The sequence below is a fragment of the Amycolatopsis sp. NPDC104775 genome, from assembly GCF_055583325.1.
Map to the genome: position 1 here is coordinate 398,919 of NZ_JBVJOE010000003.1, position 55,472 is coordinate 454,390.

The 55,472-nt window shown below is 67.5% G+C and carries 55 protein-coding genes and 1 tRNA gene (2 of these 56 cut by a window edge); 30 read left to right on the forward strand and 26 right to left on the reverse strand.

Annotated features, from left to right (window positions below; translation table 11 throughout):
- A protein-coding gene (locus tag ACZ63D_RS16165) for a MaoC/PaaZ C-terminal domain-containing protein (RefSeq protein ID WP_465355086.1) crosses the window boundary here: on the forward strand, window positions 1-504 show its 3' portion. Its footprint begins 333 nt before the window's first position; the window shows 504 of its 837 coding nt (coding positions 334-837); its start codon lies off the left edge, out of view; its stop codon occupies window positions 502-504.
- Here ACZ63D_RS16165 and ACZ63D_RS16170 read toward each other — a convergent pair.
- On the reverse strand, window positions 493-1,005 hold the full coding sequence (locus ACZ63D_RS16170; protein ID WP_465355087.1) for a hypothetical protein: 513 nt from the start codon (window positions 1,003-1,005) through the stop codon (window positions 493-495). The two genes, ACZ63D_RS16165 and ACZ63D_RS16170, sit on opposite strands and share 12 nt — an antisense overlap.
- Before the next feature lie 5 nt (window positions 1,006-1,010).
- Window positions 1,011-1,667, reverse strand: a complete 657-nt coding sequence (locus tag ACZ63D_RS16175; protein ID WP_465355088.1) for a TetR/AcrR family transcriptional regulator — start codon at window positions 1,665-1,667, stop codon at window positions 1,011-1,013.
- A 121-nt stretch (window positions 1,668-1,788) separates the two neighbouring features.
- On the opposite strand from ACZ63D_RS16175, the gene ACZ63D_RS16180 reads away from it, so the two are divergent.
- On the forward strand, window positions 1,789-2,433 hold the full coding sequence (locus ACZ63D_RS16180; protein WP_465355089.1) for an SCP2 sterol-binding domain-containing protein: 645 nt from the start codon (window positions 1,789-1,791) through the stop codon (window positions 2,431-2,433).
- Between the two features lie 30 nt (window positions 2,434-2,463).
- Entirely contained in the window at window positions 2,464-3,042 is a 579-nt protein-coding gene (locus tag ACZ63D_RS16185) for an SCP2 sterol-binding domain-containing protein (protein WP_465355090.1), read from the forward strand.
- Here ACZ63D_RS16185 and ACZ63D_RS16190 read toward each other — a convergent pair.
- The 11 genes from ACZ63D_RS16190 to pdhA all read right to left on the reverse strand — a co-directional run bounded on the left by ACZ63D_RS16190 (window position 3,039) and on the right by pdhA (window position 13,651).
- Window positions 3,039-4,154 carry a DNA cytosine methyltransferase gene (locus ACZ63D_RS16190; protein ID WP_465355091.1) on the reverse strand — a complete coding sequence of 372 codons (1,116 nt, stop codon included), beginning with the start codon at window positions 4,152-4,154 and terminating at the stop codon, window positions 3,039-3,041. The genes ACZ63D_RS16185 and ACZ63D_RS16190 overlap by 4 nt on opposite strands.
- 10 nt (window positions 4,155-4,164) lie before the next feature.
- Window positions 4,165-4,593 (reverse strand): very short patch repair endonuclease, encoded by a 429-nt coding sequence (locus ACZ63D_RS16195; RefSeq protein ID WP_465355092.1) that lies wholly within the window; start codon window positions 4,591-4,593, stop codon window positions 4,165-4,167.
- A gap of 12 nt (window positions 4,594-4,605) precedes the next feature.
- Window positions 4,606-5,070: an FxsA family protein gene (locus tag ACZ63D_RS16200; protein WP_465355093.1), complete on the reverse strand. Its 465-nt coding sequence runs from the start codon at window positions 5,068-5,070 to the stop codon at window positions 4,606-4,608.
- A 54-nt stretch (window positions 5,071-5,124) separates the two neighbouring features.
- Complete coding sequence (locus ACZ63D_RS16205) at window positions 5,125-5,622, reverse strand: P-loop NTPase family protein (RefSeq protein WP_465355094.1); 498 nt, start codon at window positions 5,620-5,622, stop codon at window positions 5,125-5,127.
- Between the two features lie 10 nt (window positions 5,623-5,632).
- The gene (locus ACZ63D_RS16210) at window positions 5,633-6,823 is read right to left on the reverse strand and encodes a hypothetical protein (protein WP_465355095.1); all 1,191 of its coding nucleotides are present in this window, start codon (window positions 6,821-6,823) and stop codon (window positions 5,633-5,635) included.
- On the reverse strand, window positions 6,820-7,404 hold the full coding sequence (locus tag ACZ63D_RS16215) for an ABC transporter ATP-binding protein (RefSeq protein ID WP_465355096.1): 585 nt from the start codon (window positions 7,402-7,404) through the stop codon (window positions 6,820-6,822). Before ACZ63D_RS16215 ends, ACZ63D_RS16210 begins: the two co-directional genes overlap by 4 nt.
- Before the next feature lie 31 nt (window positions 7,405-7,435).
- A complete protein-coding gene (locus ACZ63D_RS16220; RefSeq protein WP_465355558.1) occupies window positions 7,436-9,370 on the reverse strand; it encodes an ABC transporter ATP-binding protein in 1,935 nt (644 codons plus the stop codon).
- Window positions 9,371-9,390: 20 nt separating this feature from the next.
- Entirely contained in the window at window positions 9,391-9,963 is a 573-nt protein-coding gene (locus ACZ63D_RS16225) for a TetR/AcrR family transcriptional regulator (protein WP_465355559.1), read from the reverse strand.
- A gap of 109 nt (window positions 9,964-10,072) precedes the next feature.
- Window positions 10,073-11,437: a dihydrolipoamide acetyltransferase family protein gene (locus tag ACZ63D_RS16230; RefSeq protein WP_465355097.1), complete on the reverse strand. Its 1,365-nt coding sequence runs from the start codon at window positions 11,435-11,437 to the stop codon at window positions 10,073-10,075.
- A gap of 16 nt (window positions 11,438-11,453) precedes the next feature.
- The gene (locus ACZ63D_RS16235; protein WP_452078060.1) at window positions 11,454-12,446 is read right to left on the reverse strand and encodes an alpha-ketoacid dehydrogenase subunit beta; all 993 of its coding nucleotides are present in this window, start codon (window positions 12,444-12,446) and stop codon (window positions 11,454-11,456) included.
- Window positions 12,446-13,651, reverse strand: a complete 1,206-nt coding sequence (pdhA, locus tag ACZ63D_RS16240; RefSeq protein WP_465355098.1) for a pyruvate dehydrogenase (acetyl-transferring) E1 component subunit alpha — start codon at window positions 13,649-13,651, stop codon at window positions 12,446-12,448. Before pdhA ends, ACZ63D_RS16235 begins: the two co-directional genes overlap by 1 nt.
- Before the next feature lie 360 nt (window positions 13,652-14,011).
- Here pdhA and ACZ63D_RS16245 point away from each other — a divergent pair, with 360 nt between their 5' ends.
- Window positions 14,012-15,433 carry a M20/M25/M40 family metallo-hydrolase gene (locus ACZ63D_RS16245; RefSeq protein ID WP_465355099.1) on the forward strand — a complete coding sequence of 474 codons (1,422 nt, stop codon included), beginning with the start codon at window positions 14,012-14,014 and terminating at the stop codon, window positions 15,431-15,433.
- A gap of 45 nt (window positions 15,434-15,478) precedes the next feature.
- Here ACZ63D_RS16245 and ACZ63D_RS16250 read toward each other — a convergent pair whose 3' ends face one another.
- Window positions 15,479-16,492, reverse strand: coding sequence for an ABC transporter substrate-binding protein (locus tag ACZ63D_RS16250; protein ID WP_465355100.1), 1,014 nt, complete (start codon window positions 16,490-16,492; stop codon window positions 15,479-15,481).
- Window positions 16,493-16,554: 62 nt separating this feature from the next.
- On the opposite strand from ACZ63D_RS16250, the gene ACZ63D_RS16255 reads away from it, so the two are divergent.
- The 5 genes from ACZ63D_RS16255 (at window position 16,555) to ACZ63D_RS16275 (ending at window position 21,698) form a co-directional block, all read left to right on the forward strand.
- Window positions 16,555-17,571, forward strand: a complete 1,017-nt coding sequence (locus tag ACZ63D_RS16255; RefSeq protein ID WP_465355101.1) for a FecCD family ABC transporter permease — start codon at window positions 16,555-16,557, stop codon at window positions 17,569-17,571.
- A complete protein-coding gene (locus tag ACZ63D_RS16260) occupies window positions 17,568-18,548 on the forward strand; it encodes a FecCD family ABC transporter permease (protein ID WP_465355102.1) in 981 nt (326 codons plus the stop codon). The genes ACZ63D_RS16255 and ACZ63D_RS16260 overlap by 4 nt, the downstream gene beginning before the upstream one ends.
- Before the next feature lie 485 nt (window positions 18,549-19,033).
- Window positions 19,034-19,951, forward strand: coding sequence for an ABC transporter substrate-binding protein (locus tag ACZ63D_RS16265; protein WP_465355103.1), 918 nt, complete (start codon window positions 19,034-19,036; stop codon window positions 19,949-19,951).
- A gap of 23 nt (window positions 19,952-19,974) precedes the next feature.
- Window positions 19,975-20,928: an amino acid ABC transporter permease gene (locus ACZ63D_RS16270; RefSeq protein WP_465355104.1), complete on the forward strand. Its 954-nt coding sequence runs from the start codon at window positions 19,975-19,977 to the stop codon at window positions 20,926-20,928.
- Complete coding sequence (locus tag ACZ63D_RS16275; protein ID WP_465355105.1) at window positions 20,925-21,698, forward strand: amino acid ABC transporter ATP-binding protein; 774 nt, start codon at window positions 20,925-20,927, stop codon at window positions 21,696-21,698. The genes ACZ63D_RS16270 and ACZ63D_RS16275 overlap by 4 nt, the downstream gene beginning before the upstream one ends.
- A 451-nt stretch (window positions 21,699-22,149) precedes the next feature.
- Here the strand turns inward: ACZ63D_RS16275 and ACZ63D_RS16280 are convergent, their stop codons facing one another.
- From ACZ63D_RS16280 to ACZ63D_RS16295, 4 genes are read right to left on the reverse strand one after another with little or no spacing between them, the layout of a single operon-like run.
- The gene (locus tag ACZ63D_RS16280; protein ID WP_465355106.1) at window positions 22,150-22,896 is read right to left on the reverse strand and encodes an ESX secretion-associated protein EspG; all 747 of its coding nucleotides are present in this window, start codon (window positions 22,894-22,896) and stop codon (window positions 22,150-22,152) included.
- A gap of 29 nt (window positions 22,897-22,925) precedes the next feature.
- The gene (locus ACZ63D_RS16285; protein WP_465355107.1) at window positions 22,926-24,164 is read right to left on the reverse strand and encodes a hypothetical protein; all 1,239 of its coding nucleotides are present in this window, start codon (window positions 24,162-24,164) and stop codon (window positions 22,926-22,928) included.
- 1 nt (window position 24,165) lies between these two features.
- Window positions 24,166-24,774: a DUF3558 domain-containing protein gene (locus tag ACZ63D_RS16290; protein WP_465355108.1), complete on the reverse strand. Its 609-nt coding sequence runs from the start codon at window positions 24,772-24,774 to the stop codon at window positions 24,166-24,168.
- Entirely contained in the window at window positions 24,774-25,280 is a 507-nt protein-coding gene (locus tag ACZ63D_RS16295) for a hypothetical protein (protein WP_465355109.1), read from the reverse strand. Before ACZ63D_RS16295 ends, ACZ63D_RS16290 begins: the two co-directional genes overlap by 1 nt.
- Window positions 25,281-25,537: 257 nt before the next feature.
- On the opposite strand from ACZ63D_RS16295, the gene ACZ63D_RS16300 reads away from it, so the two are divergent.
- Both ACZ63D_RS16300 and ACZ63D_RS16305 read left to right on the forward strand, forming a co-directional pair.
- Window positions 25,538-27,841, forward strand: coding sequence for an oxidoreductase (locus tag ACZ63D_RS16300; RefSeq protein WP_465355110.1), 2,304 nt, complete (start codon window positions 25,538-25,540; stop codon window positions 27,839-27,841).
- Between the two features lie 17 nt (window positions 27,842-27,858).
- Window positions 27,859-28,335: an SRPBCC family protein gene (locus tag ACZ63D_RS16305; protein ID WP_465355111.1), complete on the forward strand. Its 477-nt coding sequence runs from the start codon at window positions 27,859-27,861 to the stop codon at window positions 28,333-28,335.
- Here the strand turns inward: ACZ63D_RS16305 and ACZ63D_RS16310 are convergent.
- The gene (locus ACZ63D_RS16310) at window positions 28,318-28,890 is read right to left on the reverse strand and encodes a hypothetical protein (RefSeq protein WP_465355112.1); all 573 of its coding nucleotides are present in this window, start codon (window positions 28,888-28,890) and stop codon (window positions 28,318-28,320) included. The two genes, ACZ63D_RS16305 and ACZ63D_RS16310, sit on opposite strands and share 18 nt — an antisense overlap.
- Window positions 28,891-29,059: 169 nt before the next feature.
- Between ACZ63D_RS16310 and ACZ63D_RS16315 the strand changes: the two genes are divergently transcribed.
- The 3 genes from ACZ63D_RS16315 to ACZ63D_RS16325 are packed head-to-tail and all read left to right on the forward strand — an operon-like array spanning window position 29,060 to window position 33,089.
- Window positions 29,060-30,889, forward strand: coding sequence for a thioredoxin-like domain-containing protein (locus tag ACZ63D_RS16315; RefSeq protein WP_465355560.1), 1,830 nt, complete (start codon window positions 29,060-29,062; stop codon window positions 30,887-30,889).
- Between the two features lies 1 nt (window position 30,890).
- Window positions 30,891-31,223: a GroES family chaperonin gene (locus ACZ63D_RS16320; RefSeq protein WP_465355113.1), complete on the forward strand. Its 333-nt coding sequence runs from the start codon at window positions 30,891-30,893 to the stop codon at window positions 31,221-31,223.
- 24 nt (window positions 31,224-31,247) lie between these two features.
- Window positions 31,248-33,089 carry a VanW family protein gene (locus ACZ63D_RS16325; RefSeq protein ID WP_465355114.1) on the forward strand — a complete coding sequence of 614 codons (1,842 nt, stop codon included), beginning with the start codon at window positions 31,248-31,250 and terminating at the stop codon, window positions 33,087-33,089.
- Here the strand turns inward: ACZ63D_RS16325 and ACZ63D_RS16330 are convergent.
- On the reverse strand, window positions 33,079-33,420 hold the full coding sequence (locus ACZ63D_RS16330; protein ID WP_465355115.1) for an MmcQ/YjbR family DNA-binding protein: 342 nt from the start codon (window positions 33,418-33,420) through the stop codon (window positions 33,079-33,081). The two genes, ACZ63D_RS16325 and ACZ63D_RS16330, sit on opposite strands and share 11 nt — an antisense overlap.
- A 100-nt stretch (window positions 33,421-33,520) precedes the next feature.
- Window positions 33,521-35,209 carry a bifunctional metallophosphatase/5'-nucleotidase gene (locus tag ACZ63D_RS16335; RefSeq protein WP_465355116.1) on the reverse strand — a complete coding sequence of 563 codons (1,689 nt, stop codon included), beginning with the start codon at window positions 35,207-35,209 and terminating at the stop codon, window positions 33,521-33,523.
- Between the two features lie 168 nt (window positions 35,210-35,377).
- Here ACZ63D_RS16335 and ACZ63D_RS16340 point away from each other — a divergent pair, with 168 nt between their 5' ends.
- From ACZ63D_RS16340 to ACZ63D_RS16365, 6 genes are all read left to right on the forward strand, one after another.
- Window positions 35,378-35,503 carry a hypothetical protein gene (locus tag ACZ63D_RS16340; RefSeq protein WP_465355117.1) on the forward strand — a complete coding sequence of 42 codons (126 nt, stop codon included), beginning with the start codon at window positions 35,378-35,380 and terminating at the stop codon, window positions 35,501-35,503.
- Between the two features lie 103 nt (window positions 35,504-35,606).
- A complete protein-coding gene (locus ACZ63D_RS16345) occupies window positions 35,607-36,248 on the forward strand; it encodes a VanZ family protein (RefSeq protein WP_465355118.1) in 642 nt (213 codons plus the stop codon).
- Between the two features lie 243 nt (window positions 36,249-36,491).
- Complete coding sequence (mug, locus tag ACZ63D_RS16350; protein WP_465355119.1) at window positions 36,492-37,067, forward strand: G/U mismatch-specific DNA glycosylase; 576 nt, start codon at window positions 36,492-36,494, stop codon at window positions 37,065-37,067.
- 249 nt (window positions 37,068-37,316) lie between these two features.
- Window positions 37,317-38,105: a response regulator transcription factor gene (locus ACZ63D_RS16355; protein ID WP_465355120.1), complete on the forward strand. Its 789-nt coding sequence runs from the start codon at window positions 37,317-37,319 to the stop codon at window positions 38,103-38,105.
- Window positions 38,106-38,262: 157 nt separating this feature from the next.
- Window positions 38,263-40,107 carry an acyl-CoA dehydrogenase gene (locus tag ACZ63D_RS16360; protein WP_465355121.1) on the forward strand — a complete coding sequence of 615 codons (1,845 nt, stop codon included), beginning with the start codon at window positions 38,263-38,265 and terminating at the stop codon, window positions 40,105-40,107.
- Window positions 40,108-40,265: 158 nt separating this feature from the next.
- Window positions 40,266-40,541 carry a GlsB/YeaQ/YmgE family stress response membrane protein gene (locus tag ACZ63D_RS16365; protein WP_465355122.1) on the forward strand — a complete coding sequence of 92 codons (276 nt, stop codon included), beginning with the start codon at window positions 40,266-40,268 and terminating at the stop codon, window positions 40,539-40,541.
- Between the two features lies 1 nt (window position 40,542).
- Here ACZ63D_RS16365 and ACZ63D_RS16370 read toward each other — a convergent pair whose 3' ends face one another.
- Both ACZ63D_RS16370 and ACZ63D_RS16375 read right to left on the reverse strand, forming a co-directional pair.
- Window positions 40,543-41,073, reverse strand: a complete 531-nt coding sequence (locus tag ACZ63D_RS16370) for a GNAT family N-acetyltransferase (RefSeq protein WP_465355123.1) — start codon at window positions 41,071-41,073, stop codon at window positions 40,543-40,545.
- A gap of 8 nt (window positions 41,074-41,081) precedes the next feature.
- Window positions 41,082-41,459, reverse strand: coding sequence for a nitroreductase family deazaflavin-dependent oxidoreductase (locus ACZ63D_RS16375; protein ID WP_465355124.1), 378 nt, complete (start codon window positions 41,457-41,459; stop codon window positions 41,082-41,084).
- Window positions 41,460-41,573: 114 nt separating this feature from the next.
- Here ACZ63D_RS16375 and ACZ63D_RS16380 point away from each other — a divergent pair, with 114 nt between their 5' ends.
- From ACZ63D_RS16380 to ACZ63D_RS16400, 5 genes are all read left to right on the forward strand, one after another.
- On the forward strand, window positions 41,574-42,242 hold the full coding sequence (locus tag ACZ63D_RS16380) for a hypothetical protein (protein WP_465355125.1): 669 nt from the start codon (window positions 41,574-41,576) through the stop codon (window positions 42,240-42,242).
- Between the two features lie 2 nt (window positions 42,243-42,244).
- Window positions 42,245-42,895 carry a hypothetical protein gene (locus ACZ63D_RS16385; protein WP_465355126.1) on the forward strand — a complete coding sequence of 217 codons (651 nt, stop codon included), beginning with the start codon at window positions 42,245-42,247 and terminating at the stop codon, window positions 42,893-42,895.
- Window positions 42,896-43,027: 132 nt separating this feature from the next.
- Window positions 43,028-44,404, forward strand: coding sequence for an amino acid permease (locus tag ACZ63D_RS16390; RefSeq protein ID WP_465355127.1), 1,377 nt, complete (start codon window positions 43,028-43,030; stop codon window positions 44,402-44,404).
- A 33-nt stretch (window positions 44,405-44,437) separates the two neighbouring features.
- Window positions 44,438-44,713 (forward strand): hypothetical protein, encoded by a 276-nt coding sequence (locus tag ACZ63D_RS16395; protein WP_465355128.1) that lies wholly within the window; start codon window positions 44,438-44,440, stop codon window positions 44,711-44,713.
- 14 nt (window positions 44,714-44,727) lie between these two features.
- Window positions 44,728-45,543: a hypothetical protein gene (locus ACZ63D_RS16400; protein ID WP_465355129.1), complete on the forward strand. Its 816-nt coding sequence runs from the start codon at window positions 44,728-44,730 to the stop codon at window positions 45,541-45,543.
- A gap of 320 nt (window positions 45,544-45,863) precedes the next feature.
- Here the strand turns inward: ACZ63D_RS16400 and ACZ63D_RS16405 are convergent, their stop codons facing one another.
- Together ACZ63D_RS16405 and ACZ63D_RS16410 are read right to left on the reverse strand one after the other, a co-directional pair.
- Complete coding sequence (locus ACZ63D_RS16405) at window positions 45,864-46,181, reverse strand: DUF6966 domain-containing protein (protein ID WP_465355130.1); 318 nt, start codon at window positions 46,179-46,181, stop codon at window positions 45,864-45,866.
- Between the two features lie 677 nt (window positions 46,182-46,858).
- Window positions 46,859-46,929, reverse strand: a tRNA-Gly gene (locus ACZ63D_RS16410).
- Window positions 46,930-47,044: 115 nt separating this feature from the next.
- Here ACZ63D_RS16410 and ACZ63D_RS16415 point away from each other — a divergent pair.
- Window positions 47,045-48,229: an oxygenase MpaB family protein gene (locus ACZ63D_RS16415; protein ID WP_465355131.1), complete on the forward strand. Its 1,185-nt coding sequence runs from the start codon at window positions 47,045-47,047 to the stop codon at window positions 48,227-48,229.
- A complete protein-coding gene (gene dcd, locus ACZ63D_RS16420) occupies window positions 48,216-48,797 on the forward strand; it encodes a dCTP deaminase (RefSeq protein WP_037354328.1) in 582 nt (193 codons plus the stop codon). The genes ACZ63D_RS16415 and dcd overlap by 14 nt, the downstream gene beginning before the upstream one ends.
- Here dcd and ACZ63D_RS16425 read toward each other — a convergent pair.
- Window positions 48,794-49,990 carry an FAD-dependent oxidoreductase gene (locus tag ACZ63D_RS16425; protein ID WP_465355132.1) on the reverse strand — a complete coding sequence of 399 codons (1,197 nt, stop codon included), beginning with the start codon at window positions 49,988-49,990 and terminating at the stop codon, window positions 48,794-48,796. The two genes, dcd and ACZ63D_RS16425, sit on opposite strands and share 4 nt — an antisense overlap.
- A 71-nt stretch (window positions 49,991-50,061) precedes the next feature.
- Between ACZ63D_RS16425 and ACZ63D_RS16430 the strand changes: the two genes are divergently transcribed.
- The 3 genes from ACZ63D_RS16430 to rph form a co-directional block, all read left to right on the forward strand.
- Entirely contained in the window at window positions 50,062-50,532 is a 471-nt protein-coding gene (locus ACZ63D_RS16430) for a MarR family winged helix-turn-helix transcriptional regulator (protein WP_465355133.1), read from the forward strand.
- Window positions 50,533-50,595: 63 nt separating this feature from the next.
- On the forward strand, window positions 50,596-54,588 hold the full coding sequence (locus ACZ63D_RS16435; protein WP_465355134.1) for a DUF7507 domain-containing protein: 3,993 nt from the start codon (window positions 50,596-50,598) through the stop codon (window positions 54,586-54,588).
- A 172-nt stretch (window positions 54,589-54,760) separates the two neighbouring features.
- A protein-coding gene (rph, locus tag ACZ63D_RS16440; RefSeq protein ID WP_465355135.1) for a rifamycin-inactivating phosphotransferase crosses the window boundary here: on the forward strand, window positions 54,761-55,472 show its 5' portion. Its footprint extends 1,880 nt past the window's final position; 712 of the gene's 2,592 nt are visible here — the first part of the coding sequence; its start codon is at window positions 54,761-54,763; the stop codon falls past the right edge of the window.

Genomic DNA, 55,472 nt, shown 5'->3' on the forward strand with positions numbered 1-55,472 from the left:
AGCGTGCACGCGGAAAACCTGCGCCCGCACGAAAAAGGCAGCCAGTTCGACATGGTGAGCGAGGTCCACTCCGGCGCGGACACCGTGTGGAGCGAGGTGTCGACTTATCTCCGCCGTACTGGCTCGGGCGGCGGGTCCGCTTCGCGTCCCCAGTTGACGCCCCCGAAGCCGTCCGCGCTGTGGCACGTTCCGGGCGACATCGGCCGCCGCTACGCCGAGGTCTCCGGCGACCGGAACCCGATCCACCTGCACTCGCTGACCGCGCGCCTGTTCGGCTTTCCGCAGGCCATCGCGCACGGGATGTGGACGAAGGCGCACGCTCTGGCGTCCTTCGAGGGTCGGCTGCCAGACGCGTACAGCGTGGCAGTGCGGTTTAAGCAGCCGGTGCTGCTGCCCGGCCGAGCGGCGTTCACGACCTGGCAGACCGACGACGGGTGGGCTTTCGAGCTGTGGCACGCCCGGAAGCCGAAACCGCACCTGGACGGGGTGATCTCAGCCCTCTGAGGGCTTCTCGTTTCGGTACTCAAGGTACTGCTCGGGATGGATGGCGGCCGATGCGTGAAGTACGAAAGTGACGACGTGGTGCCACTTTGCCCGCCGTCCGAGTTGAGCCTCAACGCGAATCTCGCGATCTAAGTTCTGGAAACCCGGCGGAGCGGAGTCGAACTCAGCGAATATCTGAGTGACGCTCCGACCGGGAACAGCGAACGTTGCTGGGAGGTCCGCATCGTTTTCCCCGCGGAGCCGGGGACGCGTTCTCTCCCACCTCAGAGGGCTCATCACCGGTTCCCCCAGCACCACGACGCGGAGGTCTCGAACGACGATTGGCAGTGCACCGGTGTTGTGCAGAACCAGCGGGATGAGTACCGACTGCCCGCCGTCCCTCTCTGGGCCGGAGGCAAAGGTGTGCGGCGGGAAGGTCTTCAACCGGCCAGGCCGCGCGTTGAGCCACCAGAACGAGAAAACCGTGAACACCAACGCGCAGATCGAGACCGCCAGAGCCACGCCGCTCACTCTGAGGGCTTCCAGACCTGCCCCTCGACGAGGTCGTTGAACCCCAGCCACACCAGGTTCATCAGCCACGAGGCGAGCACGCCGTCGGAGATCTCCGGGTGGTCCAGTGCCCAGTCGGCCAGCGATTCCGCCGCGCCGACCAGCGCCGCGGCCAGGCCCGGCCCGGAGAACTCCGTCTGCTCGCCGAGGCCCTTGCGCGTGCCAGCGGCCACCACGAGCGCCGCGACCAGCTCGATCGCGCGCGTGCGCATCGCGGTGATCTCCGCCGCGAACCCGCCGCCGACCGTCAGTGCTTGGCGGTGCAGCACGGTCCAGGATTCGCGGTACTCGGCGACGAAGCGGTAGAACGAGCGCAGACCGTGCCAGAGCTGCATGTCCGGCGGCAGATCGGGCTGCACGCCGGCCTGGATGGCTTCCAGCAGGCGGGTCGCCTCGCGCTGGATGCTCTTGCCGAAGAGGTCTTCCTTCGAGCCGAGGTAGGTGTAGATCATCGGCTTGGAGACGCCCGCGACCTCGGAAATCTCGTCCATCGACGCCGAGTGGTAGCCGTGCTGGGAGAACACCTGCACCGCGGCGTCCAGGATCTGGCGTTCACGGACCGCCCTCGGGAGCCGCCTCGCTCGCTCGGGTGGGCGCTGATTCTCGTCGGACACGGTGACTGTTTCCTCCCTCTCGCTGGCACGGACGGTACCCGGCCCCAGGTCGGCGACGTTGCTTGCCGCACTACCTACTCGCCGGTAGCCTTAGTGCGGAGAGTTCCGGAAGGGGTGGAAGATGGCCGACAACCCGGAGGCGACCAGCTCTGACCTGGCCGGCCTGCGCGGGGTCGCGCTGCTGGACGCGCTGGACCGCACCGAGGCCGTCGACGCGAGCGCGCTCGACGTCAACGCGGTCGCGGACGCCATCGACCCCCGCGAGCTGGGCCGCTCCGACATGAACCGGCTGCTGAAGGCGCTGGTCCGGCTCTCGGAGCAGGTGCCGGCGTTCTCGCTGGACAAGGTCGACCCGACGAAGTTCGCCACGCTGGTCGCGCGCGCGTCGAGGGCGCAGCTGGAGGCCGTGGTCGCCGAACGTCCGCTGCGCGAACGAGTGCTGGACGAGATCTTCGCGCGCATGGGAGCGCACATCCGTGCGAAGTCGCTGCGCGCGGTGGTGCACTGGCGGCTGTCCGGCGGCACCGGCGAGGGTGGTTACGACCGCTACGAGACGGTGCTTTCCGACGGAACCTGCACGGTGTCCCGCGAAATGCGCGAGAAACCCCGCGTGACGATTACGCTTTCGCCCGTGGACTTCTTCCGCATCATCACCCACCAGGCCACGCCCGCGGTCCTGTTCGTGACCGGGAAGCTCAAGGTCAAGGGCGACCTGGCCTTCGCGGCCGGGCTGGTCGGCCACTTCGACCTCCCCCGACCGGCCTGAGCCGCTCCGGTGTCCCGCTGGCGCTCGCGCATGCGTGCCGCGCACTCACCCGGTGAGCACGCGGTGAACGGTTTCGCCCGCACTCTCGAGGTGGGCAAACTGACGCCGGAGCAGTTCGTGCAGGTCCTGGAGACGCTGCACATGCTCGGCACCGCCGGAGCCGGCATCGACATCGCCTCGCTGACCACGCAGTCCTTGGTCGATGTCGTCGCGGCGGCTTCGCGGGAGCAGCTGAAAGGCATCGCCGACCACGACGAACTGCGCGCGGTGTTCCTGGACGAGATCTTCCGCCGGATGTCGGAACACTTCCGCCCGGAACGCGCCCGGCACGTGGATATCGTGGTCTCCTGGCGCTTCCCGGCCGGCGACGATTTCGACCGCTACCAAACGGTCATCGAGGACGGCCTGTGCGTGTCGAGTACCGACCTGGCCCGCACCCCGGACACGACGATCACGGTGGCAGTGGAGGACTTCATCCGCATGGCGACCGGAACCGCGGCCGTGGCGGCGATGTTCGTGACGGGGAAGGTGAAGGTCAAGGGAGAGTACGCGCCAGCGGTGCGGTTGTCGGGGTATTTCGACATTCCTAAGCCGACTGGGGCGGACTAGCCCGCGGCTTCGAGGCTCATTTCCCCACGCGCCAACGGCATCAGGTAATTCTCCGACAGCCACCGCACCACCGGCACGCACACCGCGTCCCCGAAGCCGAACAGCGCCTGGTTGTTCCGCAGCCCCTCCAGCGCGTACTTTCCCGCCCCCATCAGCCGGGCGTACTCGCGCGGCGTCATCCAGCGGACCCGCACCGCCCCCCGGCCTGCCTGCACCACTGCCTGCTTAGACGACCCGCCGCGTGCGGTGCGCAGGCAGCCGGAGATGTCGTCTGGCCGGACTTCCCATACCGGCTTTCCGTTTCGGGTGCGCCGGTAAGCCGTGCGGTACACCAGCTTCTTCCCCGCTTTGAGCTGCGTCAGCCGTTCCAGCTGGAGCGGTGACAGCGACCCGATGAATCCCGAGGTCCGAAGCGGATTCCACCAGCGTTCGTCGTCGGCGGGCAGGCGTTCGACGGCTGCGGACAGGCCGGTGACCAGCAGTGGCGGAGGTGTGGGCAGGGCGGCGCGATGTGTCCGCAAGGAAGGGTCGAGGGTCAGCCAATCCGGGCGGAGCGGTGACGGGGCTGGCGAGTCGGACGGCGGGTTTTGCGCGCCGACGATGAACAACCGCGGCCGGGACTGCGGGACGAATCGCCGGGCGTCCAGGGTCAGGACATCGGCGGAGTAGCCGAGACGGTTGAGTTCTCCGATCGCCGCGCGGAGGTCTTCGCCACCGTGGCTCGTGGCTAGGCCGACGACGTTTTCCAGTGCCACCACCGGCGGACGGTCCGGGCCCAGTTCGTCGAGGATGCGGGTGAATTCCCAGAACGTCGACGAGTGCGAGCCGGCCAGGCCGCGGCGCCAGCCGGCCAGCGAGAGGTCTGTGCAGGGGAAGGACGCCCAGGCCAGGCTCAGGCCAGCGGGCAGGTCCGCACCGCGCAGGGCGGCGACATCGCCTAGTACGTACTCGTGCGTGCCCCGGTCGTTGAAGTGTGCCTCGTACATGGCCTGTTTCGCCGGTTCGATGTCGTTGGACCACGCGACGTCGAAACCGGCCGGTTCGAGGCCTAGGCGCACGAGACCGATGCCCGCGAAGAATTCCGCGGCGGTGGGCTGACCCGGTAGAGGCATGGCGCCAACATTAATGGGGCCGGCGTTCCTTCACGGTCTCGATCACCCGCGACGCGGCGACATCGGTCGCTTCGTGTTCCCAGATTCGCACCGACAGCCAGCCCGCTTCGAGCAGCAGTGCGTCGGTATTCGCGTCTCGGCGGCGGTTGGTTTCGATCTTGGTGCGCCAATAATCGGCATTGTTCTTCGGCCAGGTGCCGTGTTCGGGGCAGCCGTGCCAGAAGCAGCCGTCCACGAAAACCGCCACCCGGGCGGGGCCGAACACCAGGTCAGCCTCGCGGCGGACGCCTTTCACCGGACGGCGGTGCACTCGATAGCGGTACCCGGCGGCGTGCAGGATCTTGCGCAGCGCCATTTCGATCGAGGTATTGCGGGACTTCTGCCTGCTCATCCGGGCGCTCACCGCGGAAGTCGTTTCCAGCCGCTCCACGGGAGTCATTGTGGCAAAGACTCAGCCTTCCACGATCCGGCCTTCGATCACCGGATGGCTCGCCGGCCGCGGTTGTTCGGCGACGACCTCGCTGTCCACCACCATCACCGGGCCCCGGCGCTGGTTGGCGTACCGGATCGCGCGCTTCTCCGCGCGGCGCAGCCAGAACCGCCGGGCGATCGAGCGCGTCGGCGGCGCCAGGATCAGCAGGCCGAGCAGGTCGCTGACGAAACCGGGGACCATGATCAGCACGCCGCCGAGCGCGACGAGCATGCCGTCGGTCAGCTCTTTCTCCGGATTGCGGCCGGACTGCGCGGTCGCCATGAACGCGCGCATCGCCTTGCCGCCTTCGCGGCGCGCCAGCCACGAGCCCACGAACGCGCCCGCGATTAGCAGAGCGATCGTGCCGAGCACACCGACGACCGAGCCGACCGCCCAGATGGCGGCGACTTCGGCGAGGACGTAAAGCAGGAACACGACAGCCATATCCACTCAACGATCGAGTACCGGGTTTTGCTCCCGGACCGGGATAAGCCCAGGTCAAAGCATGTGCAGGAACGCCGACACCTCGCGTGGCGAGCGCAGCAGCACCTTCCGCGCCGACGGAGCTTCGGTGGCGATCCGCTGCAGCATCCGCGGACGGCGGGTCGGCCACCTCCAGATCCACTGGACCAGCTCGGCGTCGATCTTCGACACGCATCCGGCGGCTTGGGTCTCCTGGCCCCATTCGCGCACCTGCCGCCGCACGACGCGGGACAGGCAGACGTAGCGGGAGGCGTCCAGCAGCACGATGGTGTCGGCGAACGGCAGGCGCAGGTCGAAGGTCTTGCTGTAGTTGCCGTCGATCACCCAGCTGTCCGTGCTGACGGCTTCGGCCACCGCGGCGCGGAACTCCTCCGGTGGCGCGGGAACCCAGCCGGGACGCCAGTAGAGCCGGTCCAGATGGGTGACCGGGATGTCCAAGGCCGCGCCGATCTTCCTGGCCAGGGTGGATTTTCCGGCCCCGGAACATCCGGTGACCATGATGCGTCGCCCCATGCCGGGGAGCCTAAGGCCAGCCCGGGAGAAAACTCGCGGCAATTAACCCGATCACCAGCAGATCTGGGCCTCGGACGAGCTGCCGCACCAGACCGGCCGGGATCAGGACGCCTTCGTACAGCACCATGCCCATCGAGCTGAAATCCAGTGGTCCACGAGTCACCGAGCGCACGGCGGCGAGGGCCGCGAGCAGGGCCGCCACGACCGCGCCGAGCGACGCTGGGATGCCGAGCAGCAGGACGACTCCGGTCCAGGCCAGCGCGAGAACGCACAGAAAAGCACTGGTCACGGCATGCAGGCGCAGGTCGGAAGCGGCCAGCCAGCGGCGCAGTCCGGGCACTCGATGCAGCTGCGCGATCGGCGCGGTGAACGGAAGCAGCCCGAGGTAGCCGCCGAGGCCGATCAGCCAGACCGAGGTGACGGCGGGGAAGGTCGCGTGCGTGGCGACGACGGCCAGGGCCAGAAAGAGCGGCAGACCGAGTGCGGAACGCCGGGCAAGGATTCCGGTGAGGACGTAGCGCACGACGACGAATCGGCTGGCGAGCGCGCCGCGCCACGGCACCGGGCGGCCCGCGGGGAGCAGTGCCCAGACGTCTAAGAAAGCGGCGGACGTCCGGCGCACCATGCGCTCGGTGTAATGCCGGATCAAGGTGTCGCGAGAAGCCTTGTGCGGCAATGAGTCGGACCGGGACAGGGCGAGAGCAGCGAGTGCGGCGGCCAGTACGTATGTCCACAGTGGAACGAGCAGGGGCAGCGCGAGGGTCAGCGGCAGCAGGGATTCGCCGGGGAACGGGCGGCGGCGGCCCAGTGCCAAGGCCAGCGCGGCAACGACCACGAAAAGCGCGATTGGACCGACGAGTGAGCTGGGGAACCCGATGAGCATCCCGGAAACGGCGAAGAAATACGCGGCGACCGCGAACCGGGCGGCCCAGTCCAGGACGAGCCGCCGGGTGAGCGTCGCGGGGCGCTGGCCGTCGAAATCGTCCCAGGTCAGAGTGGCTGGATGGGACCACAGGTACCCGCGCCGCAGCGTCGCCCGCCAGGCCAGAGCGAGGCCGGTGCACAGTACGAGCAGGCTGCCGAGCGCGCCCACCGGTGCGCCGCCGATCAGCTGGCTCCGCACCAGTTCGGTGTTGTAGAACGGCGATCCCAGCAGGCCCACCGCGATGACCAGGGCCAGGACCAGGTCCGGACGTTTCACAGGTCCACCACGTAATCCGCGACCTCGTCCGCGAGCGGCGGGTGATGGCTCGCCACGACCACCGCCGCGCCGCGCTGGGTGCTGGTGGTGACCAGGGTGGACAGCCAGGCCCGGCCCTCGGCGTCGAGGGCGCGTTCTGGTTCGTCCAGCAGCAGCACGTCGTGCGGACGCGCGACCGCGGCGTGCAGCAGGAGCCGGCGCCGCTGTCCGGCCGAGAGTTCCGACGCGGGCACATCGGGAGCCGGAACCGGGCCGTCGGCCAGTTCTCCGCCGAAGGAATTGCGCAGCAGGTCGAGGTGCTGGCGTGGCGTGAGTTCGTCGAAGAGCGCCGAATCGTCGAAAAGGACGGAAACCCGGCGGCGGAAAGCGGCAGACCGCTCGTCCGGCGGTCCGCCGCAGACGGACACGGAACCGGACGTCGGCGTCTGGTTTCCGTAGAGACAGCGCAGCAACGTCGATTTGCCCGTCCCATTGGCACCGCGGACGACCAGGCATTCACCGGCGTCGACGGCTAGGTCGAGACCGCTGAACAGCTCTGTCTCGCCCGCGGTGACCCCCAGGTCTTGAGTGGTGATGAGCACGAAACCCCCTCGGCTGATCACCCCAAGATAATCACTTCAAGTACGCCTCCGCTTGCAGCGTGAACAACTCGGCGTACCCGCCCCCGGCCGCCATCAGCTCTTCGTGCGTTCCGTACTCCGCGACTTTCCCGTGTTCCAGCAGCAGGATGCGCTCGGCCTGGCGAACCGTGGAGAACCGGTGCGAGATGTACAGCGTCGTCCGTCCGCGAGACAACGTGTGCAGCCGGTCGAACAAGTCGTGCTCGGCTTGGGCGTCCAGCGCGGACGTCGGCTCGTCCAAGATCAGAATCGGGGCCTCACGCTGGAAAGCCCTCGCCAGCGCGATTTTCTGCCACTCCCCGCCGGACAGCGACACGCCCTGGTCGAACCAGCGGCCGAGCGGGCTGTCGTACCCCGTGGGCAGCCGGGCGATGCGCTCGTCGGCTCCGGCGCGGCGGGCGGAGTCCTCGATGTGCTCGCGATCGGTGAGCCGGTTCAGGTCGCCGAGGCCGATGTTCTCCGCCGCGGTTCCCTGGTAGGTCACGTAATCCTGGAACATCGCGCTGATCTTGGTGCGCAAGGCGACCGGGTCGTACTCGCGGATGTCCACGCCGTCCAGCAGGATCCGGCCCGCCGTCGGGTCGTACAGCCGGCACAGCAGCTTGAACAACGTCGACTTGCCCGCACCGTTGCGGCCGACCACGGCGACGGTTTCGCCGGGACGGATCTCGAAACTCACCCCGTGCAACGCCGGTTCGTCCGCGCCGGGGTAGCTGAAGCTCACCGACTCGAACTGGATGTGTCCTTCCACAGTGGACGGAAGTGGCCGCGGCTTCGCCGGTGCGGTGATTTCCGGTTTGGTGTCGAGGAATTTGTACAGCGTGTCCAGGTAGAGATTGTTCTCGTACATCCCGGAAAACGCGGTGAACAGACCGCTCACCGAGGCTTGCACGGACGTCGCGGCGGCGGTGTACAGCGCGAGGTCGCCCAGCGTGAGCCGTCCGCCGACGGCTTCCAAGGCGATGTACAACGCGATCGCCGAGCCGACCAGGGTGCTCAGCAAGCCCCACGACGTCGAGCTGACATTTCGTTTCACCGTCAGCTTTCGCTGCCGTTCGTAGGACACCGCGCCCAGCTGCCGGAACCGGTCCACGAAGTACGGGCCGAGGCCGAACAGCTTGGTCTCCTTGGCATACGTGTCCGTAGTGACCAAAGAGGACAGATAGTCCATCCGCCGTTTGATCGGCGACATCATGAAGGTGAGCCAGAACGCCCGCGAGCCGTACTTGGACTGCGAGATGAACGCCGGAATCGGGGCCAGCAAAGCGACCAGCGCGAGCAGCGGGCTGATGGACACCAGCAGCGCGATCATGCTGGCGAAGGTGATCATGGTACGGATCAACCCGAGCGCCGAGGTCATCATCGACAGCGGCCGCGTCGGCGCTTCCTGCGACGCCTGGCGCAGCATGTCGTAGGAAGCCGAACCCTCGAAGTACGCCAGATGCAGGTCGCTCGCGTGCTGCATGACCTGATGCCGGATGGTGAGCGTCATCCGTTCCTGCAACAGGGATTGCGCGATCGTGGTGATCGAGCTGCTGATCGCGGTCGCCGCCAGTACGCCGAACTGGAACAGCGTGATGCGCACGATGTCCGTGGTCGACCCGCGATGCTGGATCGCCGCGACCACCGAGTCCAGCAGGATTTTCGCGACGTACGCGGTGACCGTCGGCAGCAGTCCGGACATCAGCGTGACAACCCCGAGCAGGATCGTCAGCGTCGGACTGGCTTGCCAGGTCAGCTTCGCGACTTTCGGCAGGCCGCGGACGGTGCCTGCCACCGAAGTACGCATCCGCGACAGCCGCGCTCGCAAGCCTTTCGGCTGTTCCGGCTGCTCCGGTTCCGCGATGTCAACCGGCCCGGTGAGACCGCTGTCCGGCACGGATTGCGCCATCCGGCGGCGACCGCGGCGGCCGAGGGCCAGCTCGATCCCGCCCCCACCGCCGGGGATCACGCCAGCACCGAACCGTGCAGGAAGACGTCGATGACCTCGTCAGTGGTCGGGGCACCGGGCATCGGGCGGGATTGCGTGAACAACAGCGCCAGGAACAGTGAAGCGGCCTTGTCGACCGGCAGCCGCAGCCGGGCGGCATCCGGGACGAACAGTTCCCGCACCGCGCGCTGCATCGCTTCGAGCGACTCGCGGCGGCTGTCCCCGGTCACCGACTTGCGGTTGCGTGCTTCCTCCGCCGCCGCGCGAGGCCGTCCCTTCATGGTCGCCGCCATCACCGCGCCCATCCGCTGCAGATGCGCGTTCATCGCTTCGGCGGCCTCCGCGAGCCGCTTCTCCAACGGCAGCTCAGCCGGGATCTCCCCAATCATCTCCAACGCCTCCGCCGGGTCGAGCGCGGCTTCCACGCACGCGTCGAACAGTTCGTCCTTGTCCTGGAAAACCCGGAAGATGGTGCCCTCGCCAATCCCGGCGGCCCGGGCGATCTGCGCGGTCGTGACCCCTCGCCCGTGCTCGACGACCAGCGGAAGCACCGCGCGGACGATCATCCGCCGCCGGTCGTCCGGGGCCATGCCCGGTGCTCTTTTTCTCGTTTCCATGCCCGCCACGGTACGGAGTGAGCGCTCACTCCGTCAACTCGATAAACGAAAGGCCGTGCCCGCGTGGACACGGCCTGCTCGCTTAGTACGTGATCGCGACCGCCGGATCGGCGAGCAGCGCGCCGACGTCGGCGAGGAACTCCGACCCCTGCTGCCCGTCGACCACCCGGTGGTCGAAGCTCAGCGACAGCTGCATCACCTTGCGCACCTTGATCTCGCCGTCCACGACCCACGGCGTGTCCCGGATCGCCCCGACCGCCAGGATCGCCGACTCGCCCGGGTTGATGATGGGCGTGCCGGTGTCCACGCCGAACACGCCGACGTTGGTAATCGTGAACGTGCCGCCCAGCATCGCCGCCGGAGTGGTCTTGCCCTCGCGCGCGACGTCGGTCAGCTCGGTGAGCGCGACCGCGAGTTCCTTGAGCGACAAGGAATCCGCGTCCCGGATCTTCGGCACCACGAGACCGCGCGGGGTCGCCGCCGCGATGCCGAGGTGCACGTAGTCCTTGTAGACGATCTCCTGCGCGGCCTCGTCCCACACCGCGTTGACGTCCGGCGTGCGCTTCGCCGCGAGACACACGGCCTTCGCCGCGAACGCCAGCGGAGTGAGCTTGACGCCGCTGAATTCACGCGACTTCTTGAGCTTCTCGCGCAGTTCCATCATCGGCGTGACGTCGACGGTGAGGAATTCCGTGACGTGCGGGGCGGTGTAGGCGCTCTGCACCATCGCGGCCGCGGTCGCCTTGCGGACACCCTTGATCGGCACGCGCCGCTCGCGGGTGGCCGGGTCGTACCCGGACTCCACAGTGGACACTGCCGGTGCGGCGGAACCGTTGGCGGCGCGGTGGACGTCGTCGCGGGTGATCACGCCGCCGTCCGCGCTGCCGGTGAGCGAACGCAGGTCGACGCCGAGGTCCTTGGCCAGTTTGCGGACCGGCGGTTTCGCCAGCGGGACGTAACCGCCACGCGGGGTCTCGGCCACCGGCGCGGGTGCTGCCGATGTGGGGGCCACCGGCGCGGGTGCTGCCGGTGTGGCCGCCGCCGCAACGGGAGCCGGTGCTGGTGCCGCGCTTTTCCGCGCCCGCCGGGTCGTCCCGGCCGCCTTGGAGCCATAGCCGACCAGCGGCTTCATCTCCTCCTCGGCTGGAGCGGCCGGAGCGGACTCGGCAGCGGGAGCGGCGGCTGGCGCGGCTTTCCCGTCCGGATCCACGTCCACGGTCAGGATCGGCGTCCCGACCTCCACCGTCTGCCCCGGTTCCACGTGCAGTTCGGTGACCACCCCGGCCCACGGGATCGGCAGTTCGACCGCCGCCTTCGCGGTCTCGACCTCGACCACGATCTGGTTGACCGTGACCGTGTCGCCCGGCTTCACGCGCCAGGCCAGGATGTCAGCTTCGGTGAGCCCCTCCGCCGTGTCCGACAAGGGGAACTGTTTGTACTCAGGCATTTCGGAAGGAACCCCCTTACCAGGCGAGCGAACGGTCGACAGCGTGCAGGACCCGGTCGAGGTCGGGGAGGTAGTGCTCCTCGAGCTTCGCGGGCGGGTACGGCGTGTCGAATCCGGTCACGCGCAGGACGGGGGACTCCAGGGAGTAGAAGCATTCCTGCTGGACCCGGGCAGCGATTTCCGAGGTCAGCGAGGATTCCGACGGCGCTTCGCTGACCGCGATGAGCCGTCCGGTCTTGCGCACCGACTCGAACACCGGTCCGAGGTCGAGCGGCGAGAGCGTGCGCAGGTCGATGACTTCCAGCGATTTGCCCTCGGACTCGGCGGCCGTGGCGGCTTCGAGCGCCACCTTCACCGACGGGCCGTACGCGACCACCGTGGCGTCCGTGCCCGGGCGCACCACCTGCGACGAGAACACGCGCGACGGCGCCGTCGAGGTGTCGACCTCCATCTTCAACGCGCCCGAGTGGTACAGCTTCTTGGGCTCGAAGAAGAGGATCGGGTCGTCCGAGCGGATCGCCTCCTGGATGCCCCAGTAGGCGTCCACGGCGTTCGAAATCGACACCACCTTGAGGCCGGCGATGTGCGAGAACAGCGATTCCGGCGATTCCGAGTGGTGTTCCACCGCGCCGATCCCGCCGCCGAACGGCACCCGGATCACGACGGGCATTTTGACCTTGCCCTGCGTGCGGTAGTGCAGTTTCGCCAGCTGCGAGGAGATCTGGTCGAAGCCGGGGAAGATGAAGCCCTCGAACTGGATCTCGCACACCGGCCGGAAACCGCGCACGGCGAGGCCGACCGCGGTGCCGATGATGCCCGATTCGGCCAGCGGCGTGTCCAGCACGCGCTGTTCGCCGAAGTCCTTCTGCAGTCCGTCGGTGATCCGGAAGACGCCGCCGAGCTTGCCGACGTCCTCCCCCATGATCAGGACCTTCGGGTCTTCTTCCATCGCGCGACGGAGACCGAGGTTGAGCGCCTTGCCAATCGTGAGCTTCTGCAAGTCAGTCATCAGTGCTCACCCGCCGCGGCGAAACCGTCGAGATAGGACAGATACTCCTCGCGCTGCGCTTCGAGCACCGGCGAAGGTTCGGCGTACACCTGGGAAAACACCCGGTCCGGCGGTGGTTCCGGCATGTTGAACGTGTAGTCGCGCAGCTCCGCGGCGAACTGGTCAGCCTCGGCCTGGACGCTGTCGAAGAACGCCTGGTCCGCGTACCCGTTGCGGGCCAAGAACGCGCGCACGCGCTCGATCGGGTCCTTGAGCTTCCACTCCTCCAGCTCGTCCGAGAGCCGGTAGCGGGTGGGGTCGTCGGTGGTGGTGTGCGCGTCCATCCGGTAGGTGAACGCCTCGATCAGCACCGGGCCGTTGCCGTGCCGGCATTCCTCCAGCGCCCACCGGGTGACGGCGAGGCAGGCGAGGACGTCGTTGCCGTCCACGCGGATGCCGGGGAAACCGTAGCCGCGGGCGCGCTGGTAGAGCGGCAGCCGCGACTGGCGTTCGGTGGGCTCGGAAATCGCCCACTGGTTGTTCTGGCAGAAGAAGACCAGCGGCGCGTCGTACACCGCGGCCCAGACGAACCCTTCGTGCACGTCGCCCTGCGAAGTCGCGCCGTCACCGAAGTAGCAGATGGTGGCCTCGCCACCCTCGTCACCAACTTTGCCCTCGAACTTCTGGCCCATCGCGTAACCAGCCGCGTTAAGCACCTGGTTGCCGATGACGATGGTGTACGGGTGGAACCGATGCGCCTGGTAGTCCCAGCCACTGTGGTCGGTGCACCGGAAAATCCCGATCAGATCGCGCATGTCGACGCCGCGGGTGTACGCGACGCCGTGCTCGCGGTAGCTCGGAAACGCCATGTCCTGCGGCTGCAGCGCGCGACCGGACCCGACCTGCGCGGCTTCCTGCCCGAGCAGCGGCACCCAGATGCCCAGCTGTCCCTGGCGCTGCATCGCGTTGGCCTCACGGTCCGCGCGGCGCACCAGCACCATGTCGCGGTAGAGGTTTTTCAGCGTCTCGTCGGTGACGTCCTCGACGTAGCGGTCGAACCGCTCGGACGGGACTCGCTGGCCCTCGGGGGTGAGCAGCTGAGTGAGCTCAGCGCCACCTTCGCTTGTCGCTCGCAAACCGGCGATCACCTGTTCAGGGGAAGGCTGAGCCGCTACGGCGGCCGGCCCGTCTCCAGGTTCCGGGTGCGTCCACTGTTCGGACGGCATGAGCTGTTCTCCTCGGTGTCGGCGCCGCGAGCGGCCGCTTGTGGCGGCCACAGCGACTGCACCGGCGGGGACCGGCTCCTCGGGTCCGAGGCTCCCGGCCACCGTCGGCGTTGACGGTTCGTGGCCACATCCTGGCACGAGAATTGCTCCGATGGAGAGCTCAAGTTGCTGATTTGTTGCTGAGAAAACCTCGCTGAACAGGGAAAACGCTTGGATGCCCGAGTATGGGAGAGGCGATGGTCGGGCGGCCATCCCGCGTCCCACCTGCCCACGTGAGCGCCGGTCGCGGTTTTCAGCGGGACGAGCACTCGCGACGTTCGGTCGCACCGGTGACGTCGGTCACCGTGGCAAGATGGCGCTGTGGAGCAAAAATCCGTACGCGAATCCGTGGTCTCGACGTGGATCAACGACGTCACGCCGAGCCTGTCCGGTCTGGTCGCGATCCCCGCGCTGTCCCCGGCGTTCGACGCGGACTGGGCGTCGACCGGGCATCTCGCCGCCGCCGTCCAGCACGTCAAGGCCTATCTCGAAGGGCGTGACCTGCCGGGCGCGCGGATCGAGGTCGTCGAGCTGGAAGGCCGTTCCCCGCTGCTGTTCGTCGACGTGCCGGCCACCCCGGGCGCGACGGACAAGGGCACCGTTCTCATGTACGGCCACCTCGACAAGCAGCCTCCGGTCGGTGGCTGGTCCGAGGGCCTCGACCCGTGGACGCCGGTCATCCGCGACGGCCGGCTGTACGGCCGTGGTTCGGTGGACGACGGCTACTCCGGGTACGCGGCCAGTGCCGCGGTGGAAGCGGTGCACGCGGCTGGCGGCGAGCACGCGCGAATCGCGCTGCTGCTGGAAACCGGCGAGGAGTCCGGCAGCCCGGACCTGCCTGCTTACCTGGAGCACCTGAGCGCGCGGCTCGGCGAAGTCAGCCTCGTCGTGTGCCTCGACGCGGGCGGCATGGACTACGAGCGGCTGTGGCTCACCACCAGCCTGCGCGGCATGGTGCACCTGACGGTCACCGTTCAGCTGCTCGCCACCGCGCAGCACTCCGGTCTCGCCAGCGGCGTCGTCGCGAGTTCGTTCCGCGTGCTGCGGCAGCTGTTGGAGCGGATCGAGAACGCGGAAACCGGCGAGATCAAGCTGTCCGAGCTGAACGTCGAGGTGCCGGCCAGCCGCCGGGCCGAGATCGAAGCGGTCGCGGAGGTGGCGCCGGAAGCGCTGCGCACCGCGTTCCCGTTGGTGAGCGGCGGAAAGACGGTCTCCGAGGACGCGCTTGAGCTGCTGCTGAACAACTACTGGCGGCCGACGCTGTCGATCATCGGCGGCGAAGGACTTCCGAAGCCCGCCGAAGCAGGCAACGTGCTGCGCCAGAGCACCACGCTCACGCTCAGCTTCCGTCTGCCGCCGACGGCGGTCGCGGAGGACGCGCTGGCGGCGATCAAGCGGGCGCTGACCACGGATGTCCCGTACGGCGCGAAGGTCACCATCGCCGAAGACCAGCAGGCGGAGAACGGCTGGAACGCGCCGGAGGAAGCCGCGTGGCTGACCGAGGCGTTGCGCCGGGTCGACGACGAGGTGTTCGGCCGTCCGCACCGTGCCGCGGGCATGGGCGGGTCGATCCCGTTCATGGGCCTGCTCGGCGAGAAGTACCCGGAGGCGCAGTTCCTGGTGACGGGTGCGTGCGGCGCGGATTCGAACATCCACGTGCCGGACGAGTGGCTGAACCTGGACTACGCCCAGCAGGTCACCGAAGCGGTGGCGCACCTGCTGGACGCGCACGCCCGCAGCTGACGTCCGAGTGCCTGCGCCGGTTACCGCCCGGCGCAGCCACTCGGCTCAGGCGAACTTGGCCAAGGCGTCGGCGACCCGGGTCTGCTCCGGCGCGAACCGCTGGTACGAGAACGGCGTCTCGTTGTTCCACGGGATCAGCTTGCCCGCCTTCACCGCGGGAAGCTGCTGCCAGGTCGGGACGCTGCCGAGCCCGTCCGGGCCGAGCGACAGCGAACCGCCGCGCGAGTCGTACATGATCACGTCGGCCGAGTACTTGCCGACGTTCTCCCAGCTGACCTGCTCGTAGTAGCCGCCCTGGCTTTCGTCGGGCTTCTCCGGCAGGACGAACTGCATCCCCTTCTCCTGGTAGTGCTTCGAGGTCGCGAACTTCGCCGGATTGGCCACGTACACCGTGTCCTTCTGCGCGGACAGCAGCACGACCTTGAGCCCGGACGTCTTCTTGACCGCCTCGGCGAACTTGGCGTCCGCGGCCTCGTACTTCTGTTTCGCCTGCTGGATTTCCGGCGTCGCGATGTCCGCGCCGAGCGCCTTCGCCAGCGCCTCGAACTTCGCGATCCCTTGCGGCATCGAGATGTCCTGCAGCCCGATGCCGACACTCGGCGCGGCCTTGTCCACCTTGTCCGCCAAGGTGTCCGGCACGTACCACATCTGCTGCTTCAGGTAGATCACGCTGACCAGCAGTTGCGGGTTCAGCGACACGAACTTGTCGAAGTTGAACTCGTTCCAGACGTTGCCCAGCGAGGTCACCGATTTCAGGTCGACGCCGCCTGCCTGCGGGTCGGTCTTGCCGTCCGGCAGCCGCGACGGCCCGAAGATGCCCACCGATTTCACGCCGAAGTCCCACAGCGCGGCCGCGGCGGTCACCTGTGCGACGATCCGTTGTGGACGCTCACCGCTGAGCTTGCGGCCGCGGTCGTCGGTGAAGGACCACGTCGCGCCACCGCCGGCCGCGGGCTGGTCGTCTTTGTACCCGCAGGCGCTCAGCAGGCCGAGGGTGCCCGCGGCGGCGGTGCCCGCGAGGAAGCCGCGGCGGGACAGCCGCGCCGGTGAGATGGTCATCGGAACTCCGGAGGATCGGGTGAGGTACTGCCTGAGGTTAGCCTTGCCTTAGGGTGAATGCCATGGTCCTGCTTGGGGAGCGCGTCACATCCCGGCGCTGGGGCGTCCGCGCGACAGTCCTGGTCGCGGCGCTCGTCGCACTTGTCGCGGTGGTGGTGCTGTCCATCGCCTTCGGCTCCAACCGGTTGCCGCTCGGCAGCGTGTGGCACGCGTTGTTCTCCTACAGCGGGACCTTCGAAGACGTCGTGATCCGCGACGACCGGCTGCCGCGCACGCTGCTCGGGCTGGCTGTCGGGGTCGGACTCGGGCTGGCCGGGGCGTTGTTGCAGGCGATCACGCGCAACCCGGTCGCCGACCCGGGTCTGCTCGGCATCAACCACGGCGCGGCGGTCGCGATCGTGCTGGGCGGGGCGGTGTTCTCGGTTTCCTCGCCGGAGCAGCTGGTGTGGTTCGCCTTCTTCGGCGCGCTGGCCGGAACGGTCCTGGTCACGGTGATCGGCGGTTCGGTGAGCCCGCTGCGGCTGGTGCTCGCGGGCGTCGCGGTGCAGGCCGTGTTCGTCGGGATCAACCAGGGCATGCAGATGATCAACACGCACAGCCTCGATCAGATGCGGTACTGGCTCGTCGGCTCGCTGGTGAACCGGAACCTCGACAGTCTCGCCGGGCTGCTGCCGTTCTTCTTGGCCGCCTTGGTGATCGCGGGAGTACTCGCCCGGCCACTCAACGCAATCGCGCTCGGCGACGACAGCGCGCGCGGCCTCGGTGCGAACCCCGCTTTGACCCGCGCGGTCGGCATGATCGCGGTGGGCCTGCTCTCCGCGACCGCGACCGCGGCGTGCGGGCCGATCGCCTTTGTCGGGCTGATGATTCCGCACGTCGTGCGCGCGCTGGTCGGCCAAGACGAACGGTGGGTGCTCCCGTTGTCCGCGCTGCTCGGGCCGGTGTTGCTGCTCGGCTGCGACGTCCTCGGCCGGCTGCTCGGCGGCAACGGCGAAATCCAGGTAGGCGTGATGACGGACGTGATCGGCGGCATCGCCTTCGTGATCGTGGCGCGGCGGGTGAAGGCGGTGCGGCGATGAGGACGTGGGTGGTCGTTGGACTGCTGACCCTGGTGGCAGCGGTGCTTCTGGTGCTCGCCGTGGGCACCGGAGATTACGAGATGTCTCCGGTCGAAGTGCTGCGGACGCTCGCCGGATCCGGCACGAAGGCCCAATACCTGGTGGTCACCGGCAGGCTGCCGCGCGCGTTGGTGGCGATCTTCGTCGGCATCGCGCTCGCCCTGGCGGGCACGGTTTTCCAGACGGTGACCCGGAATCCGCTCGGCAGCCCGGACATCATCGGCTTCACCACCGGCTCGGCGACCGGCGGGATCATGATGATCCTGCTGTTCGGCGCGGGTCCCGGACTGGTCTCCGTCGGCGCGGTCGCGGGCGGCCTGCTCACTGCCCTGCTGGTCACCGCACTGTGCGCCCCGCACGGTTTGCTCAGCTCGCGGCTAGTGCTGCTGGGCATCGCGGTAAGCGCGGTGCTGGCCGGGGTGAACGGCTACCTGTTGGTGCAAGCGAAACTCGAAGCCGCGGCACAGGCCGTCGGCTGGCTGACCGGCGATCTCGCTGGGCGCGACTGGAACTACTTCGTCCCGCTGTGCCTGGCTGTCGTGGTGCTCGCGCCGTTCATCTTCGTGCACCAGCCCGCGCTGCGAATGCTGGAAATGGGCGACGACGCCGCGGTCGCGGTGGGGGTCGCCGTGCCGAGAGTGCGTGCGGTGGTGCTGCTGGCGGCGGTCGCACTGGCCGCTGCCGCGACCGCCGCGGCCGGGCCGATCCCGTTCGTCGCCCTGGCCGCACCGCAACTCGCACGCCGGTTGACCCGCCGCCCCGGACCGAACCTGGTCGCCTCCGCGGCGATGGGAGCGGTGCTGGTGCTGGCGGCGGACTTCGTGGGCCAGCGGGTCCTGGACGCTTCGCTGCTGCCGGTAGGCGTGGTCGCGGCCGCACTGGGCGGAGGGTATCTGTTGTGGTTGTTGGCTGTTTCTCGGCGTCGGCAGAACGCGTGACTAGGCCAGCCGTCGTCGCGCGTTGATCCACAAAGGACAGGAACACGTGCGGTCCCGGTGACGGCTGACGTGGTCTGGATCGACGCTCGCGTCTTCCAGCAGTCGATGCGCCGAAAGAAGTTCAGGATGCGGGCCGCGCGGACGCACTGAGTCACGCCGCCGGGCTGGCGCGAGGCACGAGCGAGAACGTGATCCCCCTGGTCCGCCATCATCCGGCCCAGCGCCTGAGACCGGTCTGGCACCGGGCGGTCTTCCCCATTCGCGCACGTCGTCCGGCTGGCGGCAGCCAGGCACCGGGATCGCTGTTCACGGAGGACATCCCGACTTGCCGCACGCAGCGGCCATGACACCCGTCTTCCCACCTGTCCTGTGCGAAACTTCCCCGTGACGCAGCAGTGCTGTGCATACCCGCTTCCGAGTGGCAATATGCCAGCTCTCAGCCCTTGAGAACTACGAGGAGTGACGAAGTGGCCCGAGGACAGCAAATGAAGGCACTCGCCCTTCTCCCCGCTTTCGCGCTGGTCGGGATGACCATGGCGTGCGGCGCGGGCGGCAACGGCGCTGGCGGTACCGACGCCGGTACCAGCCAGGCACCCGGCGGCTCCGACAGCGCGCCGACCGCGCAGAAGGACGCGGCGCTGGCCGCGCTGGTGCCCGCCGACATCAAGGCCGACGGAAAGATCGTGGCCGGACAGGACCAGACTTACCCGCCGAACGAATTCGTCGAGAACGGCAAGGCGACCGGCTTCGACGTCGACATCGCCACCGCGGTCGGCCAGGTGCTCGGCGTGCAGACGGAGTTCCAGAACTCGGCTTTCGACGGCATCATTCCCGGTATTTCGGCGAAAAAGTACGAAATGGGCATCTCGTCGTTCACGGTCAACGCCGAGCGGATGCAGACCGTCGACATGATCTCGTACTATCGCGCGGGCACCTCGCTCGCGGTGCTCAAGGGCAATCCGGACAAACTGTCGGTGGACGACCTGTGCGGTAAGAATGTGGCCGTGCAGAAGGGCACCACGCAGGTCGACGATCTCGGCAAGCGCAACACCGCGTGCACCAAGGCGGGCAAGCAGCCGATCAACATCACCCAGTTCCAGGCGCAGACCGACGTGAACCTGGCGCTGACCGCGAAGCGCGTGCAGGCCGAACTGGCCGACTCGCCGGTGATCGACTACGCGGTGAAGCAGACCGGCGGCCAGCTGGAGTCCGTGGGCGAGCCGTACGACACCGCGCCGTACGGGATCGTGCTGCCGAAGGGCAGCGGCGACTTCGGCAAGGCGGTGCAGGGTGCCGTGCAGAAGCTCATCGACACCGGGATCTACAAGAAGATCCTGGACAAGTGGGGCCTGTCGGGTTCTGGTGCCATCACCAAGTCGGAGATCAACCCGTCCGCTTCCTGACGAAACTGAGGACTTAGTTACTCGTGTCCACTCCCCCCGGCCCCGCCGATTCCTGGCAGGAGGCCGACACCACCCCGATCAAGGCGGTCCCGGTCCGGCATTACGGACGCTGGATCGCCGGCGCGATCATCCTGTTCTTGGCGTTCATCGTGATCCGCAGCGTGGTCACGAACTCCGCGCTGCAGTGGCCGGTCGTCGGCGAGTACCTCTTCGACAACCGGATTCTCAACGGCCTCCGGAACACGTTGCTGCTCACGGTGATCTCGATGATCATCGGCATCGTCGGCGGCGTACTGCTCGCAGTGATGCGGCTGTCGCCGAACCTGCTGATGTCGGGCGCGGCGTCGGTCTACATCTGGCTGTTCCGCGGTACGCCGTTGATTACTCAGCTGGTGATCTGGAACTTCCTGGCGCTGGCGTATTCGAAGATCGGACTGGGCATTCCGTTCGGCCCGACCTTCATCAGCTGGGACACGAACACGCTGATCAACCAGTTCGTCGCCTCGTTGCTGGGCCTCGGCCTGAACGAGGCGGCGTACATGGCGGAAATCGTCCGCGGCGGCATCCAGTCCGTGGACGGCGGACAGCTGGAAGCCGCGTCCGCACTGGGCATGAGCCGGGGCAAGACCCTGCGCCGGATCATCCTGCCGCAGGCGATGCGGGTGATCATCCCGCCGACCGGCAACGAGACCATCTCGATGTTGAAGACGACGTCGCTGGTGGTCGTCATCGGATACTTCGAGCTGTTCGTGTCGGCGCAGACGATTTACTCGCAGAACTACAAGACAGTTCCGCTGCTGATCGTCGCGGCGACCTGGTATTTGTTCATGACGTCGGTGCTGACGATCGTGCAGTATTACATCGAGCGGTATTTCGCCCGTGGCACTTCACGGGCGACCGCGCAAAAGAACAAGTGGGGAGCGCGAATGCTGGGCTACCGCTTCGGCCGCGGTGGCAGCGGAGGTGCGCGAGCGTGACTCCCGTCGTTTCCGCACAGAAGGTGTGCAAGAGCTTCGGCTCCCTGGACGTGCTCAAGGGCATCGACCTGGAAGTGCAGGAGCGAGAGGTGCTCTGCCTGATCGGCCCGTCCGGTTCCGGCAAGTCCACCCTGCTGCGTTGCATCAATCATCTGGAGAAAATCGACGCCGGCCGGCTGTATGTCGATGGCGTGCTGGTCGGCTACCGCGAACGCGGCGGGCGCTTGCACGAGCTGCGAGACAAGGAAATCGCCGCGCAGCGCAAGAACATCGGCATGGTTTTCCAGCGATTCAACCTGTTCCCGCACATGACAGCGCTGGAAAACGTCATGGAGGCCCCAATCCAGGTCCGCCGTGAACCGAAGGCGCAAGTCCGGGAGCGGGCTCTGGAGCTGCTGGACCGAGTCGGCCTGGCCGACAAAGCGGGTTCCTATCCCGGCCAGCTCTCCGGCGGCCAGCAGCAACGGGTCGCCATCGCGCGAGCGCTGGCGATGCAACCGAAGCTGATGCTCTTCGACGAGCCAACGTCCGCTTTGGACCCAGAGCTGGTGGGTGACGTCCTGGGCGTCATGCGCCAACTGGCGAAGGACGGCATGACGATGGTCGTGGTGACCCACGAAATGCAGTTCGCCCGCGAAGTGGCCGACAAGGTCTTCTTCATGGACGGCGGGGTGGTCGTGGAGTCTGGTTCTCCGGATGAGGTGATCGGGGACCCGAAGCATGAACGGACCAAGGCGTTCTTGGCCCGGGTGCTGAACCCGAACGCTTGAGTTGGCAAGGGCCGCCCGGAGATTCTCCGGGCGGCCCTTTTCTTTATGCGGGTTGTCCGGCTTTAAGGTGCTGAACCCCGAAAGCGGCGATTTTGCCAGCGACACCACAAGGATCGGAACGATGCGGGTTGTCGGTGTCCAGCCGGGCGATCACGGTGTAGAGCAGGTCGTCGCGGACTCCGACCCCCAGCGTGCTGTGGTTATGGCACGACAGGGATCAGACTCGACTGCTGCAGTGCTCGCAATCGGCGCTAGCACAGCAGGCGCGCCGTGCGAGGGCAGAGCATTGCCAGCATTCGAAGGCGGTGCTGGACTCGGCTGGGTGCTAGCCGAACTGCACCCAGCCAGTCCGATAGCCACGAACCCCACTCCAACCAGGGCCTTGCGCACCGGAAGTCATTTCCTTTCCGACGGAAACCACTGGAGCGGCGATTCATCCCGCTACACGTCGTCAACGCCCAGAACGCAGCTCGCTCTCCACCTGCTGCAGCTTCTTCGCCAACTCCTGCGGCCCAGCCCCAGCCAGACTGATCCATCCGGACTTGTCCACCCCGAACAAGATCCGCCCCTCCTCCATATCCGCCCACCCCGGCGGATTCTCATTACGCCGCCGCTTCCCGCGACTGTCCCGAACCGCGACGTACAACCGCCCGAAATACGTGTGCGGTTTATCCAGCCACTGCAATACCTGCTTGGCGTCCCGAATACTCGGACCAGTGCGCCCCGTGTGCTGCCCGCTCTTGACCAGATTCAGGTCCTCATCGGAACAGTTGAGCGAGAGCACCCGTGCGGCAGGCGCCTCCGGCAACAACGCGATGAACTCCCGAACCAACGTATCCGCCGAACACGGCGCGATATACAGTTTTTGGTTCACCGCAACAACAGTCGCCGCGTCCCGGCCGCTCGCTGCCGCGCGTACCGTCCGTTCGCCATGTTCCGATTTGACCCACGAGTAATACTCGACGCCCGGCCTCTGCAGCAAATGCATGGTCTCGACGAACTCGTCGTTGAGCCGTCCACGCTGCATCAGACCGGCGTTGTGCAGTTCGCGATCAGTATCCGCCGCCAACTGCCGTCGTTCCTCGGGCGAATACCAGAGCGCGCCGCGGACCAGAGTCGGATGGATGTCGCCGAGATTCAGCCGCTCCAGCAGCACCTCGAAGGTTTGCAGGCTCAGCTCAACGGGCTTGCGCAGCACCGACTTTCCCTCCCCCTGACCATTTCCCGCTAAGCCCCGATAACCGGCGGCGTAGGCCGATTGCCGTCATAACCCCCGAAAATCGAATCCGGGTCCTCTTCGGCCAGCAGGATTTTGCGCTGATGCTCTTCGTCCTCGGGGCCTTTGCCGCCCTTGCCGCCGCCACCCATGCCACCCATTCCAGGCTGACCCTTGGCTCCGGCCGCACCCGCACCGCCACCCATGCCAGGCCGGGCCGCGCCCTCGCCGAGCGCTCCAGCCCCGGTACCGCCTCCGACACCCCGCGGTCCAGCACCGCCGCTGCCCGGGCTACCGGCACCGGCACCGGCACCGGCCCCGGAACCGCCCGGGCCGAACCCGCCGCTGCCGCCGCTGGTGGGCCCGAACCCGCCGAAACCGCCGACCGGCCCGAACGCACCGTTCATCCCGCCGTTCGAGGTGTTCCCACCCCCAGGCAAGGTGACCGGCGGCTGCCAGGTCTGCCGGGGCGGAGGCGGTGTGGGGTCAGCCCAAGCCGCCCTGGTGCTGTCGTTCGGCGGCACCACGGGCGGATTCACCGGCCCACCGTGCCCAGGCGGCGGAGGGGCTTGCATTCCCGCTGCGCCGGGAGGAGCGGAGTAGGTGCTGGGCCCGCTGGTGTAGCCGCCACCGTAGTTGTGCGACGACCCGCCGCCGGACGAGTGGTGACTTACGCCGGAGCCGACCCGCCCGCTGGTGGACCCGGTTCCGGGCGTCGGCTGATCCGGTGTGATGCCGGTAGCCGACACGTTCGGATCGTGCGCGGCCGGGTAATCCGGAGCCAACGTGGTCTTGCGCGGCTGCGTGCTCTGGTAATAAGGCTCGTACAGTTCGACGTTGAACTTGGTGTCCGAATCGAACTGCGCGGCGGCCTTCTCGTCGTCACTGGCCCCGATCGAGATGTAGTCGGTCAGCTTCTGGTCGTCGGGACGGTCCTTGGTGACTGGACGGGCGTTCTGCTTGACGTACCTGAACGCGTCCGACTGATCCTGCATGGAACGGTGTGCCCGGTCCATGTTTTCAGCGACGATCTGCGAGCTTTGGATCAGCGGGGTCAGGCCCGCGGTGCCGGCGTCAGCGGCTTTGCCCTTCCAGAAAGCGTTGAGCTTCGCCTGGCTTTCGGTCAGAGTCCGGACCACGTTCTCGTGAATGGTCTTGAGCCCGCTGGACGCGTCACGCGCGCTGTCCAGGGTCGAAGTGTCCCCGGGGTCGTGCAGTTTCGTGTAGATTTCCCATCCGCTGTAGGTCATTTCATTGACCCTTCAAATGCGTGATGGCGGCGGAAGCGATCTTGGTCGCCATTCCGCAGGAGTCGCTGTAAACGGGACTGCCGTGACGGAGTTGAGCGATAACCGTGTACGTCACGTCGTCTCGAATGCCGACCGCGAGGTTGCAAGAGCCCTGGGTTTCGCCGCCATTCTCGTAGACCACGGCGGGGTAGCCCAGGATCGCGGGCTGAGGTTTGAAGGTGGTGAGACCGCCCCGCGAGTTCTGGATGTAGAGCGCGTTGAGGCCCTGCTTGTTCGCGGTCACCACACCGGCGCTGACGTTTCCGCCGTTGTTTTCGAACACCCAGACGCACGTGTTGCTGAGGTTCGAGCGCTCAGTCCTGGTTTCCTTGACCTTGCTGGCGGTGCCTTCGACGGTGGCGACGCTGACCGCCGAGCACGGGTCGTTCTCGGTCCCGGCGGTGTTGTTGATCGGCTGATCGACCTTCGGAGCCAGGTTCTGCGAGGAAGCGGGAGCCGAGTCAGAAGACGAAGCCGGTGCGCCGGTTCCGCCAGTCGACCCGCCGCATGCTGTGGCCGAGGCGAGAGCGCCTGCGGTGATCAGCGCGGCTACGGAATTACGGTGGCGCATTAGTCAACCTTTCCAGCGGCACGGAGCTGATCCTTGGCGTTCTGGTCATTGTTCTGGTACGCGGTGCGGATCTGCTTCAAGGTCTCCACGTACGCCGTGATGTAGTTGACCGCCCCGGTCAGGAAGCTGTTGTACGCGGCTCCGGACTTGTTCGCCACGTCGGCATAGCCCTGGCTGCCGACCTCCGAGCCCGGCGGGACGATCTGCATGAGGAGCTTGGCTTGCTTGCCAGCTCGCTCGTGGTCACCGTCCAGGCTGTCTTCCAGGCTCTTGATGACCTCGTCGATCGCCGCCGGGTCGAATTCCCAGCCGCTGTTCCCGGAGGCGGCGGCGAAGTCGGCTGAGGCCTGCTTCTTGCCCAGTGCCTCGTAGTCCGGCGGTTGAGGCGGCGGCGCGGCCGCGTTGGCACCGGGGATCAGCCCGGATCCTGGCGGAGGAGCGGTCGGGGCCGTAGAGGTGAGCTGGTTCTGGACGCCTTGCAGTCCGCTGTTCGTTCCGTCTGGCATGTCGTGCCTCCCCGCACGAGCCGCGGCTCCGGGGCGCGGCCTACCCTCTGTTCTTGATCAGCTTCGGCTTGTGACCATAGCAGCCCCAAACCACCCAGGCGGGCCGTTCCGGTCAGATCGTTCGGGCGAGCGGAGCGATCCCGTAGCCATCCCCCAGCGCTCAGTAACCGCCGGAAGCGCTACTCCAGCCGGCCCCTTGCTCATCCGCCGTTGATCCGATTCCCTGAGGGCTGAACGACCGTGGGGAGAAGTGGCTCGTGCCGACCGATACGACCTTGCCGCCGCTTGATCCGTTTGCCGGGGTTCCCGACAAGCGGTACGAGGTGAAGGCCGCGGACCTGCTCAAACCTGGCAGCACCGGCATCCTTCGCTGGAGACGGCAGGCCACCAACGCGCCGATCGTGCAGGTCGAGGACGCCTACATCACCGGCACGCTCGATCTTCGCGCCGCCGATCTCAATTTCCTCTTCCAATTCGAACGCTGCCGGTTCGAGCATCCGCCGGACGTGCGTGAGGCGACGCTTCTCGGGCTTGTTTTCCGGAAATGCTGGCTTCCCGGATTGCGGGCCCGAAATCTGCGCAGCCGAAATGACGTGCGGTTGATTCGCAGTGTCGTGGAAGTCGCGGCGGACGGCTTCGAGAGGGAAACGACCACCGTGCAGCGCGGGGACGATCGCGAGCGCGGGATGCCCAACGCGGCGGTCAATCTCACCGACGCGGTGATTGACGGGTCGGTGGTGCTCACGAGGACCGCGATCAGTCATCCGCACGGCAAGGCGATTCAAGGCGATCGGTTGGTGATTACCGGTGCCTTGCTGGCGTATCGGATGGTTGCCAAGGGCGAAGTACGGCTGCCGGGCATGCGCACTGGCGGTAACGTCAACTTCTCCGGAGCGACATTCGACAACCCGGATGGCTTCGCGTTCAACGGGAACGGGCTGCATATTGGCGGCAGCCTGCTGTGCGAGGTCGACAATTTCGGCCCGGCGAATGACCGGAAAAGGTTCTCCGCCAAGGGGGTTCTCTATCTCCCCAGCGCCACTGTGGACAGTGACATCGTCATGCGCGAGGCGCGGCTTCAAGTCGACCAGCGTGGGCCGATCGTCGTGGACGCCTGGAAGTCCGGCGATCCGTATCTCGATCCGCGACCGGCGTTGGTCGCGGATCGGCTGAAGGTGGACGGCAATCTTGAGTTGTCGGACGGGCTGCGGGCCTTTGGCACGCTCAGGATGGTCAACGCGCGCATCGGCGGATCGCTGAGGCTCGCGGGTGCGGAGATCACGATGGTGCGCGGCCGCGCGACGCCGTACTACGATCGTGCGCTGCACCTCGACGGGTCCTCGATCGGCGGCGACATCGAGGCGACCAACCTCCGGGTGCCGATCGGGCAGCTCCGGCTCGCGGACGTCACGGTCGGGGGCAACTTCCTCGCCTGGAATTCAATGTTCCTCCATCCGGGACGGGACGTGTTTTCCGCTCGGAGAGCCAAGATCTCCGGGAACTTCCAGCTCACGGACGCCACTCTGCAGGGCACGCTCCGGCTCCAGGGCGCGGAAATCGGCGGCAGCGTGAACATGTTCGGCACGTTGCTGACCGAGCCGGGCCAACGGAAGTCGAGCAGTTTCTCCCTCGACATCCGGACCGCGCGGATCGGGCGCGACCTGGTGCTGACCGAGGACAAGGACCGTCCGTTCCTGGCCGAGGGCGGCGTGAACCTCGACGGCGCGCAGATCGCGCGCAGGCTTGACATGCACGGCGCGAAGCTGGGATCTTTTCCCCCGCACGGGATCGCGCTCGACGCCAGCGACGTCACGGCGGACGAGTTCGTTCTCTCCCCAGCTGAAGCGCCGACTGGTTCGGTCCGGTTGCGCAGGGCGCATTGCGGCGCGCTGGCCGACAATGAAGAGATCTGGAACGCCACCGACGGTCTCGAACTCGAGGATTTCCGTTACGACGCCTTGAAACACGGCATCGCGCTCGACGACGACAAAGCACTGGACCACCGAATCGAGCTGCTGCGCAAGGCAATGCGCGGTTACCGACCCGGCCCGTACGACCAGCTCGCCGCCACCCTTCGCGCCGCCGGTAACGAAGAGCACGCCTCGACGGTCGCCTTGCGAAAGCAGCAGTTCCGTTACGAGGCACTAGCCAAGGGCTTCAAGTTCTTCGGCCCCGGCGTACGGGTGTGGAGCTGGCTGCAACGGTCGATGGTCGGCTACGGCTTCCGTCCGGTGCGCGCGCTCGGCTGGCTGCTCACGTTGCTGGTGCTGGGCAGCCTGTGGTTCGGCCTCGGCAAGGACGACTGCGTCAACGACCACACCGGCCGCTACATGACCAGCGGACCGCGCTGCCTGGTCAACCAGCAGGACTCTGGTCTGCAGTGGAACCCGGTCATCTACACCGCCGACCTGCTGGTGCCGATCGTCGACTTCGGCAACAAGTCACGCTGGTACATGCACGGGGCGGACAACTGGGTGGCGGCCGGGTTCACCGCGTCCGGCTGGATCCTCGCGACGACGGTCGCGGCGGGCGTCAGCCGGATGCTGCGCCGGGAGTCCTGATCGCATACTCTGGGTATGTGAATCCTGATGCGACGGGGCAGATCGAGGTCAGCGCCGCGCCGGCGAAGGTGTACGCGCTGGTCAGTGACCCGGGCGCACTGGCGGGGGCGGCCATCGAGTACTGCGGCCACCGCTGGCTCGGCGGCGCGACCGCCCCGGTGGTGGGTGCGAAATTCCGCGGCAGCAACCGTCGCGGCGTGCGGCGTTGGTCGACCACCACAGTGATCACGGCAGCGGACGAGGGACGCCGGTTCGCCTTCGACGTCAAGCTCGGGCCGATCCCGGTCTCCCGCTGGGAATACGTGATCGAGCCCGCTGGCGACGGCTGCGTGGTCACCGAGAGCATGTGGGACCAGCGACCTGGCTGGTTCACGCCGTTGACCGTGGTGGCCACCGGGGTCAAGGACCGTTCGGTGACCAACCGCGGCAACATCGAGGAGACGCTCGCGCGGATCAAGCGGACGCTCGAAGAGGACTCAGTCCACGAACCGTGACCAGAACTCCACGGTCCTCAGGTTCGCCGGTTCCTCCCCCAGCGGCTCCCCGCCGAACTCGTGCCGCAGGTAACTGCGCAGGTCCCAGCCGTAATAGACCACATCGGTCTGATACACCGACAGCACCGGATACCCGGATTCCCCTGGCGTCGCGGGCAGATACCGATGCCCGCACACCGGCACGAGCTGTGGCACCGTCGCCAGGTGCCGGCGCGCGACCGCCAGCGCGTTGCACATCGACCGCGGCCGCGGGCCCCATTCGGGCAGCCACAGGTCGTTGTTCTCCACGTCGTACAGGACGCCGTCGACCGGCCAGTCGAGGCGTTTGCGCAGCTGGTCCGGGTCGCCGTGGCGCCAATCCGGCCAGCGGTCGCCGACCGGCACCCCGGCGGTGAGGAAAATCCGGTGGTCGTCGGAAAACGTGAACCCGAACTGGTCCTCGACGTCGCTCAGTTCGGCGGGCGTGAGGCCAGGCCGCAAGGGCTCGCGGAGATTCTGCTGCAGGACGCGGGCCTCCTCCACGGTGAAGGCTTCGGCCGGCTGAACGTTTGTCATGCCCGAAGCGTACGTAGCGCCAGGCCGCGTCCGCTCGTCCTTTTTCGCCGGAATGAGCTCCCTCGCCGGGGTGAGGTTGTTCTCTCCAGCCGTGGTTGACGGAACACTGCGTGACCGGATGTAGTTCACTCCTCCCGTGACTTCCTCACCGCAAGCCCGGCAAGCCCGCGTGCGCGCGCCCGAGCTGACCGGCGACGTCTGGCTCAACACCGGCGGCCACCGGCTCACCCTGGCGCAACTGCGCGGACGCGTAGTGCTGCTGGACTTCTGGACCAGCGGCTGCATCAACTGCCTGCACGTACTGGACGAACTGCGTCCGCTGGAACAGGAATTCGCCGACGTCCTGGTCACCGTCGGGGTGCACTCGCCGAAGTTCAGCCGCGAGGGCGAGCGCACGTCGATCGAGGCGGCGGTGCGCCGGTACGAGGTGCACCACCCGGTGGTCAACGACCCGAAGATGGAGCTGTGGTCGCAGTACGCCGTGCGGGCCTGGCCGACGCTGGTCGTCGTCGATCCCGAGGGGTACGTCGTGCACGTCGCGGCCGGGGAAGGCCACGGCGAGGCGCTACGCCGCGTGATTGCCGACCTCGTCGCCAAGCACGAGGCGAAGGGCACGCTCCGGCGCGGCGGCAGCCCGTACGTTCCGGTCGAGGAGCAGCGCACGGAACTGCGTTTCCCCAGCAAGGCCGTGGTCACCGCAGGTGGGCGGATCCTGGTGGCCGACACCGGACACCACTCCATCGTCGAGTTCGCTTCGGACGGCGAGACGGTCATCCGCCGCTTCGGCAGCGGCGTGCGCGGAACGCAGGACGGGCCGTTCGACCTGGCCCAGTTCGCCGAACCGGCCGGAATCGCCTTGCTGCCCAACGAAGTCGCCGAGCGAGCCGGGTATCACGCGGTCGTCGCGGACACCGCCGGGCACCGCCTGCGCGGCTTGGACCTCAACACCGGTGAGGTGAAAACCGTTGCCGGAACTGGGAAACAGTGGCGCGACGGCACCGACACCGGCAAGGCGCTGGACATCGACCTCACCAGCCCGTGGGACGTCACGTGGTGGGCCCCCGCGGGCGGCGTGGTGGTCGCGATGGCCGGGAACCACACGCTGAGCGTCTTCGACCCGGTCTCCGGCACCATCCGCCGGTTCGCGGGCACCACGGTCGAAGGCCTGCGCGACGGTGACGTGCACGAGGCGTTCTTCGCGCAGCCGTCCGGATTCGCCGTGGACGGGCAGAAACTCTGGTTCGTCGACGCGGAAACCTCGGCCCTGCGCTGGATCGAACCGGCGGGCGAGTCGTTCACCGTGCACACCGCGGTCGGCACGGACCTGTTCACCTTCGGCCACGCGGACGGCCCGTCCGACCAGGCTTTGCTGCAGCATCCGCTCGGCCTCGCCGTGCTCCCTGACGGCCGGGTCGCGATCGCCGACACCTACAACGGAGCGATCCGCCGCTACGACCCGTTCACCCGCGACGTCACCACGCTCGCGACCGGCTTCGCCGAACCGCAAGGGCTGGTTCGCCACGACGGCGAGCTGTACGTCGTGGAGTCGGCGGGCAACCGGGTTACCCCGCTCGGGGGCAATGGCCAGGCGACCGCCGTCGCGGGCACGCGCCAAGCCGTGCGGCGTCCGCCGACGGTGCTCGCTCCCGGCGAGGTCGAGTTTTCCGTCGTCTTCACCCCGCCGCCAGGCGAGAAGCTCGACGAGCGCTACGGGCCGTCGACGCGGCTGGAGATCACCGCGTCGCCGCCGGAACTGCTCGCCGACGGGGCCGGGGTCGGAACTGATCTCGTTCGGCGGATCAAGTTCGCCGAGGGCGCGACCGAAGGTGTCTTGCAGGTAGTGGCACAGGCCGCGAGCTGCGACGAAGGCGGCGAGCACCCGGCGTGCCGGATCACCCGGCAGGACTGGGGCGTTCCGGTGCGGTTCGCGAACGGAGGGGGGAAGGCGCTGAGCCTGATGATGGCGGGCGAGCCCAAGGCTCCGGCAACCGGTCAGTAGCATGGTCGGCGTGCCGGACACGCCCAAGCTCGAGATCCAGATGCTGCACGACCGCGTCCTCGTGCGGTTGTCGCAGGAGGAAGGCGAGCGCCGCAGCAGCGGCGGCATCGTGATCCCCGCCACCGCGCAAGTCGCGCGCAGGCTGGTGTGGGGTGATGTACTGGGTGTCGGCAACAGCGTGCGGAACGTCAAGCAGGGAGACCGGGTGCTGTTCAACCCGGAGGACCAGCTCGAGGTCGAGATCCAGGGCGAGGGCCATCTGGTGATGCGCGAGCGCGACATCCACGCGGTGGCCACGGAGCGGACCGAACACGGCACGGGGCTGTACCTGTAGCTCCCGTACCAGGGGAGGCAGGCGTTGCGTGAGGAAGACCGTTCGTCGGCGTCTTTCGCCGACGACCTGCTGAGCGACCAACTGCTGGACGACCCCGCCCTGGTCAGCGAACCGGATCTGGCCACGGAGATCTTCGCGGTGGCCGACGCGCCGCCGGTGCCGGACACGCCGTTCCGCCGCTTCCGCAAACGCGTCGGCCGCACGTTCATGATCGTCGGCTGCCTGCTCGGGCTGTTCGTGCTGGCCTACACCGTCGACCTGATGACCAGCGCCGGCGACGTGCCGCGCGGCGTGCAGGTGGCCGGGATCGACGTCGGCGGCCTGTCCTATGCCGAGGCCGAAGCCAAGCTGCACACCGAACTCCAGCCGCGGCTGACCCGTCCGGTGCCGATTCACGCGGGCGACGTCACGGGGACGCTCGTGCCCGCGGACTCCGGCCTCGGCCTCGACTGGCCGGGCACGCTCGCCCAGGCCGGACACCAGCCGTGGAGCCCGGTCACCCGGCTGCTGTCGTTCTTCACCACCCGCGAGGTGGGCGTCGTGACGCGCAGCGATCAGCTTGAGGTGACCGACGCGGTCCGGCAGCTCGCCGGGAAGCAGCTCAACCATCCGCTGGTCGAGGGCAGCATCGGGTTCACGCCGAAGGAAAACAACGGGGTCACCGCGTATGCGGTCGAGCCGCGGCAGGGTCAGGAGCTGACCGACGTCCAGGCCGCGGTGCAAGCCGTGGTGGCGGATTGGCTTTCGCCGCGCGGAGTCGCGGTGAAGATGGCCGTGACCCCACCCCAAACCACCTCCGCGGATGTGCACCGGCTGCTGGACACCGTGGTCGCGCCCGCGGTCGCCGCGCCAGTCGTCCTGCACGGCGAAGGCAAGGACGCCACGCTGCCGCCGTCGGCGATCGCGTCCTCGTTCCAGTTCCAGCCGAACGGCGGCGGCGGTCTCGAACTGCGGATCGATCAGGAAAAGCTGCGCGCGGCAGTCCAGCCGGACCTGGCGTCCACCGAGTCGAACAGCAAGGACGCGCAGATCACCCTCGACTCCGGCGTACCGGCCATCACACCGTCCGAGGATGGGCGAAAGATCAACTGGGTCAACACTTTCCAGACCCTTACCCAGGTGCTCGCGAAACCGGCAGGCCGTGATCTGCCGGTCGCCTACGACCAGAAACACCCGACCCTGACCACCGACGGCGCGAACGCGCTGGGCGTCAAGGAAGTCATCGGCGAGTACACCACCGGCGGGCTCAGCGGCCCGGCCGCGGCGAACGTCGCCACGCTCGCCGGACGCATCAACGGCGTTCTCGTGAAACCCGGAGAATCGTTCAGCCTCAACGACTATCGCGGCGGCGGTTACGCGTCCGCGCCGGTTGACGAGGACGGCACCGGCCCCGCGGTGACCGGCGGCGGGTTGTCGCAGCTTTCGTCCACTTTGTACAACGCGGCGTACCTCGCTGGTCTTGGCGACGGCGGCCACGCGGCGCACGACCACTTCATCGACCGCTATCCCGCGGGCCGCGACGCGGTGGCGGTGGACAGCTCCGGCAATGCCGTGGACCTCAAGCTGGCCAACAACGATCCGACCGGATTCGTGATCCAGGCGAGTGCCAGCGGTGGCTCGGTGACGGTGAAGATCTGGGGTACCAAGCACTTCCGCGTCGAAGGCCGCAGCGGTGCGCCGTCGAATCAGGTGTCGCCGCCGGTGCAGTTCGGACCTGGTCCGGACGGCCAATGCCATGCCTCGTCCGGCGCGTCCGGGTTCACCGTCAGCGACACCAGGGTGTTCTACGACCTGGCCAGCGGCGGCGAGGTGCGCGAGGAAAGCCGGAGCACGACGTACTCACCGCAGCCGATCGTCATTTGCTGAGCCGCGCTGGGGCTTTCGATCGCCAGGACTCGGTGAGCAATTCCCGCAGCTGTTGCGGATCGACGCGGTCGAGGTGCACGAGGATCGAGCCGTGACCGTCGTAATGCGGGGTGGTGAAGAAAGCCGGATCGCCCGAAGCGAGCAGCGCGGCCTTCTCGTCGAGGCCGACGAACAGCACCAGCCCGCCTTCGGCTTCGGTGCGCAGCCGCGCGTAACCCTTGCCCGCCACCTTCAACGCGGGCGTGCGGTACCAGGTCGCTACCTCGGTTTCCGGCAGTTCCTCCTGCGCCCATGCGGTCACGTCGTCCCAGGTCATCGTCATGGCGCTCATCGTGCCTCGCCTTCGCGGCGCTGTCTTGGAGAAACGAGAGGAGCCCCCGCCCGGCTGGGCGAAGGCTCCTGCTCGCTTACTGACTTGCTGACTTACTGATTCACGGAGTCGCGGTGATCCGGTCCGCGGGCGGCGGAGCGATCCCCGGGTGCGCGCCGAGGTAAGCGATGAACGCGTCCAGGTCCACCGGTCCGCCCGCCAGGTCGGTGCCCTTCTTGAACTCGGTGAACCCGTCCCCGCCGGCGGCGAGGAAGTTGTTCACCGACACCCGGTACTTGGCGGCCGGGTCGACCGGCGTGCCGTTGACCGTGATGTTCGAAACCCGCGAGCCGACCGGAGCCGACGCCGAGTACGTGTAGTGCAGCGACTTCGAGATCTGCAGGATCTTCGTGCCGCCGGACTGGCCCCACTGCTGTTCCAGCACGTTCTTGAGATTCGCGCCGGTGAGCGTGATCGTCTGCATGATGTTCGAGAACGGCTGCACGGTGAACGCTTCGCCGTAGGTGACGACACCGTCGCCTTCCCCGGCCGACGACGACTTGTACGTCAGGTCGGCGCGGATGCCGCCCGGGTTCGTCATCGCGATCACGGCGTTGTTCGACTTGGTGCCTTCGAGCTGGGCGTCGGCGATCACGTCGCCGAGCGGCGATTCGCCGGACGGCCCGCCCGCCGCGGGCAGGTCCGCGGTGATGGTGCCGACCTGCTTGTTCGCGATCGGCGCGGCCTTCGTCCTGGCCTCGTCGACGAGCTTCGTCACCGCCGGGTCCGGCGTGACGTCACGGGTGACGATCTCGTTGTGCGCCTTGGTCTGCGACCGGACCACGTCGCGCGTGCGGCGGTCGATCTTGAGGTCGACGACCGACAGCAGCCTGCCGAACGACGCGCCCTGGATCACCGGCCGCGGCTGGCCGGCCGGGTCGTTGATGACGCAGTTGTACTGCTGGTGGCTGTGCGCGGTGAAGATCGCGTCGACCTTCGGGGTCACGTTCTTCGCGATGGCCGAGGCTTCGCCGTCCGGCTGGACCTTGCAGTCGTTCGGACCCGCGCCGGGCAGCGCCTCGTCGCCCTGGTGCAGCAGGACGACCTGGGCCTTCACGCCGAGCCGGTCGAGGATGTTCGCGGTGCGGTTGATCGCCTCGACCTCGTCGCCGAACTTGAGGCCCTTGATGGCCTCCGGCGTCACGACCGACGGGAGATCCTTGAGCGTCGCGCCGATGACGCCGACCGGGACGCCGCCGGAGAACTGGATGCTGAACGGCAGCAGCGCAGGCAGTCCGTTGTCGAAGTACACATTGGACCCGAGCAGCGGGAAACGCGCGCCGTCGTAGCTCTTGCGGAACTGGCAGCCGTCGGTCTTGTTGCAGCCGCCGAACTGCATGCGCAGCAGTTCCTGATAGCCCTCGTCGAACTCGTGGTTGCCCACCACGGACGCCTTCACGCCGAGTTCGTTGAGGAAGTCCATGGTCGGTTCGTCGTGGAACAGCGCCGAGATCACCGGCGACGCGCCGATGTTGTCGCCCGAGGACAGCACCATCGAGTTGCGCACCTGCGCCTCGAGCTGCTTGACGTGCGTCGAGAGGTAGGCCGCGCCGCCCGCGTCCACTTTGGACCCGTCCGGGAGCGTGATCCGGCCGCTCGACCCGGACGGCGGTTCGAGGTTCCCGTGCAGGTCGTTGAACGCGATGATCCGGACGTCGGTGGTCTGTGCGGCCTCGGCGGGCGCGCTCGTGACGGCCACGGTGGCCAGTGCGGCCGCGGCGGTGGCCGCGAGCCGGGTGAACAGCTTCATGTTTCCTCCGGTGTTCGCGCCCGCTTGACCCCTGATGCGGACGCCCGGCGAAGCAGTCTGCCCAAACCGGACGGTCCTGACCAGGGCAGAACGGCCGGTCCGGACGAAAGTTTCGGTAACGTTCGCCCGCGCGGGACCGATCTGTGCATGGGGTGCCGAGGGGGACAAATGGAACTGCAGCTCGTCGTGCTGGTGCTCGGCGTGGTCGTTTTGCTGATCGCCGGGACCGTTTTCGCGGCCTGGCGCTCGGAGCGGGTCGAGAAGGACGACGAACCGCCTTCGCGCGAGCGCTGACCGATCGGTCGGCGGGTACTCGGCCATCTGGCCGATCCGTGGTCCAGACCCTCCGGCTCTTCGACCGAAGTGCTCCAGCGGCAAGATCCATAGCGTTCTTGGCATGACGAACGCACAGGTCACCGCCCTGCAGTACGGGTTCATCGGGTTCCTCGCCGTCTGGGCGACGATCCTGATCCCGCAGCTCGTGCTCCAGTTCGCGCGCCACGGCCGCCTCCGGCCGCGCAGCCTGGTGACCACCGCGGCGGTCGTGTTCTACGCCTGCATGGCGCTGGCGGTCGTCCTCCTGCCGCTGCCCGGCCCGCACAGCCGCCGGCTGGAGCAGACCGTGCAGCTGGAGCCGTTCCAGTGGATCGCGGACATCCACACCGAGCTGGTGAAACACGGGCTCTCGGCGGCGGAATGGTTCACCACGCAGACCTTCCAGCAGGCCGCGATGAACGTGCTCTTGTTCGTCCCGCTGGGCTTCTTCGCCCGGGTGCTGTGGCGGCGCGGTCTGGTCGGCGCGCTGGCGATCGGCTTCGCGGCCTCACTGGCCGTCGAGATCACCCAGCTCACGGCGAACTTCGGAACCGCGCCGTTCGTCTACCGGATTTTCGACGTCGACGACCTCATGACCAACACCTTCGGGTCCGGTCTGGGCTGGCTGGCCGGCGCGCTGCTGCTCGCTCTCCGGCCGATCTCTTCAACCCTCCGCGTGGAGCCTGCCCGGAGCGAGCGGATCGACCTCGCCAAGACGCGCTAACCGGGCTCGTCTCGCGATCGCGGCTTGGCGCGCCGCACGGCGGTCTTCCAGGATCACGATCAACGAGGCGATGGCGATGATCAGTGCTACCAGGCCGAGCACTAGCCACAACTGCATGTGCTCTCCTCATCGACGCCGTTGTGCGAGAGATCACACAGGCTACCGAGCGGGGTGGAGGGTTGGCTACCCCGCGTTCGGAGGTAGTGCGGAGGGCCGTTCGCCAGCGTCCCGGAAACTGGACTCATGCCCGCGAAACCCACCAAAGCCGAACAGGCCGCCGCACACGGGGCCACCATCCCGGACGTCCTGGCCCCCAACCTGAACGTGCTGTTCTGCGGCATCAACCCCGGCCTCTACTCCGGCGCGCTGGGCCTGCACTTCGCCCGCCCCGGCAACCGCTTCTGGCCCGCGCTGCACGCCAGCGGTTTCACCCCGCGCCTGCTGGACCCGAGCGAACAGCACGAACTCCTCGACCTCGGCCTCGGCATCACCAACGTCGTGGCCCGGACCACCGCCCGCGCCGATGAGCTGACCGACGACGAACTTCGCGAGGGCGGGCGGATCCTGACCGAGAAGGTCGAGAAGTACCGCCCGCGCTGGCTGGCAGTGGTGGGAATCACTGCCTACCGCGTCGCGTTCGGCGATCGCCGCGCCGCCGTCGGACCGCAAGAGCGGACAATCGGGACAACTCGGGTCTGGCTCCTGCCCAATCCGAGCGGTTTGAACGCCCATTGGACCCCGAAAACGCTCGCCGGGGAGTTCGGTCGGCTGCGCGCACGGGCGGTCACCGGAGGTTCACCCGAGCAGGTAAACCCTTAGTAGAGCTAACCCGGTTGGGCGGACCCGCGTTGCGCCGTTCCTCCGCACCTCCAGGCCGATTTTCTACTCAGAGTTTGCTGCGACCAGCCGTTACGGCCATGAGGGGGAAACCGCGTCACAAGCCGCTCTCGGCGGAGTCGAACCAGGGACAAGGTGTCGTTCCCGGCCGGTTCCGGCAGGGGGGACCGGCGGGCACGCCGAGGGGGCGTGCCGGTCACCGGGAGCGACCATCGAGGACGGAGGCCCGAGATGCGTGGCATCGAGCCCCACCGAACGCCCATGTCGGCCGGTCAGCCAGCCGGCGGTCGCAGCCTGGGGGTCGCGGTAGTCGACCCCATCCCGATTTTCCGCGAGGGCATCGCGGCGATGGTGCACCGCACGCTGGGCCTGCACTGGTCCGGCCAGGCGGCGAGCCACCACGCGGCGATGCAGTTGTGCGAGCAGGTCCGGCCGGACGTCGTGATCCTCGACTCCGCGCTCGACCCCAACTGCCATCTCGCGAAGCTGCTCAACGCGGGCGACCCGGCACTCGTGCTGGTCACCCTGGTGCGCGACACCAACCGCACCCAGCAGTACCTCGCCGCGGCCATCGGCGCGGGCGCGCACGCCATCGTCCCGCGTGCGGTCGATTCCCGGCGGCTCGCCGAGGCGGTCCGGCGCGCGCATCACGACCGGCGCTACATCGACCCGGCGCTGTCCGCGCTCACCGCGCGACCCAAGCGGGAGCCGTCGCCAAGAGCCGCTCCGGTCGACGGGAACCTCGTGCAGCCCAAGGGCGCCATGCCGCTTTCCCGGCGCGAGTACCAGGTCCTGCAGCTCGTCGCGGAGGGACTGGAGAACTCGGGGATCGCGAAGCTGCTGTTCCTGTCCGTGGAAACCGTGCGGACCCACGTGAAGAGCATTCTCCGCAAGCTTTCCGCCCGCGACCGGACGCACGCGGTGACCATCGCGTTCCGCAGCGGCATCCTCGTCCCCCAGCTTGACGACAGCAGCAGTTCCCCGGCGGTGCAGGAGGCCGTGGCGCGCAGCACGCGGTGAGGCCGTGCCCTGGTCGACCCGTTGTTCCGGGCGAATCGGCACCCCTGGAAGGGCGGATTCGCTTGCTCTGGTTACTAGCAGGTAATATCCTGATGTTACCGGCGAGTAAGGGAGCCAGTGCCCGGCCGGAAAGCCGAACACGACACGGAGTGACGACATGGGCCACTACAAGAGCAACGTCCGAGACCTGGAGTTCAACCTCTTCGAGGTACTCGGCGTGCAGGAACGGCTCGGCAAGGGCGTGCTCGCCGAGTCGGACGAGGAAACCGCCCGCGGCGTGCTCTCGGAGCTGAACAACCTCGCCACCGGCCCCCTCGCCGAGTCCTACGCCGACGCGGACCGCAACCCGCCGGTGTATGACCCCAAGACGTTCAGCGTGACGATCCCCGAGTCGTTCAAGAAGAGCTACCAGGCGCTCGTCGACGGCGAATGGTGGCGGCTCGGCCTCACCAACGAGCTGGGCGGCTTCGGCCTGCCCCCGACGGTGCAGTGGGCCGCGGCCGAGCTGATCCTCGGCGCGAACGCCCCGCTGTTCATGTACCTGGCGGGCCCGAACTTCGCCATGATCGTGGACAAGAACGGCACCGAAGAGCAGAAGCACTGGGCTCAGCTGATGATCGACCGCGGCTGGGGAGCCACCATGGTGCTCACCGAGCCGGACGCCGGTTCGGACGTCGGAGCGGGCCGCACCAAGGCGGTCAAGCAGGAGGACGGCTCCTGGCACATCGACGGCGTGAAGCGGTTCATCACCTCGGCCGAGAACGACATGGTCGAGAACATCATGCACCTGGTGCTGGCCCGTCCCGAGGGCCCCGGCATCGAGACCAAGCCGGGCACCAAGGGCCTGTCGCTGTTCCTGGTCCCGAAGTTCCACTTCGACTCGAAGACCGGCGAGCTGGGCGAGCGCAACGGCGCCTTCGTCACCAACATCGAGCACAAGATGGGCATCAAGGTGTCCACCACGTGCGAGCTGACCTTCGGCCAGCACGGCACCCCGGCCAAGGGCTGGCTGCTCGGCGAGGTGCACGACGGCATCGCGCAGATGTTCCAGGTCATCGAGTACGCCCGGATGATGGTCGGCACCAAGGCGATCGCCACGCTGTCCACCGGCTACCTGAACGCGCTGGAGTACGCCAAGGAGCGCGTGCAGGGTGCTGACCTGCCGAACATGCTGAACAAGACCGCGCCGCGCGTCACGATTACGCACCACCCGGACGTGCGCCGTTCGCTGATGCTGCAGAAGGCGTACGCCGAGGGCCTGCGCGCGATCTACCTCTACACCGCGTCGTTCCAGGACCAGCTGTGGACTGGTGAGGGCGACGAAGCGTCCCTGAAGCTGGCGCACAGCGTCAACGACCTGCTGCTGCCGATCGTCAAGGGCGTCGGCTCCGAGCGCGCCACCGAGCAGCTCGTGCAGTCGCTGCAGACGCTCGGCGGTTCCGGCTTCCTGCAGGACTACCCGATCGAGCAGTACATCCGCGACGCGAAGATCGACTCGCTGTACGAGGGCACCACGGCGATCCAGTCGCTGGACTTCTTCTTCCGCAAGATCGTCCGCGACAAGGGCCAGGCGCTCGCGTTCGTCGCGGGCGAGATCACGAAGTTCATCGAGTCCGAGGCGGGCAACGGCCGGCTCAAGAACGAGCGCGCGCTGCTCAAGCAGGCGCTCGAGGACACCCAGGGCATGCTGGGCTGGCTGATCGGCTACCTGACCTCGTCGCAGGAAGACCCGCAGAACATCAACAAGGTCGGCCAGCACACCGTGCGGCTGCTGATGTCGGTCGGCGACCTGCTGGTCGGCTGGAAGCTGCTGCAGGGCGCCGAGGTCGCGCTGGCCAAGCTCGACAACGGCGCGTCGGCCAAGGACAAGCCGTTCTACGAGGGCAAGCTGGCGGTGGCGTCGTTCTTCGCGAAGAGCGTGCTGCCGGAGCTGACCTCGCGCCGCGCCATCGTGGAGGCCGCGGACAACGCGCTGATGGAGATCGACGAAGCCGCTTTCTGATCGCACTGACTGGAAAAATGCCCCGCTCCGCACCCGGACCGGGGCATTTTTCACGCTTCCGGTGGCGATGGCTCAGGCAGGGCGGTAAGCCGGGTTTGACCCCGCGGGTTGCGGGCTATACCGGCCGAGCCCGGTCTTATCGGCAGAAGGAGTTCGCCATGGCGGTTTCCGGCATCATCAGCGCGATCGTGATCGGTCTGATCCTCGGCTTGCTCGGCAAGCTGGTCGCACCTGGAAAGCAAGCGATCCCGATCTGGCTGACGATCATCGTCGGCATCGTCGCCGCCTTCGTCGGCACCGCGATCGCCCGGGGGCTCGGCTACGCCGACACCAAGGGCATCGACTGGCTGGAGATCATCACCCAGGTCGTGCTCGCCGCGATCGGCGTGACGCTGGCCGCGAGCCTGTGGGGCAAGCGGCAGGTCAAGAGCTAGCTCAGTCGTTCAGTTCCGGCTCGAGCAGGCTCATCAGGTACATGTCGTGGTACTGGCCGTCAGGCCCGCGATGGCATTCGCGGTGCCTGCCGTCCTCCACGAACCCGACCTTGCGGTAGACGTGCCTGGCGCGCTCGTTCTCGGCGACCACCCAGAGCGCGATCAGGTGCAGCCGCATCACGTTGAACCCGTAGCGGCACATGAGTTTCAACGCCTCGGTGCCATACCCGCCGTCCCAGTGATCGGTCTCGCCGATGTAGATGTCCAACTCGGCGCGACCGGTCTCTGGGCGCGCGTCACGCAGGTCGACGACGCCGATCAGCTTGCCCGCTTCGAGGGCTTCGATGCCGAGCACGACGTTCTCGTATGTGTTCACCGGCCGGTCCTCGCCCCGCTTGCGCAACTGCGCGAGGGAACGCGGGTAATCCGCGGTCATGTACTGGCCGACCTCGGGATCGTGAATCCACCGGTAGATCGATTCGGCGTCCGACGGTTCGATCGCCCGCAGCCGCACCAGCTTCCCGGTCAGCATCGCGCCCCTTATTCTCGTTTCAGCACAAGGAAATCCGTGACGCCGACCAGCCCGAGGAACTGCCGCACCCCGGGCGGCATCGGCCGCCGCGCCTCATCATGCACGAGTTCCGGATCACGCACGCGATATTTTCGGCCGCGGGTGAGCACCTCCGCCTCGCCCGCGGCGAGGACGTTGCGGACCCAGTCCGCGTCCGGCCCGTAGGTGAGCGCGACGACGAACCCGTCGTCGGTGCGGAAAACGTTGAGCGGGGTGCGGAATTCGCGGCCGGACTTGCGGCCGCGGTGCACGACCACCCCGAATCCGGGCAGCTTGTCGGCGAAGGGTTTCGTGACCCGGTTGGTGACCACGCGGTTGAACCGGGCGAGACGTTCGGGCAGCACCATGGTCCCGAGCCTAATCCAACGGGTGTGGAATTTCCTGCCGGAGACGCGCTGTGCGCCCGCGCGGGCGGGTCTGGTGGGATGGGCCCGCACGTGGACACGAGGTGGGGAGCGGGCATGTCCGAGGACTGGCCGATGGCACAGGAACCGCACGCGGCGGTGCTCGTCGCGCGGCGTCTGATCGAGCATCCAGAGCAGCTGGATCACGTCCTGCTGGATGATGAGGAAGGCTGGTTCGTCAGCGACGGTTCGGAGTTCGGCGAGGATCCGGAGCTGGACGAAGAGCAGTTCGCCACGATGTGCCTCCACGATGTCGTGGAGCTGCTGCCGCAGCTGTCGGCGCTGGGCAACCTGCCTGCCGGGATGGGTGCGGAGTGGGATGCGGACAGCGCGTCCTGGGCGCTGATTTCGCCGCTCGTCCCGAGCGATGACGAGGAAGCGCTTGCGTACCGAGAGGCCCGCGCCGCCGCTTGGCCGCACGCCGGGTCGCCGATGGACGAGGTGAACCTCAGCCTCGGGTTGACGGAGATCAGCACCGCGCCGGACGCTCCGGCCCGGAGCGTGCGGTACGTCAGCCGGGAAGAAGACGGCACCTGGATGTTCGTCGGCTTCGAGGTGCCTGACCCCGATGAGCAGACCGAGGTCGAGGTTGACACGCTGGAGCTCGGGCACGTAGCCGAGCTGTACCCGGACGTCGTCGAGCTGCTGGACGCCGAGCCGGGCGAAGTGTTCTTCCGCGAGGCTCCGGATGCCGAGTGGTTGCAGGTAATCGACGACGGGGAGTGAGCATGTCCGAGCAATGGCCGCTGCGACAGGACCCGGAATCCCCGGTGATCATCGCGCACGATCTGGTGGACCATCCGGAGAATCTGGCCTTCGTCGTCCTCGACGATGACGACGACTGGTTCATCAGCGACGGCGCCGAGTTCGAAGAGGACATGGAGGTCAACCGCCAGCTGTTCGGCGCGATGGCCCTGCGCGAGGCGGTGACCCTGTTGCCGCACCTGGTCGCGCTGGCCGGCGTGCCCGCCGGGATGGCCGCGGACTGGGATCCGGAGCGGCGCACCTGGCTGCTCAGCTCGGTGTCGGATTCCGATGACCTGGACGAGGATGTCGTGCGCCGGGAGGCCCGGATCGCCGCCTGGACGCACCCCGGTTCGCCGCTGGACGAGGTCCAGCTGAGCACCGGCTTGACGGAGATCGGAACGACCGCCGACGCTCCGGCGCGCGCGGTCCGCCAGGTCGTCCGGGAGCAGGACGGGACGTGGCTGTTCGTCGGCTTCGAGGTCCCGGAGGCGGAGGACTTCGAGGTGGAAGGCCTGGAACTGGAACACGTCGTGCAGCTGTACCCGGACGTCACGGGAGCCCTGTTGGCTGAGCCGGGCCAGGTGTTCGACCGCGCGGAACCGGGCGCGCCGTGGGAATTGGTGGAGGGCTGACGTCCTTTGTGGACTGTCTGAAATCGCAGACGCTTTCCGGCGCTCGTCGGTTGGGCGCTCCCGGCCGGATCGGTTCTACTGTGCCGACCCGCTCGCGCGCCGCGGGCCGCTGATTTCGGGAGGTAGCCGCCGATGACGACGAAGTCCGGGGATGGCCTGAGCCGCAGGCTGAACGGCAGGCACATCCGCTTCATCGCCCTGGGTTCGGCGATCGGCACCGGATTGTTCTACGGCTCCTCGGACACAATCGCCAAGGCCGGACCGTCCGTCCTGCTGGCGTACCTCATCGGCGGTGCGGCGATTTTCTTCGTCCTGCGTGCGTTGGGCGAGATGGCCGTCAACGACCCCGCCCCTGGTTCGTTCGGCGAATACGCGCGGAAACATCTGGGTCCCTTGGCGGGCTTCCTCACCGGCTGGACCTATGCGTTCGAGATGGTGATCGTCTGCGTCGCCGATGTCACGGCTTTGGCTGTGTACATGGGATTCTGGTTCCCCGACGTGCCCCGCTGGATCTGGGTGGTGCTGACGATCCTGGTCATCGCCGCCGCGAACCTGGTCAGCGTGCGGGTTTACGGTGAACTGGAATTCTGGTTCACCCTGGTCAAGGTGGTCGCCATCGTCGCGATGATCCTCGGCGGCGCGGCAATCCTGATCTTCGGCACTCATTCCGGCACCATCACCAACCTATGGTCCCACGGCGGCTGGTTCCCCAATGGGATCAGCGGTTTCCTGGGATCGTTCGCTCTGGTGATGTTCGCCTTCGGCGGCACGGAGATTCTGGGCCTCACCGCGGCGGAGTCCGAAGACCCCCGCACCGCCATGCCCAAAGCGGTCAATACAGTTCCCGTCCGAGTCCTGCTCTTCTACGTGGCGACCCTCGCGATCATCATGATGCTGAACCCGTGGAATACGATCAGCACGTCCGGAAGCCCCTTCGTCCAGATCTTCGCCGGTCTGGGTTTGCACTCCGCCGCAACGGTTCTGAACATCGTGGTGGTCACTGCTGCGTTGTCCGCGATCAACAGTGACATCTTCGGCGCCGGACGGATGATCTACGGCCTGGCTCAGCGTGGCCAAGCCCCCGCGGTAATGGCCCGGGTGACGCGGAACGGTATTCCGTGGATGACTGTTCTGGTGGTTGCTGCGGCGCTGAGTCTGGCTGTAGTTTTGAACTATCTGTTGCCGGACAGCGCTTTCCTGCTGATCGCGTCGGTGGGTACCTTCGCGACGGTGTGGGTTTGGTTCATGATCCTCCTTACGCACTACCGTTCCCGCCGCCGGTCGTCCGATGCCGATTTGGCGTTCCCGGTGCCGTTCTGGCCGGTGGGCCAGGTTTTGACGATGGTGTTCATGGTGTTCGTCTTCGTGGTGATGGCGTTCGCCGAGGACACTCGCCTGGCGCTGATCGTCGGAGTGGTGTGGTTGGCGGTGTTGTGCGGGTTGTTCTGGTTGCACCGCAGGGCAACTTCGGCTGCGAAAGACGAACCTGCATCGACGGTCCAGGGCTAGAATCGAAGGATCCGCTGGTGCCATACTCGGCCCATGAGGCAACGTCGGGCTAAGCTGCGAGAATGGCTGCGCGCCGACCTCGCCAAAGCGCCTGGCCTTCGCGGTGCCGCACGCTCGATCCGGTCCGCTCCACGGCTGCTCTTGTGGCTGCTTCTCTACCTCGTGCTCGCCTATGGAGCCCTGGTCGCGGTCCTTGCCCTGACTGGCCAACTCGGTGCCTTTCCGGAATGGGCGGTACACCCCGGCCTGGTCGCGAGCGGACTGTTCAGTGCTCGGCTCCACCGGACACGCATGGCAACCACGAAATAGATCGGCAGGTAGACATGGCCGAGGACTCCCATGGCGGTGAACTGGTTCTCCAGACAGCAACCAACGTCGCCCAAGAAGTCCTGGGCGACCGCCTGGTCGCGGTTTTCGCTCTGGGAAGCCTGGCACACGGCGGTTTCGCCCCGCTCGTAAGCGATGTCGACGTCGCCTTGGTCCTCCGGACCGTGTCAGCCGAGACGAGCGCAGAGATCGCGCAGATCGGCCGACTCGTCCGCCGCAATTGCCCAGACCCGCTCGCCGACCGCCTGTCGATCTTCTGGGCGGACGAAGCTGGCGTACGCACCGGACGATTCGACTACGGACGCCTTCCTCCGATTGACCGCCTCGACCTCCTCGAGTCAGGGCGGCTGCTTCACGGCACTGACCCACGCGCGAAGGCACAGCCGCCGGATGCCGACCAGCTCGTGCTCAACGGCGCGGAGTTCGCGGTGAGCAGGTTCGACGACGCCTACCTCGCGGAGGTAAAAGACCCGGCTCGACTACTGGCAAAGGGCGTCCGGGCGACGACGAAGACGGTGCTGTTCCCGCCTCGTTTCCTCTATACCCTGAACACCCACCGGATCGGCCATAACGACGAGGCCGTTTCCTGGTATCTCAAGGCAGGGAAGGAACCTGCGCTCGCGAAGGCCGCGCTGGCCTGGCGGCAGCACGGGATCCAGGACATGCCGCGAGCGACCGCACTGGCCGCGGAGCACCTGCCCGCGATGTACCGGGAGTTCTTGGACGCCTACATCCCTGCTACGGCAGCTGCGGGAAAACCTAATCTCAGTGCCGGACTTCGCGAACTCCGTCACCGGCTGGACGGTGCTTGACGGAAGTTGTGGAATGACTGGGAAAACAAAAGGCCCCAGGTTTACAGTGGACGACCACTGACCTGGGGCTTTCGCAGGAGAGCGACGTCGATCACGAAGGGCATGAACTGGGGCCCGGCCGCGATCTCAATCAGGGCAGGAATTGGACCCTCGCCCAGAGCAGTGGTGCCAGTCGATGCCGGAGGCCGCGTAGCGCCCTTGATCGGTGCCGTTTGGTCTGGCTGCCTCGGGCGCGCCGTGACGATATCGCCGGAGTCGCTCCCCCACATCTTCGAAGCGGTGCCGGGTCCAGGGCGGAGCCTTTGGCCGCCGGAGCCATTTCACCCGCGCGACTGGTGCTGCAGGTCGAGGGCGGTCCGGCGGATCCGCATCCGAAGGCGGTCCAGCTGCTGGTTGGCAATCGCGACTTCGTCGAGGGTGACCTTGTGCCCGTTGAGGGGATGGATGACGAGGTCGTTGAAGCTGCCCATGCCGCCGTACGCGCCCAAGATCCGAGTGAGGCAGTGCGCATCGCTGTTCGCGATATCGGTCCGCGCGGCCCTGGCCCAGCGTGTCCAGTGCTGCTCGTCGACACGCTGGAACAGGGCCAACAGCGCATCGATGTCGGCGGCCAGCTCGCCGAGGGGGTCGGATGCCATAGGGCCTACGGTCGCATAGGAGGAGTTCAACGGGTCGGCTGGAACGGTCCCGCGAACGCGCGTACCCCGCTCTCTAATGGTCGCGAGTCGATGGAGCTATCGGCAGCGAGGAATCGGCCACCTGGATGATGAGTGGTGCTGTGGTGCAACGCTGGGCGACTCGGTGATGTCGTTCGCCGTATGGGGATCTCATAGAGCCAAGTTCGGCAGCAGGATGATGTTGACTTCACCAGGTCGATTTTCAGGCTGCAGTGGGCGCGTTGGCCGCTCTCCCCGGTTCCCGGCCGATTTCGATGAGGTGTTTCAGCAGGGGTTGGTGATGGTTGACGAGGTGTCGCCGGACAACGAGTACCAGTCGTGAGTGGACCCATCCACGGGTAAGCGGCGGTGGAAGGTGACAGTCACCGACCCGAGTGAGCCGAACGCGAAGCCCTGTACTGGGCCGACGACGAGGAGCGCCAAGCTGCGCGGCTCTCCTTGTCGCCTGAGGAAGGGCATTATGAACAGAATTAGTCCACCCTAGGCAAAAGAAGGGTCAACGCTTCTGGCGCTGTGTGGCGAGGCCAGTGGCTAAGGGCGGATGGTCGGAGGACGTTGCTGGAACTATCCATAGAAAGCTACGAGGGGCGCTTTCCGTAGTGGAAAACGCCCCTCGCGAGCAATAAAACAATCTAGAGAGCGGATGACGGGAATCGAACCCGCGTATTCAGCTTGGGAAGCTGATGTTCTACCATTGAACTACATCCGCAGTGCCCCGCCAGCATACACAACCACGGCACCCCCATGTCCACCGGGGCCATGCCTTGACGCTCCGCCAGCAAAGTGACAACACTTGTTGTCGACCCACGGTGCGGAGGTGCGCGATGGACGACCCCGAGATGTTCCGGCAAGGCGGGTTCCGGCTGGCTGCCCGGACCCGCGGCGCGACCGCTGACGAAGCCCAGCTCAAGCGGCTCCGAACCTTCGCGCAGCAGGAAGACGCCCTAGCGGACGCAGTCGTCGAATGGCTGCACCGGGAACCCCACCGCCAAGAGCTCGTCGACAAGGCGCTCAGCGGCGACCAAACTCCCCCAGAGCTCGCCGACTTCATCGAGCAAGTCGAAGCTACCCCGTACTGGGTCGACCAAGAAAGGCTCCTCCGCGGCGCGAAGGCGATCACCCGCGCCGGGCTGCTCGGGCTCTTCCCGCTCGGCGACATGTCGCTGATGGGCGGTTACCTCGCCTCGCGTGCGACGAAATCCCTGGTCGGCACTGGGGAAATCGAGCACCGGGCACTGCGGCGGCTCGTGGAGACCGCGGCGTGGTGGATTGACGTCACGACTCCGGGGGCGCTCCAGAAACACGGCACGGGATACCAAGCCGCGCTGCGGATCCGGCTGGTGCACGCGCACGTTCGGCGCGCGATGAACAACCGGCCGGACTGGGATTACGAGCGGTGGGATCGGCCGGTCAATCAGGTCCAGACCGCGGGCACCCTGCTCCTTTTCTCCCTCGTCTACGTCTTCGGCACGCAACTGCTCGGCCTCCGCTACACCGCTCGCGAGAAGGCCGACATCCTGCATCTTTGGCGCTACGTCGGCTGGCTGATGGGCGTCGACGACGAACTGTTGCCCGCGGATGAGGGCGACGCTTGGCGGTTGCTCTGGATGCTGGCCGCCACCGAGTTCATCCCGGACGACGACTCCAAACGGCTCGCCCGCGCCCTCGTCGATACGCACGCTGCGGTCGGCGAGGGGCGCGGGGCCGCTGGGAAGGCGCTCGCGCAGGTGAACGTCGGCGTGCACTCCGCGATCAGCCGGCTGGTGCTTGGGCGGGACAACGCCGACTTTCTCGGGTTGCCGGACAACCCGGTCGCGCAGGTCGCAGTGCTCGCCGCGGCTGGGGTGAATTACGCGGCGGAGACGGTCCGGCAGCTCGTTCCCGGCGCTACTGCGCTGCAGGAAGTGCTCGGCGCGTTCGGGCGCCGGCGGTATCTCAAGCGGATGGGGCGGAGGGGCGCCCCGGCCGCGCCCGCCCGCCCGATAGGCTGCATCCGTGCTGCTCAGTGACCGTGACCTCCGCAAAGAGCTCGACGCCGACCGCCTCGGCATCGACCCCTTCGACCCTGCCATGGTCCAGCCGTCCAGCATCGACGTCCGGCTCGACCGGTACTTCCGGGTCTTCGACAACAGCAAATACACCCACATCGACCCGCAGCTGCAGCAGGACGAGCTGACCTCGCTGGTCGAAAAAGAGGGCGACGAGCCGTTCGTGCTGCACCCCGGCGAGTTCGTGCTCGGGTCCACGTTCGAGCAGGTCCGGCTCGCCGACGACCTCGCGGGCCGGCTCGAGGGCAAATCCTCGCTCGGCCGCCTCGGGCTGCTCACCCACTCCACCGCGGGCTTCATCGACCCCGGTTTCTCCGGGCACATCACGCTCGAGCTGTCGAACGTCGCGAACCTGCCGATCACCCTGTGGCCGGGAATGAAAATCGGCCAGCTGTGCATTTTCCGGCTGTCCAGCTCGGCGGAATTCCCGTACGGCTCCAGCGAGGCCGGCTCCCGCTACCAGGGGCAGCGCGGGCCGACGCCGAGCCGGGCGTACAAGAACTTCCACCGCGTCGACACCTGGCGCTAAGCCGCTCGCACCGGGGCCGCCCAGTCGATCTGGTGGTCCCACATGAACCGGTTCGGGTCTTCGGCAGGCGGTTTGCGCGTCGCGCGCGTGACGAAGAAGTCCCGGAGTACGCGGCCGAGCGGGCCCGGCGCCTTCGCGTCGCCGTTGCGTTTGCCTTGTGCCACCACGGCTTCCACTCGCTCCCGGCGCAACGCCTCGAAGGTCGTCAACGCGGCCGCCGGGCCGGGTACGTCGCGCAGGCACCTCGCGAGCGTCACCGCGTCCTCGATTGCCATCGCCGCGCCCTGACCGGCTGCCGGTGACGTCGCGTGGGCGGCGTCGCCGATGAGGCCGATCCGGCCGCGGTGCCACACCGGGACCGTCGGGAAGTCGTACGTCGCCCACGGCTCGTAGATGTTTTCGCTGGCCTCGATGATCGCGGTAACCGCGGTGCGGTCGGGGCGGGCCAGGTCGAGCAGCCGTTTCCGCCAAGCCGGACCGCGCATCGCGGCGAGGTCGGACTCTCTCGGCTCGCTCGCGTGCGGCACGTTCGCGAACCACCAGACCGCGCCGTCCGGGGCGAGTACGTGCGCGAAGAACGCCTTGCGGCCGAAGATCATGTGCATGACGCCCGGCTCGTCGTCGAGATCGAGCCCGCGCGCGAAACCGCCGGTGTTGAGCAGCGGCACGTACCGCGGCGAGGGCGCGTCGGGATCAAGGATCCGGCGGACGGTCGACCGCAGGCCGTCAGCGCCGATCAGCACGTCACCCTCAACTTTCGTGCCGTCGGCGAAGGTCGCGGTGACCCCGTCCTCCGTCTGGCTGGCGTCGGTGAGCCGCTTCCCGAACTCGGTGGGCACGCCGCGTCTGGCCGCTTCGTCGCGCAGCGCCACGTAGAGGTCGGAGCGCAGGACGGTCTGGCTCACCGTGCCGTCCGGCAGCGGCCCGCCGAGCGGGAAATCGTTGAGCCGACGGCCGTTGCCGAGCCCGAGCGTCATCCGCGGAGTGTCGAAGCCCAGGTCTTTGACCAGCGGTTTCAGTCCGAGCGGGGTGAGCGCGCCGAGTCCGTTGACGGCGAGCGTCAGGAACGCGCCGACCCCTTCCGCGCCGCGGTCGTACGCCTCGTACAGCACGGGTTCGTGGCCTACCTCGTGCAGTGCGATCGCGGTGATCGCCCCCGCGATGCCCCCGCCCGCGATCAAGATCCGTGTCATGATTCGTCCCCTCGAATATCTTAAAAAGTAATTCGTTCTATCGAACTAAATAGTCCGCTAGACTTCCGGGCATGTCAAGCGAACGCGAGGAACTGGTCTCTGAGCTGCTGAATCGTGCGCGCAAGCTGTCCACCGAGACGGTCATGTTCCACACCGCGATCGCCGAGCAGAACGGGCTCTCCACGGTCGAAAGCAAGGTGGCCGACTACCTCGCCCGGCTCGGGCCGCTCACGCCGAAGGAGCTGGCCGAGTACGCCGGGCTCGCGCCCGCGTCCGTCACCGCGCTGGTCGACCGGCTCGAGCGCAAGGGCATCGTCAACCGCATGCCGCATCCGGACGACCGGCGCAAAGTCCTGGTCGGGGTCGCTCCGGCTAACGTCGAGCGCGCTGCCCCGCTGTGGGACCACCTCATCGCGGCGACCCGGAAAGTCGCGGCGGGCTACTCCGACGAGCAACTCCAAACGGTGATCGGTTTCCTCGATCAGGCGGCGGCGATCACCCACGAGTCAACCGTGCGTCTCACTCGTCGCTCAGCGGAGTGAGGTAGCCCCACGGCCGGGTAGGAAATCGCCGCGGCGTCACCGGATGGTGGAAAACTTGCGGGCATGGTTTCGGCCGGGAAACGTCTGCTCTTAGTCCTCGGCCTGATGGCCACTCTGCTGCCTCCTGCCGCGCACGCGGCCACTGCCCAGCCGGCGCGGAGCTTGCAGGTCACCGCGGTCGCTGAGCCGCATCGGGTGCACGCTGGCGACCAGGTGACGTTCACGGTGAGCGTGACGAACCCGGCGGCGAGCGCCGTGTCCGATGTGGACGTCGTGGCCGAGCAGAACCCGCAGTGCGGCAAGAAGATCGGCTCCCTGGCTCCGGGCGCCACCGCGCGTTACCAGTGCACGTTCGCCGCGCCGGAGCAAGGATTCGCCGCCACGGTCAAGGTGACCGGTGTGGGTCCCGGCGGTGAGCAGCTGTCGGCTTCGGCGAGCAGCAAGGTGGACGTCCTCCGCCCGGCGGTGACGTTGACGCAGCAGGTCGACAAACCGGCTTATCGCGCTGGCGATCAGGCGACCTTCACGCTCAAGGCCACCAATACCGGTGACGTTCCCTTGCATGACGTGACCATCAGCGACCCCGGGGTCCCTTCGTGCGCTCGCGCCCTCGGTGCGCTCGCACCAGGGCAATCGGTAGTGGGCACCTGCTCGGCCACGGTTCCGCTGCCGGACGGAGCCAGCGCGACCGTGAAGGGAATCGACCCGCTCAGCAAGGTCGTCACCGCGATCGCGGACGTGAAAGTTCCGCTCATCACGCCCGCGATCTCCGTCTCGAAGGCGGCCGTCCCGCCCGTAGTGCACGGCGGGGACCAGGTCACCTGGAATGTCACCGTGCGCAATACCGGCGACAGTCCCTTGAATCCGGTCGAGGTCACCGACGACACGACACCGGAGTGTTCGCGCTCTTTCGGCACCCTCACGCCGGGGACGCAGCAAACCTATTCCTGCACCGCGAAACCCGCGCTCACCACGACAAACTCCGTCGTCGCCACGGGTATCGACGCCACCGGCCGACCGGTCACGGCCAAGTCCTCGGCCACTGTGACCGTGATCCATCCGTCCTTGGCGGTTGCCGTTGCCGCCTCCCCCGCGCAGGTGCGCGAAGGGGACCGTGTCACCTTCGCAGTCACCGTGCGCAACACCGGCGATGTGCCGCTCGACGACGTCGCGGTAGCCGACGACACCGTGCCCGGCTGTGTGCGCAAATTCGACACGCTGGCTCCCGGCGCGGCCGAGACGTACCAGTGCGAACAGTTAGCTCGTGCCGACGTTGTGACGAATACCGTTGTCGCGACTGGTAAAGATCAGCTCGGAACGACACAGCGCGCCACCGCGGACGCGCGAGTGGACGTGGTTCACCCGAGTCTGGAGGCGACCGTCGCCGCCGCACCCGCCCAGGTGCGCGAAGGGGACCGCGTCACGTTCACCGTCACGGTGAGCAACACCGGAGACGTCGAGTTACATGACGTCACAGTGGCAGACGACCGCGTCGCGGAATGCGCGCGAAATCTCGGAGCCGTTGCCGCCCAAGGAAAGCAGACCTTCACCTGCGCCACCGTGGCCGGAGCGCAGGGCTTCGCGAACGACCTGGCGGTAACCGGCACCGACCCGACTGGCCGCCAAAGCACCGCGAAGGCGAGCGCGTCGTTCACCGTGCAACACCCCGCGGTGGCCTTGACCGCGACCGTCCAAGGTGGACCGTTCCGCGAGAACGATGCCGTGTCGGTGCACGTGAATGTGGCGAACACCGGCGACGTGCCGCTCACCGGACTGGCCGTCACGTCGATGGCCCGCGCCGAAGGCTGTGCACGGCAACAAGACTCGCTCGCCCCCGGAGCCAGCTGGACCTTCGACTGCGCCACCACCGCGCCGGGCACCGACGTGACCGAAGCACTGCAGGTCACCGCGAAACCCCCGGTCGGCGCGCCGGTGACGGCAGCGACCGAGGCGGCGATCGACGTGATCCATCCGCTGGTCACGCTCGCGCAGAGCGTCGCGCCGACCGTCGTGCGTCCCGGCGAACCCACGACGTTCACACTCACCGTCACCAACGCCGGCGACACCGAACTCCACGACACCCAGGTCGCCGACCCAGCCGTCCCAGGATGCGGAAAGCGGCTGGGAACCCTTGCCCCGCAGGCAAAGCAGACCTACACCTGCACTCAACACGCGACCGACGACCTCACCAGCGACGCGACAGTCACCGGCACCGATCCGTCCGGTCGCCCGGTCACGGCGAACGCGAGCGCGCACGTTGACGTCATCCATCCCGCCATCCAGCTGACCCAGACTGTGTCCCCGACGCAGGTGCGCGAGGGGGACCAAGTCACCTTCACCGTCACCGTGCGCAACAGCGGAGACGTCCCGCTGGCTAAAGCGTCCATTGTGGACGAAAAGACTCCCGGCTGCGCCCGCGACTTCCCCACCCTGGCCGCTGGCGAGGACCAGCACTACACCTGCACCGCCAAAGCCGGGCCGGACGGCTACTCGAACACCGCGAAGGTGACTGCCGCAGACCCGATCGGCGGCACGGTAACGGCCACGGCGGAGGCTGCGTTCACCGTGGTGCATCCAGGACTGGCGTTGACGAAAACCGTCCACGGCGGCCCCTTCCGCGCAGGCGACCCGGTCCCCTTCACCATCACGGCCACCAACACCGGTGACGCCCCACTGACCGCCGTCAAGGTCACTGACCAAGGCCCGTGCGCGAAAAGCCTCGACACCCTCGCCCCGAAAGCGAGCAAAACCTACGACTGCACCATCCCCGCCCCAGGTGACGACGCCGTCAGCACCGCGCACGCGACCGGCAACCCGCCGGTCGGTCCGCCGCTCACCGCGTCCGCCGACGCGCACATCGACGTGATCCACCCCGCGCTGGCCGTGATGACGTCCGCGAGCCCGACCGTCGTGCGGGCAGGCGACCCCCTCACCGTGACGGTCGCGGTCACCAACACTGGCGACGTTCCGCTCCTCGCGGTGACCAGCAACGATCCCGGTTGCCCGAAGAAGTTCGACCGCCTCGAACCCGGTGCCGCGCAGAGCTATCAGTGCCCGGTGAAGGCCAAACTGGACGACTTCACCGTCGTCGCCACGCTGACCGGGACCGATCCGACGAACCGTCCGGTCACCGCGTCCGGCTCGGCGAAGATCGACGTCATCCACCCGGAAATCGCGATCTTGAAGGACGCGCAACCGTACGAGGTGCGCCAAGGCGACAAGGTCACCTTCTCGCTGCTGGTCCGCAACGTCGGCGACGTCCCGCTGACCGCGGTGTCCGTGGTGGACGATCGCACTCCGGCCTGCGCGCACCAGGTCCCGAGCCTGGCCCCGGACGCCCAAATCGAGTACCAGTGCACGATCACCGCGGGCGCGGAAGGCTTCACGAACACCGCGAAGGTGACCGGCACCGACCCGACCCAGCGAACGGTGAGCAGCTCCGCGCAGGCGTCGTTCAAGGTGAGAAAGCCCGAGCTGGCTGTCGCCAAACACGCGGCCGCCGGCAACGCGTACCGGGCCGACGACGCGGTGCCGTTCGAGGTCGTGCTGACCAACACCGGCGACCAGCCGTTGCACGACCTTCACGTGACGGGCGATCCTGCCTGCGCACGCGCCTTCGCCGAGCTGCCGGTCGGCAAAACTGAGCGCTACCAGTGCGTGTCCCCGGCCAGTGCCAACCAGGTAACGGCAACCGCGGCCGCCCCGTGGGGTCCGCCAGTCACCGCGACCGGAAAAGCGGACTACGCGGTGCTCCATCCTGCGCTCGACCTGCGCCGCGACCACCTGCAACAGCCGATCCGGCCGGGCGACCCGGTGACGTACGTGAGCACCCTCCGCAACACCGGCGACGCGCCCCTGCACGAGGTGACCGTTCGCGACGCGGACCCGGCGTGCTCGTTCACCGTCACCCAGCTGGCCCCTGGCGAACAGGTGACCCGGGCCTGCACGCTCTCGGCGCGCGCGGACGTGACCACGACGACCACCGCGACCGCGGCCGACCAGACCGGCCGGACCATCACCAGGGAGGCCACCACGACGACGAAGGTCGGGCCGTGAGAGGGCAAAAGAAAAGGCAGCGAAGAAATACCTCTCCCTGCCGTATTTAACTTATAACGCACTGGGGGGCTTGCCGCAAGACCCGGGTAGTGCCGCAGAATCTCCAGCCGACCAGGCTGCCGCTCGAAGGCGAACGAAAGCCGGAACGACCACAGACGGGGGAAACGAACGAATGGGCAGCTACGTGCTCGGTCTCCAGCAGATCGACCGGGAGCAGGTCGCGATCGTCGGAGGCAAGGGCGCGCATCTGGGCGAACTCGCGCGGATCGACGGGATCCGCGTGCCGCCCGGGTTTTGCGTGACGACGGAAGCGTTCGAGCGGATCCTCGGGAACGCACCGGAACTGGCCGGGCCGCTGGAGCGGCTGGCGAACCTGAACCCAGACGATCGCGACGCGATCAGCAAGGGCAGCGCGGAGGTCCGCCGCGCACTCGAAGCGATCGTCATTCCGGACGATCTGGCGGCGGAGATCACCGAGGCGCTGGTGGACGGACGCGCCTACGCGGTCCGGTCGAGCGCCACCGCGGAGGACCTTCCGGGAGCTTCCTTCGCCGGTCAGCAGGACACCTACCTCAACGTCATCGGCGCGGAGGCGGTCCTGCGGCACATCAGCCGGTGCTGGGCGTCGCTGTTCACCGAACGCGCGGTGACCTACCGGCTGCGCAACGGCTTCGACCACCGGAAAGTCCACATGGCCGTGGTCGTGCAGCAGATGGTGTTCCCGAGCGCGGCCGGGGTTCTCTTCACCGCCGACCCGGTGACGTCCAACCGGAAGATCGCGACCGTGGAGGCCAGCTTCGGCCTCGGCGAGGCGCTGGTCTCCGGCCTGGTCAACGCCGACAGCTACCAGGTGCGCGACGGCGCGATCATCGACAAGGCGATCG

Bases quoted from the DNA above. Each gene is read 5' to 3' on its own strand.
- ACZ63D_RS16295 (WP_465355109.1), bottom strand. From the start codon at position 25,280: ATGCCAGACGGAACGAACAGCGGACTGCAAGGCGTCCAGAACCAGCTC.
- ACZ63D_RS16380 (WP_465355125.1), top strand. From the start codon at position 41,574: ATGTCCGAGGACTGGCCGATGGCACAGGAACCGCACGCGGCGGTGCTC.
- ACZ63D_RS16360 (WP_465355121.1), top strand. From the start codon at position 38,263: ATGGGCCACTACAAGAGCAACGTCCGAGACCTGGAGTTCAACCTCTTC.
- ACZ63D_RS16320 (WP_465355113.1), top strand. From the start codon at position 30,891: ATGGTCGGCGTGCCGGACACGCCCAAGCTCGAGATCCAGATGCTGCAC.
- ACZ63D_RS16375 (WP_465355124.1), bottom strand. From the start codon at position 41,459: ATGGTGCTGCCCGAACGTCTCGCCCGGTTCAACCGCGTGGTCACCAAC.
- ACZ63D_RS16355 (WP_465355120.1), top strand. From the start codon at position 37,317: ATGCGTGGCATCGAGCCCCACCGAACGCCCATGTCGGCCGGTCAGCCA.
- ACZ63D_RS16190 (WP_465355091.1), bottom strand. From the start codon at position 4,154: ATGCCTCTACCGGGTCAGCCCACCGCCGCGGAATTCTTCGCGGGCATC.
- mug (WP_465355119.1), top strand. From the start codon at position 36,492: ATGCCCGCGAAACCCACCAAAGCCGAACAGGCCGCCGCACACGGGGCC.
- ACZ63D_RS16370 (WP_465355123.1), bottom strand. From the start codon at position 41,073: ATGCTGACCGGGAAGCTGGTGCGGCTGCGGGCGATCGAACCGTCGGAC.
- ACZ63D_RS16290 (WP_465355108.1), bottom strand. From the start codon at position 24,774: ATGCGCCACCGTAATTCCGTAGCCGCGCTGATCACCGCAGGCGCTCTC.
- ACZ63D_RS16260 (WP_465355102.1), top strand. From the start codon at position 17,568: ATGAGGACGTGGGTGGTCGTTGGACTGCTGACCCTGGTGGCAGCGGTG.
- ACZ63D_RS16230 (WP_465355097.1), bottom strand. From the start codon at position 11,437: ATGCCTGAGTACAAACAGTTCCCCTTGTCGGACACGGCGGAGGGGCTC.
- ACZ63D_RS16195 (WP_465355092.1), bottom strand. From the start codon at position 4,593: ATGACTCCCGTGGAGCGGCTGGAAACGACTTCCGCGGTGAGCGCCCGG.
- ACZ63D_RS16425 (WP_465355132.1), bottom strand. From the start codon at position 49,990: ATGACACGGATCTTGATCGCGGGCGGGGGCATCGCGGGGGCGATCACC.
- ACZ63D_RS16395 (WP_465355128.1), top strand. From the start codon at position 44,438: ATGAGGCAACGTCGGGCTAAGCTGCGAGAATGGCTGCGCGCCGACCTC.
- ACZ63D_RS16330 (WP_465355115.1), bottom strand. From the start codon at position 33,420: ATGAGCGCCATGACGATGACCTGGGACGACGTGACCGCATGGGCGCAG.
- ACZ63D_RS16285 (WP_465355107.1), bottom strand. From the start codon at position 24,164: ATGACCTACAGCGGATGGGAAATCTACACGAAACTGCACGACCCCGGG.
- ACZ63D_RS16400 (WP_465355129.1), top strand. From the start codon at position 44,728: ATGGCCGAGGACTCCCATGGCGGTGAACTGGTTCTCCAGACAGCAACC.
- ACZ63D_RS16310 (WP_465355112.1), bottom strand. From the start codon at position 28,890: ATGACAAACGTTCAGCCGGCCGAAGCCTTCACCGTGGAGGAGGCCCGC.
- ACZ63D_RS16225 (WP_465355559.1), bottom strand. From the start codon at position 9,963: ATGGCCCCGGACGACCGGCGGCGGATGATCGTCCGCGCGGTGCTTCCG.
- ACZ63D_RS16340 (WP_465355117.1), top strand. From the start codon at position 35,378: ATGGAACTGCAGCTCGTCGTGCTGGTGCTCGGCGTGGTCGTTTTGCTG.
- ACZ63D_RS16390 (WP_465355127.1), top strand. From the start codon at position 43,028: ATGACGACGAAGTCCGGGGATGGCCTGAGCCGCAGGCTGAACGGCAGG.
- ACZ63D_RS16185 (WP_465355090.1), top strand. From the start codon at position 2,464: ATGCGTGCCGCGCACTCACCCGGTGAGCACGCGGTGAACGGTTTCGCC.
- ACZ63D_RS16335 (WP_465355116.1), bottom strand. From the start codon at position 35,209: ATGAAGCTGTTCACCCGGCTCGCGGCCACCGCCGCGGCCGCACTGGCC.
- ACZ63D_RS16205 (WP_465355094.1), bottom strand. From the start codon at position 5,622: ATGGGGCGACGCATCATGGTCACCGGATGTTCCGGGGCCGGAAAATCC.
- ACZ63D_RS16200 (WP_465355093.1), bottom strand. From the start codon at position 5,070: ATGGCTGTCGTGTTCCTGCTTTACGTCCTCGCCGAAGTCGCCGCCATC.
- ACZ63D_RS16235 (WP_452078060.1), bottom strand. From the start codon at position 12,446: ATGACTGACTTGCAGAAGCTCACGATTGGCAAGGCGCTCAACCTCGGT.
- ACZ63D_RS16405 (WP_465355130.1), bottom strand. From the start codon at position 46,181: ATGGCATCCGACCCCCTCGGCGAGCTGGCCGCCGACATCGATGCGCTG.
- ACZ63D_RS16385 (WP_465355126.1), top strand. From the start codon at position 42,245: ATGTCCGAGCAATGGCCGCTGCGACAGGACCCGGAATCCCCGGTGATC.
- ACZ63D_RS16250 (WP_465355100.1), bottom strand. From the start codon at position 16,492: ATGACCATCTCACCGGCGCGGCTGTCCCGCCGCGGCTTCCTCGCGGGC.
- ACZ63D_RS16180 (WP_465355089.1), top strand. From the start codon at position 1,789: ATGGCCGACAACCCGGAGGCGACCAGCTCTGACCTGGCCGGCCTGCGC.
- ACZ63D_RS16415 (WP_465355131.1), top strand. From the start codon at position 47,045: ATGGACGACCCCGAGATGTTCCGGCAAGGCGGGTTCCGGCTGGCTGCC.
- ACZ63D_RS16345 (WP_465355118.1), top strand. From the start codon at position 35,607: ATGACGAACGCACAGGTCACCGCCCTGCAGTACGGGTTCATCGGGTTC.
- ACZ63D_RS16255 (WP_465355101.1), top strand. From the start codon at position 16,555: ATGGTCCTGCTTGGGGAGCGCGTCACATCCCGGCGCTGGGGCGTCCGC.
- pdhA (WP_465355098.1), bottom strand. From the start codon at position 13,651: ATGCCGTCCGAACAGTGGACGCACCCGGAACCTGGAGACGGGCCGGCC.
- ACZ63D_RS16430 (WP_465355133.1), top strand. From the start codon at position 50,062: ATGTCAAGCGAACGCGAGGAACTGGTCTCTGAGCTGCTGAATCGTGCG.
- ACZ63D_RS16435 (WP_465355134.1), top strand. From the start codon at position 50,596: ATGGTTTCGGCCGGGAAACGTCTGCTCTTAGTCCTCGGCCTGATGGCC.
- ACZ63D_RS16365 (WP_465355122.1), top strand. From the start codon at position 40,266: ATGGCGGTTTCCGGCATCATCAGCGCGATCGTGATCGGTCTGATCCTC.
- ACZ63D_RS16265 (WP_465355103.1), top strand. From the start codon at position 19,034: ATGAAGGCACTCGCCCTTCTCCCCGCTTTCGCGCTGGTCGGGATGACC.